A 57671-nucleotide genomic window follows, 5' to 3' on the forward strand; every position below is an offset into this window, starting at 1 on the left:
CTCAAGCAAGTAGATACAGCCCTTGAGGCACTGGAAGTAGGTAAACGACAAGTTACAGACATGGCTGGATTAGAACGTGGAAGTGTTTTAATAGCTACTACGACCTTAAATCGAGTATCTGAATTACTAGCACCTTTTCTAGACTTATATCCACATATTAACTTCCGCATAACGCAGGCATCCACAGAAGAATTGAAAGTTCAACTCCTTGAAAACGGCGAAATCGACTTTTGTCTTACTCCTTCACCTATTGATCGACTAGGAATCTATAGTCTTCCATTAATGACCGAAGAGATTGTACTAGCTGTGCCGAGTACACATCGTCTCAAAAATCGCCACCGTATCAAGCTAAGTGAAGTAGCAGATGATCCGTTCATCTCCCTAAAGCCAGGATACAGCTTCCGTGAAATTACAGACAAGTTCTGCAGGCGGGCTGGGTTTACGCCCAATGTCGTATGTGAAGGGGATGAACCTGCAGCCATCAGCGGCTTAGTACGCACCGGTCTTGGTGTTGCCTTTTTACCAATTGCAGCAAAAAAGGAATTACCCCCACTGACGCTTCTCCATATTGAAGAGCCCGTTTGCCATTGGACGCCTCATTTAGTGTGGAATGAAAAACACTACTTATCACTTGCTGCACAAACGTTTCGCGAGTTTGTTGTACAACATTATGCTCAAGTAAAACCGTAAATTGTAACAAAAAAGAAGAGTCTGTATAACTACAATGTTATACAGACTCTTCTTTCATTTCATTTTAATGATTATATAGCTTCCGAATCCCACTCGTGCTCTTGCTGAACAAATACAACACCTAATTCATGATGTCCCCCGGCGTATAATGCCGTTTGAGCAAGACGAAGCTCACCATTTGTATCTACTACTTCTAATTTACAAAACGCTCCTGTCGTCTTCGTTTGAAGCGCGTCATAAAACTCTTCGGTACTTCTTGGAATGATTCCATTTACTTTCGTAATAACTTCTCCAGGCTTTAAATTCATCTCTGCCCCAATTGTATTCGGAATTGTATCTAACACAACAAGTCCATCATTACGTGCGGCAAAGTATGCTGGTCTTTTCTCGTCTGCAATTTTCTCTTGCATCGAGATTGTAAAGCGTCCAAGCATTGCGACTCCCATCGCGATAATTGCGAGTACGTGCCACCAGTAACTTGCGATACCTAAAACGAGTACGAGCCCCGCTAAACCATAGACGCGTCTTCCTGTAAATAATAAAGCTTCCGTCGGCTCATAACTTCTAACCTTTCTCATAAATCCAATTAAAAATGGAACGAGGAATAAAGAGTATGTAGTCGAACCTATTGAAACGACAGGCCACCAAGAAATAAATCCTGTCACCGCGTCTCCTGGTATAAGAATAAATACTGGTACAAGCCATAAACGATTGGATTCATGTAGTCCAATTCGTAGCCCACGCTTACCTTTGTTAATTTTCGGCGTAGAATAACGAACTGCATTTTTAGAGATTAATAAACCCTCTACAACGAGCATAACGCCTAGTAAAATAGCAAGGGATACAATCGTACCCTCTTCACCTTCTCCAAGCTGTAAGAAGGAAACTGGCATCTTAGACGATAACAACACGAGTGCAATCGCGATTCCGAAAGTATAAGCYACAGATAAATATCGATACATAGCAGTTAATCCGAATAATAACGTCCAAAGTAAAATTGCCCATAAACTCGCTTTTGAAACAACAAGCCCAAGCCCAATCGTAATAATAGATACGATTAATCCGTACCCAATACCTGCAAATAGAGTTGTTCGTAGTTCAAACCAAATATCATATACTTTAAAAGAAAAATCTTTTCGTTCTCGTAATATACGTAAGTATCCAACGAAGATACTACTAATTAAAAATACATAGACAGCAGGGTGTAAGAAAAAACGTCCAACTGCTCGTAGTATTTCAAAAAGCCATGCCTCCACGAATTCATTCACCACCATTTATATCATTCTTTCTTTTTATCTTATCATATTTAACACATAAAAAAATACAGGCATCAAAGTGCCTGTATTCTTTCTTATTTCGCTATTAATTTCAATGCCGTCTGTAATTGTAAATCATTTTCTCCAGAACGGATTTTTTCAATGATTTTAGTTTGAATCGCTTCAGCTGTCTTTTTATCAAGTTGTCCTGTTGCTTCCATCTCATTCGCATTTTGGAATGCTTTTAGTGCTGATTCTGTCTCTTTGCTAAAGTATCCATCTTCACGTCCTGGTACATATCCTAAGCTCTTAAGCATTTCTTGTGCGTGTTTTACTTGTACATCATTTGAATTGTATGAAAGTGTCTTTTCAATTTGAATTGGTGTCGCATGATAATAATCTGGTTGCTTCACTTCTACAGTTGGCGCGATTCCTTTTTTATGAATCCAATTGCCATCTGGTGTTAACCATTTAAACATTGTTAATTTAATATTGCTGCCATCTTTAAATGGAACAGCCTGTTGAACAGTACCTTTACCAAACGTTTTTTCACCAATTAAATCGTATCCTTCTCCTTCTTTTAGCGCACCAGCTAAAATCTCTGAAGCAGAAGCACTTCCGTTATCAATTAATACTGAAATTGGATATGACTTTCTCTCTTTCAGTTCCGTAGAAAATTTCTTCTTCTCACCATTTCGCTGTTCTACTTGTAGCATTGGCTTTTTATCTGTCATGATGTCTCCTAGTATATCTTCTACACTATTTAAATAACCGCCAGGATTACCACGCACGTCAATAACTAAGCCTTTTATGTTTTTCTTCTCTAGCTCTTTTAACTGATCCTTAAATTCTTTCGCAGTATTTTCAGCGAAAGAAGTAATTTGCATATAACCGATATCTTTTCCGCTATCTTGCTTTACGGAACTAAATACAGTGAAAATCGGAATCTTTTCACGCTTAATTTTAAATTCTATCGGATCAGCCACTCCTGCGCGCTTAATTTCAATTGCAACAGTCGTTCCTTTTTTACCACGAATTTTTAATACTGCTTCTTCACGTGATAAATCTTTCACACTATTTCCATCTACAGATAAAATTTGGTCATTCGGTTTAATTCCTATCTTTTCTGCTGGTGAACCTTTAATTGGCGATACGATAATAAGCTTACCGTCCGTCTTGTTCACTTCAGCTCCAATCCCTTCAAGTTCAGGATCCAGTGACTGACTAAACTGTTTTGCCGTTTCTTTATCCATATACGTGGAATAAGGGTCCTTCAGCGTAGACAACATTCCCTGTATCGCACCTTCGACTAATTTGTCGTCTTTCACGTCTTCCACATAACGTGAATCAATTAGTGCATACGCCTCATTAATCTTTACCAAATTTCCTTGCGCTGTGCCAGCATTACCATTCGATACTGTTTGTGTTACATACGCTGGGTTTATCCCAAACCAGTACATACCACCAAACATCCCGCCAGCACCAATTAAAAATGCAACAACCATTCCAATAATTGCAACTCTACGTTTCAATGCGGAATTCCCCTTTCCAGAACACACAGGTGGTGTAGCAAAAGGCATCACACGATGTGTGATGCCTTTACCTATTTCTACTATATGATAAGCTTGTACGAATTATGTTTGCAACTTTTTATACTTTTAAGAAGCGACGAATTGACATTACACTTCCCCACATACCGATTAATGCACCGATTAACATTAATAAACCAGCTAATTGGAATACGAATGGGTTGTATGGTAGAAGCTCGAAAATTGTTCCGCCAAGTTTTTCATTAAACACACCTTGCAACGAATTATACATAACTAAAATTAGGCCAATTGGAATAATTGATCCTAATACTCCTAGGAATAATCCCTCTAACAAGAACGGCCAACGAATAAACCAGTTTGTTGCACCAACAAGTTTCATAATTTCAATCTCAGTACTACGAGCATAAATTGTAATTTTAATTGTGTTAGAGATTAAGAACATCGCTGTGAATAGAAGACCCGCAATTAACGCAATCCCGATGTTACGACCAGTTTTTACAGTATCAAATAATTTTTCAACTTGACCTTTACCGTATTGAACATTACTTACAAACTGCATTTTCTCAATCTTTTTCGCAATTGTTGCCGTATCTGTTGGTTCTTTCGCCTTTACAACAAATACGTTTTTCAGTGGGTTATCTTGCTCAAATAACTCGAACGTTTTTCCACTATCGCCTAAGCTTTTAATTAAACGTTTCAACTCTTCTTCTTTAGAAGAATATTTAATAGAATCTACTTTCGCAATTTTACTCATATCTTCTTCTAATTTCTTTTGATCAGCTTCTTTTGCTGCTGGATCAACATGCACACGAATTTCTACATCTTGCTCTACTTTCGTCGCAAAATGGTTCATATTCATAATCGCTGTCAAAAAGACACCTACAAGTAATAATGTAACTGTTACTGCACTTACAGAAGCAAATGTCATCCATCCGTTACGGGATAGATTTTTCACACCTTCTCGCAAATGTCGACTAAGGGTTTTAGCCTTCATATCCGTATCCTCCCTCAATCTCGTCTCGAACAATTTTTCCGCCTTCAATTGCAATTACACGATGACGAATTGTATTTACGATATCTGCGTTATGTGTCGCCATAACAATCGTTGTACCACGCTCATTAATACGTTTAAAAATCTTCATAATATCAAGAGCTGTTTCAATATCTAAGTTACCTGTTGGCTCATCGGCAATTACAACCTTTGGCTTATTTACAATCGCTCTTGCAATCGCCACACGTTGTTGCTCTCCACCCGAAAGCTCATTTGGAAGTGCATCGGCACGCTCTTCAAGACCAACAAGACCTAACACTTCTGTAACGCGCTCACGAATCGCTTCCTTCTCTTCTTCAATTACTTCTAAAGCAAACGCAACATTCTCATATACCGTTAATTTAGGTAGCAATTTAAAATCTTGGAAAATCACGCCTAATTGACGACGGAAATATGGAACATCTCTTTCTGCTAATGTTTCAATTACAAGTCCATTTACATTAATTGATCCTGTAGATGGCTTCTCTTCACGATACATCATTTTAATAAATGTAGATTTTCCGGCTCCACTCGGTCCAACTACGTATACGAATTCACCTTGTTTAATGTTAACTGTGAGACCAGCAATGGCTTTCATACCATTTGGGTACTCCTTATAAACATTCGTCATTTTTATCATTATTTATCACCCAATACTTAATGATTTTTTTAGAAATACTTTTCTGTACATTTGAAAATAAAAGAAAAACCTTTATTTTCATTCGACCATTCTTGTTGAAGGTAGCTTCCATACATGCTTTTTATTAGCAACGCTACTCTATGTAATATATTTCATCAAAATTCTACAAACCCCATTGTAACATCAATCGGTTTCCAATTCGGATACAATTTTGTTACATTTATGTTACATCCTAATAAAAGGTAAACGAGCTCATGTAATTACTTAACTCGAAGCACTTTTCGGTCAAGTTATACAATCAGCTCGTTTATTAATTACGTTTCTTATTTATGCTCCGCTAACCATTCAGCTACTTTTTTCGCATCTTCACCTTGAATAATTCCTGGTGACATTGAACCGCGGCCTTTTTCAATAATCTTTTCAATCTCTGCTGCGTCATATTTCTGTCCTACTTTTCGTAAATCTGGTCCAGTTGCTCCTGATAAATCTTTAGCGTGACAACCTATACAACTTTTTTGGTAAATTTGCTCTGCGCTATCTGTGCTTGCAGATTGTTTTGATGGTTTACTCTCTTCTTTATTTCCACATGCTCCTAAAGCAAAAACGACCGATGTCCCCAGCGTAATAGCCAACAATTTCTTTTTCACTTCTATCGCTCCCCATTGTTGATATTCTTTTCATTCATAATTAGGCAATAGTTTTCATAACACATTCAATATTCATTATAAGCATTATCTTTATATAGAAAAACTAAGGTGTATTTCATATTTTTCACAAATATAGTGAGAAGCCTAATAAAATAAGCTTTCATAAATTGTTTCAATTCTGTGAACACCTTAGAAAGTTCTATAAAGAGCCTTTTTCTCCAATTAAAACTGAGAAATTCTATATAAAGTCCTACTCTATTACCACTTTGTTTTACTATTCTCTACCTTTTACAAAACAATATACGGCATTGTATTCTACATATAATCTCATCAAAAAGAGAAGTTGTCGTTTCCAACTTCTCTTCCTCTTTATTTCATCAATATAAATAAGATAAGCCTCTTTATATCCTCTTGGACCTCAGCATGTGCCAACAATTCTGTTGGCTTTTTCTCTTACTAAATACGAGAACGTAAATACGCATCAATAAACGGATTAATTTCCCCATCCATAACTGCTTGTACGTTACCAACTTCTGTATTTGTACGATGGTCTTTCACAAGAGAATACGGGTGGAATACGTAAGAACGGATTTGGCTGCCCCATCCAATTTCTTTTTGCTCTCCGCGAATCTCATCTAATTGTGCTTGTTGTTCTTCTAATTTCTTTTGATATAATTTCGCTTTTAGCATTTTCATCGCATGCTCACGGTTTTTAATTTGAGAACGCTCTGACTGACATGTTACAACCGTGTTTGTTGGTAGATGAGTTATACGAACTGCTGAATCTGTCGTATTAACGTGCTGTCCACCTGCACCACTTGCACGATACGTATCTATTTTCAAATCTTCTGTACGCACTTCAATTTCAACTTCATCATTGAACTCAGGTACAACTTCACAAGATACGAACGATGTATGACGACGACCTGAAGAATCGAACGGTGAAATACGTACAAGACGATGTACACCTTTCTCCGCTTTCAAGTAACCGTAAGCGTTATGACCTTTAATTAATAATGTAACACTCTTAATACCAGCTTCATCGCCTGGTAAGTAGTCAACCGTTTCTACTTTAAACCTACGTTTTTCAGCCCAGCGCGTGTACATACGTAATAACATAGAACCCCAGTCTTGTGACTCTGTTCCACCTGCACCTGGGTGTAATTCTAAAATAGCGTTATTTTTATCATAAGGATCGCTTAATAGTAACTGCAGCTCGTACTCATTCATTTCTTGAATTAAAGTTTTCACTTCTGATTCTAGTTCCTCATGTAAATCTTCATCATACTCTTCTTTAAGTAAGTCATGCGTCATTTCTAAGTTTTCGAACGTCTCATCTAACTGACGGAACCTTCCAACCATATCTTTCAGCGCATTCGCTTCATTAATTACAGCTTGTGCGCCTTGTTGGTCATCCCAAAATCCTGCGCCCATCATCGTTTCTTCTAATTCTGCAATTTGTTTTTCCTTAGTAGGAAGGTCAAAGAGACCCCCTAAAAGCCGCTAATCTCTTAGCCATTTTTTCTAGTTCTTGCCTAATTTCTACTAATTCCATTTCCTTCACCTCTATGTAATTGCTGTTACTTTCATATGAAAACAAGGGAAACTCTCTCCACTTATTACGGAGAGAGTTTAAACCTTTTCATTATACATTTTTGATGTAAAAGTTTGCAAAGCAGCCTGAACTACAGTTCCCTATTACTGCCCAATGCCACAACAGTTTTTATATTTCTTGCCACTACCGCATTTACATAAATCGTTGCGTCCCATTTGGTCACCTTTTACAACCGGTTTTTTCTTCGCGTCTTCGCCATCGCTTGATGGATGAACAGCTTCACCTTGAACAACTTCTTGACGCTCTAAGTTTTGCTCAATTTCAGCTTTCATAATGTAACGAGAGATTTCCTCTTCAATAGAAGCGATCATCGACTCGAACATTGCGAACCCTTCCATTTGGTATTCACGAAGTGGATCGATTTGTCCGTAAGCACGTAAATGAATACCTTCACGAAGGTGATCCATTGCATCGATATGATCTGTCCATTTCGTATCTACAACACGGAATACAACAACCTTTTCGAATTCACGCGTCTGCTCTTCAGGTAGAAGCTTCTCTCTTTCATTATAACGCTCTAACAATTTCGCGATGATTGATTCGCTCATTTCTTCTGGAGCAAGGCGACGTAACTCTTCTTCTTTTACATCTCCTTCTTCAAGAAGGTTTGTATTTAAGTAATCGACAAGACCTTTAATGCTCCAATCTTCTTCGATTTCTTCTTGCGTATGAAGTGCAACAGCACGTTCTATCGTAGATTTCATCATACCTTCAATAATACTGCGTAAGTTCTCTGAATCCATTACTTCTTGACGCTGTTTATAAATTACTTCACGTTGTTGACGAAGTACATCGTCGTATTGCAATAGCTGCTTACGTGCATCATAGTTATTTCCTTCCACACGTTTTTGCGCAGATTCTACAGCACGAGAAACCATTTTACTTTCGATTGGCTGTGAATCATCCATACCAAGGCGATCCATCATCGCTTTCATATTGTCAGAACCGAAGCGGCGCATTAGTTCGTCTTCCATTGATAAGTAGAACTGTGTTACACCAGGGTCCCCTTGACGACCAGAACGACCACGTAACTGATTATCAATACGACGACTTTCGTGACGCTCTGTACCGATAACTGCTAGGCCAACGTTTCTAATATCGTCGCCTAACTTAATATCCGTACCACGACCAGCCATATTCGTCGCAATTGTTACAGCGCCTTTCATACCAGCTTCTGCAATGATATCTGCTTCACGCGCATGGTTTTTTGCATTTAAGATATTATGACGTACACCTTTACGTGTTAACATTTTTGAAATAAGCTCTGACGTTTCAATTGCAACTGTACCAACAAGAATAGGTTGCCCTTGCTTATGACGATTTACAATATCCTCAACAACTGCATTGAATTTACCTTCCATTGATTTGAAGATTAAATCAGCACGATCATCACGAATAATATCTTTATTCGTTGGAATTACGATAACATTCATATTGTAAATACTACGGAATTCTTCTTCTTCCGTTTTCGCTGTACCAGTCATACCAGATAATTTTTCGTACATACGGAAGTAGTTTTGGAACGTAATTGTTGCAAGCGTCATACTTTCATTTTGAATTTCTACGCCTTCTTTTGCTTCAATAGCTTGATGTAAACCTTCGCTATAACGACGACCTTTCATAAGACGACCAGTGAATTGGTCTACGATTACGATTTCGCCTTCTTGTACAACATAATCTGTATCAAGGTGCATAACAACGTGTGCACGAAGCGCCTGATTAATATGGTGAAGAAGTGCTACATGTTTTAAATCGAATAAGTTATCGATATGGAAAGCTTTCTCAGCTTTCGTAATACCATCTTCTGTTAACATTACATTTTTCGTTTTCACATCAAATGAATATTCTTTTTCATTTTCTAATGTACGAACGAATGCATTTGCAAACATGTATAGCTCTGCTGATTTTTGAGCTTGTCCCGAAATAATAAGCGGCGTACGTGCTTCATCGACTAAAATAGAATCGACTTCATCGATGATAGCAAAATTAAGTGGACGCTGAACGCACTGCTCTCTATATAACACCATGTTGTCACGTAAGTAATCGAACCCAAGCTCGTTATTTGTGCTATACGTAATATCAGCAGCATAAGCAGCTTGTTTCTCTTCACGTGACATACTATTTAAGTTAATCCCTACAGTTAGGCCAAGGAACTCATGAAGTTGTCCCATTTCGCTCGCATCACGTTGCGCTAAGTATTCATTGACTGTAACAACGTGAACACCTTTTCCTGTTAATGCGTTTAAATATACAGGTAAAGTAGATGTTAACGTTTTACCTTCACCTGTTTTCATCTCAGAGATATTTCCTTCATGTAAGGCGATACCACCCATTAGCTGTACGCCATATGGACGCATTCCAAGAACACGATTCGCTGCTTCACGAACAACCGCAAAAGCTTCAGGAAGTAGATCATCTACTGTCTCACCTTTTGTTAGACGTTCTTTAAATTCAATCGTCTTTCCTTTTAATTGTTCATCAGTTAGCGGCTTAATAGATGATTCTAATGCATCAATTTGCTCCACTGTCTTCTGCATACGTTTAATTTGGCGTTGGTTGACATCAAATACCTTTTTTAAAATACCGATCATAGGAAATACGCTCCTCTTTTATTAAAATAAAACTTCCGATTGCTTTCTTTTTCTCTTTACAATCAGTCGTTATAAAAATCAAATTTATGTTATGCCAATTTTTCTCCTAATTAAAAAACTAAAATGTATAAACCTAATGATAATTGTAACACTTGTCTTATAACTATGACAACAATCGTCCAAATGTCGAGCCATAGATTCAGAAAAAGTTTTTATTTTATTTTATTTTTTCCAACAAACTACTATCTCTTCGTTACAAATTTTGTATTAAATCTAAGTAGTATTCTTTCAAGTTCTCTTTTAAAGAAGATGGCTCAATTATTTTTATAGTTTTACCAAAACTAGCTAGATATGAAATGATAAAGTTGATTTCAGCAGGCTCATAAGTTCCTATTAAATATGTATCTTCACATTCTTCCCATAATTTCATCGAAGGATATTGTTGTTGCTTGAATATCTCTATCCCMCTCGCAGTAATTGAGCATTTAAATTGAATAGCTTGTTCAGTTGCCTTCCAAAGACTATGTGCGTTATGTATATTTATATTTTCCAAATCCAGACTATCCTGAGCATCTACCATTTCTAACGACCTAATACGATCACAGCGAAACACTCGATAAGTCGCTTTATCTAAATCGTAAGCCTGACAATACCAATAACCTTTCATTGCATAAATCGAAATCGGCTGAATACGGCGCATTGTCGTTTGTTTCGGCGTTACATAGTTTATAGTTAAAGCCCTATTTTGAACAGCAGCTAACAAAATCTCTTCTAGATAACCACATTCATGTGCTTGTTCCAAATGAAAAAAGGATACTCTTTTTTGCAAGTTTTCAATTTGCTCACGCTGTTTTGACGAAACACTATCTAAAAATTTCTTATTAATGGAACGAAACGAGATTTGAAAAGGAATACTTACAAAACTACTTAGTGCCTGCATTGCAAAATAAAGTGCAAAAACTTCATGATTTGTAAATGAAATCGGTGGTAATGTCATCGTTTTTATTAAACGATACCCTCCATACCGACCATACTCTGCAAAAAGAGGTACACCCATTTCCTCTAATGATGCAATATCACGTAAAGCTGTCCTTTTTGAAATTTGAAATTCATCCATTAAATCTTTCAATGTGAATATTTGTTTTTGATTAATAAAACGTAGCATCTGATTTAAACGCTCAACTTTTTTCATAAACTCTCCCTATAGGTGCCACATATTGGCACCTTATATTTGTATAGTAATAAGTGTAAACATATATGAAGGAGGCAATACAATGAACTTTGAAGTAATCCCTTTTTTATCATTAAATGGGCAAGGTGCTAAAGCAATTGCATTTTACGAACAGTATTTAGACGCAAAAGTTTTATTTAAAAAGAATTATAAAGAAATGAAAGAAATAGATCCGAATTTCACGTATAAAGAAAGCCAAGAACATTATATTACCCATTCCGTTTTACAAATTGGCACTAATAAAATTATGATTGCAGAACAGGCAGTGGATTCCACACGCCCTTGGCAATTAAGTAATAGCTCATCATTATGCATTCAATCTAAAGATTTCCAAACCATTGAAGCACTCTATCACAATCTAATTCAACATGATGAGGTTTATATTTTAACACCCTTTGAAAAAAACTCCTTCAGCCCTGGTTACGCCATTGTGCGAGATCCTTTTGGAATAGTAATACAATTGACCGTTACAAAACATGACTTCTAAATTTCATTACGAATAAGCCATTTAAATTCATATCAATATTACAAGATAGGAAGGCAAAAACATATAAAAAAAGCGCAGCCATTTCGGCTGCGCTTTTGAATGATTATTTAGTTTCGATTAAACCATATTTCCCATCTTTACGGCCATATACAACATTAGTTTCATTTGTATCAGCATTTGTGAAGACGAAGAAACTATGTCCTAGCATATCCATTTGCAAGATCGCTTCTTCAACGTCCATCGGTTTTAAATCGAATCGTTTTGTACGTACAAGTTCTAATTCATCCTCTTCTACCGCATCCAGAACAGCTACTGCTTCTGGAAGGATAAAGTTAGTTTTCACAGAACCTTTCTCACGTAATTTACGGTTTACTTTTGTTTTATGTTTACGAATTTGTCGCTCAATTTTATCAACTACTAAATCAATCGCAGCGTACATATCACTATTTGTTTCTTCTGCACGAAGTAATAAATCTGTAAATGGAATTGTTACCTCGATGCGTTGCTTGTCAGAGTATACTTTTAAATTAACCTTAATCTCTGGGAATGTATCAAAATAACGCTCTAATTTACTTAGTTTTTTCTCTACATATTCCTTTAATGCTGGAGTTACTTCAATATTTTCACCACGAATGTTGAATTTCATAGATGAATTCCTCCTTTCAAGCCTATGTACTATAATTTCGACATTGGCTTAAAAACTCCTTCTAATTTTTTTGAAAAATTAGTGGAATTGCGATTTTTTTATCGTTTTTTGTTGAAATGAAAAGATGCATCGTTTCTATCTTTATTTTATCCTATTAACATCATGAATAACGAATGTAACTGTGGACAATTAGTTACAGAAAAGAAACAACTTTTTGACAACTTACCCACAACAAAAAAGCCCTTGTTACGAGCAAGAGCTTTCGCCATCTATATAATGCTGTTAAAAATACAGCTCTATCTTTTCCAAAAACTTAATTTTTACAGTTTCACAACATTAGCCGCTTGTGGCCCACGTGCTCCATCAACAATATCAAACTCCACTTGTTGACCTTCTTCTAACGACTTATACCCATCTTGTTGAATAGCAGAAAAATGAACAAACACATCGTCACCATCCTCACGCTCAATAAACCCAAATCCCTTTTCTGCATTGAACCATTTTACTCGTCCTTGCATGTTCATTCCATTCCCTTCACTCTTAAAATCAGGGCATTCGCCCCATATTCTGACTATAGCGAATGACAAGACTGTAAGTCAAAGAAGACCTGTCGTCTTTTTATTACCCCTTTCGACATTCACATATTAACCTCTACAAAGCGTCAAACAAGAAACCTCTCTCGCTCCTCGATCATACAAAAGGCTTCCAATTTGCCTAACAGTAATTCCTGTCGTATACACATCATCCACGATTAAAACATGTTGCTCATGAAACATCTCTTCTCCCTGAAAATAAAAAGGATTAACTCCTGATATCCTTTCTTTACGCTTCTTCTTACTTTGTTTTTCTGTTTCAATTCTTCTTAATGATGTACAAAACATTTTGATAGGCAAACAAGAAGCTAGTAACTCCGCTTGATTAAAACCACGCTCGTATTCTCGCTCTTCACTAAGAGGAACAGGAATGGCAACTGAAACATTCGCAAAATATTTTTGAAAAAGACTTCGAAAAGGCTGATGAAAAATATGCACTAATTCAGCATCTCCTCGAAATTTAAACTGTGCTAATATTTCTTTCATCGCTTCATCATACACATACAACGAACGATTTATGAGAGGCGGAAACCCCTGCTCGTTCGTCCACCTTATGCAGTCCATACAAATATCCCCGTTTTTATATTCAGCTGGTACAAGTTCTAAAGGCCGACCACACTCCTTGCAAATATCTCCTATAATATAGGAAAGTTTTTGTTCACATCTATCACATATATACTTTTTATGAAGCTTAACAAAAAAAGTGTACCAACTAATCGCATATGAAATATACTCATCACAAAGTAGACAATGCATCAATCTATCAATCCTTGTTCTTTAGCATTCTTATTCATACTTTGAATATGTTTTTTCGCACGCACCATCGCCTCTGTCTTTCCATAATGAAAATAGATAACATCTCCATGCGGTTCATCAGAGCTTCTGCCAGCACGCCCTGCAATTTGAACGAGAGCACTTTCTGAAAATATTTCTTCCTCAGCTCCTAAAACTGCAACTTGTAAATTTTTCACAGTTACTCCTCGTTCCAAAATCGTCGTTGTAACTAATAAAGGGATTTCTCCTTTTCTGAAAGCTGCTACCTTCTCTTTTCTCGCCGGATCTTCTGCATGCACACCGTCAATTTGATTGTTTAATGATTTTAATAACTAGCTAATTTCTTCTACATATCGCACATGAGGAATAAATAGAAAAATGGGGTATCGTTTCGATAAGTACAGATTTAACCATTGTAATAAAGCACGAGGAATTTTTTTACGTATAAGACCCTTTTTCCAATTTCCGCACCACTGAAATATCGGAACTGGCAATGGATGACGATGGTATCGCCCTGAAATAATAACCCCTTTTTGCTTACCACTTCGCAACTTACGCTTCCACTTTTCATCTGGAGTTGCAGTTAAATAAATACGTGCTGCCTTCTCTTTCATCGCTTCATTTACTGCATACTGCAACATCTTATCTGCATGATACGGAAAAGCATCTATCTCATCTACAATCATGACATGGAACGCCCTATAATAACGTAACAATTGATGTGTAGTTGCAACGATTAACGCCGCATCTTTTTCTCGGTCTAAACTCCCTCCGTATAAAGCAGCTACATTTATATTTGGAAACACTTCTTGTAATCTTGGTGCTAATTCAAGTACAACGTCCGTTCTCGGCGTTGCAATACAAACTCTTTCTCCCTTTTGTAGTGCCTCTGCAATTCCGCGAAACAACATTTCTGTTTTTCCAGCCCCGCACACCGCCCAAATAAAAAATGATTCTTTCTGCTTAACAGCGTCAACGACACTTTGCGCAGCTAACTCCTGACCGTCAGACAAAACGCCTTCCCACTGTAACGGATTCAAATAACTTTCTCCGCTTATTTCAGCAATCCCGCGAACAAGTACAGTACATTCACTTACCCTGCCCATCGTTATACATTTCCGGCAATACGTACATACTTCATTGCACCTTTTACATAGCAATGATACAAATAGTCGCTGCTCTATATTTCCGCAGCGCTGACACATATATTTTGAAGACTTCTTAATTACCCCTTGTACACAAACGACGTCTCGATTCCTTTTCAGATGATCCAATTTATCCTGCAAATCTGAAGAGAGTTCTTCTAACAGTAACTGTCTACCAGCTAACATCATCAATAGCCACCTCCAGCACTACTATAAATCCTTCTCTTTATCTCGTAAAAACTCAAAAAAGCCGATAACCTACTTATAAAATAGTAAGCTATCGACTTTATACACGTTTTTTATTCAATTATAAATCCTATAATCTACCGTAACCTAAGAAATGTTTTTGGTTGTAAGAGCTATTTACACTACCGTAAGTAACACCTGTTGACTCATCAGCAGCATGAATTATTTGACCGCCACCAATGTAAATTCCAACGTGAGATACGCCTTCTCTGTAAGTACCTTGTAAGAAGATAAGATCTCCTGGCTTCGCTTCAGATGCACTAATTTTTTGTACAGAGCTCCATAAGCTTCTTGTATCTTGACGACCTAAACCGTAAACATAAGAGATTAGTCCACTGCAGTCAAAACCACCATTTGAAATTGACGCACTACCCCATACATATTTTAGGCCCACTAAACCTCTAGCTTTTTCAACAACATCCTGTCTGCCACCTTGAGTATCCGGAACTGGAACTGGAGTTGGAGTTGGCTTTTTCGCTTCTTCTTTTTTAGGCTCTTCTTTTTGAGCTTGTCCAGCATTGTTTGCTGGAGCAGCTTGTTCTGCAGGCGCAGGCGCTTGCGCTGGTGCAGCTTGTTGAGCTTGTGCTTCTTTAGCAGCTTGCTCTGCTTGTTTTTGAGCAGCAGCTTCTTGTGCCGCTTTTTCTTGCGCTTCTTTTTCAGCGATTTGTTGTAATTTTAATGCCTGTTGTTCAAGCTCTTTCAATTGACCTTCCGTACTTGTCATTGTAGTTACAACTGTATCCATTTTACCACTTAAATCGTTTACTGCTGTTGCTTTTTTCTCTTTTTCAACGTCAAGTTCTTTCTTAGCAGTTTCAATTTGAGCTTGTGCTTCTTTTAATTCTTTTTGTTTTTCTTTTACTGTCTCAACATCTTTTTTCACGTTCGTTTGATCTTCTTGTTGTGTTTTCATGATATCTTCGTCAGATTCCATAATTTTAGACACAGAAGCTAAACGATCAACTAAATCTGCAACGTTTTTAGAGTTTACAAGAACTTCTGTTACAATGTTCGTATTTGGCTGTTCTTGTAGTGCAACTAAACGTTTTCTTAATAACTCTTCACGTTTTGCAATCTTTGTTTGTAGTTCTGCAATATTTTTATTTTTATTTTCGATTAATTGCTCAGTATCAGAAACTTTTTTTGTTGTTTCATCAAGTTTTGAAGCGTTCTCTTGAACAGACTTATCCAAACCTTGGATTGTTTTGTTTAAGTCATTCATTTGTTTTTGTAATTCATCACGTTCTTGTTGTTGTTTATGTAAAGTATCATTTTGTGTGTTAATTTGTGATTTCACGTCAGAAATTTTATCTTCTGCAAATACATTTGGTGTTAGCCCTGAAAACATTAACCCTGCAACTAATGCGCAAGATGCCATTTTTAGCTTTTTCATTTTATTTTTTACACCGCTTTCTTTTTTCATTTTCCGTATATAACCTATTAAAATTTATACCATAATTCGGGAGTTTTTTTGCTAATGTTACGGTTTTGTAAAATAAATGTAATATTACATTTATCTCTATAGCAAAGTATATCTAAATTTGTATATATTTGTAGAATTTTAAGAGCCTTACACCGTTTTTTATAGGATTGAAAAAAAACGTAAGGGAACCCCTTACGTTTTGAAAATACTCCAATATGAATGAAATAGAAACGTTACTTCATCCATTTCTCAGCCCAATTTTGGACCTCATCCATAACACTTTCCAACGCTTTCCCTTTATCAGTTACACCGTACTCGATTCTAACTGGTACTTCTGGATAAACATTACGAACTACAATACCTTGGCCTTCTAATTCCTTTAAACGTTCTGACAACATACGATCGCTCATATTCGGTATAATATCTGCGATTTCTCTGAAACGTTTCGGCTCTTCGAGCAAAGATTTAATAATTAAGCCAGTCCATTTCTTACTAAGCATTGTAAAAGCTGACTCAAACTTTGGACATAAACAAGAATTATGCTCCATATGTTTCACCTCTCTTCTATTATAAAATAGTTTCTTGTAAAAAGTAAGTAATAAAACTTTCCTCATTATTTAATTTTACGTACATTTTATCATTTCCAAATATTAACTTGTCAAATCTCCGTAAAATACCCGTAAAAAAACCCTCTTCAAGTAAGAGAGCTTTTATATCTTTATCACTTCGTATACCAACCTAAACCAAGCGCACCTTCACCTAAATGCGTCCCAATTACAGCCCCGAAATAACTCGTACGAATTGTAACATGAGGGTATATCTCTTCTAATTCTTGTTTCCATTCATTAGCTTCCTCTTCACGATTCGCATGAATAATAACAGCTTCCATAGGCACACCTTTATTTGCCTGCTCATCAAAGATTTCAACGATACGCTTTAACGCTTTTTTACGCGTACGAATTTTTTCGAATGGAATAATTACTTTATCTCTAAAGTATAATACTGGTTTTACTTGTAACAAACTACCAATGAAAGCTTGTGCACTATTTAATCTTCCACCACGTTGTAAATGATGTAAATCATCCACTACAAAATAAGCATCCATCGTTTGCTTCATTTCATCAAAGCGAGCGATAATCTCTTCTGGGGCTTTCCCTTCACTTACTAATTCCGCCCCTTCACGCACGTAAAACCCTTGTACTTCACAACTAATTTCAGAGTCGTACGTATATACATCAATACCATCTACCATCTGTCCAGCTGCCGTTGCTGTTTGATATGTACCACTAATTCCACTGGAAAGGTGAATGCTAATAACTGCATCATATTCTTTAGATAACTCTTCATATAACTCTAAAAACTTTCCAATTGCTGGTTGCGAAGTTTTCGGAAGTTCTTCTTGTTCACGTACTTTTATATAAAAATCATTTGCTGAAACTTCAGCCTCTTCTTGATAAGATTCCGTTCCAAACACAACGTTTAATGGAATCATATATATATTGAGTTCGTCACGAATATGCTTCGGTATATATGCTGTACTATCGGTAACAATAGCTGTTTTCATTTTCGTACCTGCCTTATAAAAAATTTTTATCCCCTAATTTTACACGAAAACTAGAAAAGGTGCATCCATACATAAAAATGCCGGCTAGAAACTACAATCACTCGCTCGACAAATTACAACAAAAAGATAAAATACTCACCAAAAATTTCAACATATTTGTAAAAAATGTTTGAATATAAAAACGCTCGCTTTTAAAATGTAAAGTACTAGTTATTTTGAAAGATAGGGGCGTATACCATTGTTATTACAATATTTAACAATCAAAGGCTATGGAGAGCACGAAATTGTGATTCAAAAATCAAGATTCATTTGCTATGTGAATCGCGCCACAACGGAAGAGGAAGCTCAAGCATTTATACAAAAAATAAAAAAACAGCATTGGAATGCAACACATAATTGTTCCGCATATTTAATCGGTGAACAAGATCAAATTCAAAAGGCAAACGATGACGGCGAACCGAGCGGCACAGCTGGTGTACCTATGTTAGAAGTATTAAAAAAGCGAGGTCTAAAGGATACTGTCGTTGTCGCCACGCGCTATTTTGGTGGCATTAAACTTGGTGCTGGTGGATTAATTCGCGCATATGGAAAATGTACAAGTGAAGGACTTAATCACGTAGGCGTTGTTGAGCGAAAACTAATGCGCGTTATGGAAACAGAAATTGATTACACATTGCTTGGCAAAGTTGAAAATGAATTACGTAATTCAGAATATAACATTAAAGATATACATTATCTAGAAAACGTCACATTCGATACGTATGTAGAAGAAAATCGAAAACAAACATTTACAGATTGGATGATTGAATTAACAAACGGGAAGTGTACAATTAAAGAAGGAGATATGTTGTACTTAGAACAAGGTGTTATCTAAGAATAGCTAACGTCTCACCTTTAAAGATTAATGTAGTGAATTAATTCCCTACAAATGAACTAAGGAGATTATATATGGAAGAACGTTATTATCATCTCCAAAATAGCCGAATAAAAAAGAAACGTAGAAGAAAGTTTTTCTTCTTTCTTATTTTCGTATTTTTATTTGGTAGCGTAGGACTTTATATGTTAAATTCCTACACTTCTCTCATGGGGATGTACAGTGGATTTAGCCGTGAAAAATCTAAATTACGAGCAGAAGATGTGGAAATCACAAAAAAACCTTTCACAATACTAATTATGGGTATTGAGGATTACGCAACAGATGGTCAAAACGGCAGAACAGATTCACTCATGTTCGCGACAGTTAATCCAAACTCAAAAAAGGTTTCACTTATGAGTATCCCACGCGATTCTCGTGTTAAGATTGTTGGCAAAAATAAAGAAGACAAAATTAACGCTGCCCATGCTTACGGTGGAGAAAAAATGGCAATCGACACCGTCGAAGAGTTTTTAAAAGTTCCTGTTGATCATTATATTAAAATTGATTTCCAAGGATTTAAAGGTATCGTTGATGCTGTTGACGGTATTACCGTTGATGTCCCCTTCGATTTCTGGGAACGCTCTGACGTGGATTACTATAAAAAAATCCAATTTAAACAAGGTCAACAGAACTTAAATGGTGAAGAAGCACTCGCATACGTCCGTATGCGAAAGCAAGATCCTAACGGTGATTATGGTCGAGCTGCTAGACAAAGACAAGTACTGGCTGCTGTTGCCCAAAAGCTAAACTCTGCTTCTACCGTATTTAAAATTAAAGATTTAACAAAGGTAGTTGGAAAATATATGAAAACCGATATTCCTATTTCAGACGGACTTGCTCTTTACAATAAAATCTCTGGATTCGACCCTTCTACAATACAAACGTTAAAACTTGAAGGAGAAGACAGAAAAATTGGCGGTATTTATTACTTCCTTCCAGATCCAATCAGTGTAGAGACTGTACGTAACGAAATTGAAAAGGAAATAGGAGAAAAAGCAAAAGTTCCAACAGAGACTACGAAAAATGAGAATACAAATTCCGATTCAAATTCTAACTCCAGCGCAAAAGCAAAGAAGGAGCCGAGTGAGAACAAAACACCACCGCCTCCTCCCCCTTCTACAAATGCTCATGCAGAGTGGATTATGAGGAATCATGAATAAAAAAAGAGCCAAATCGTATACGATTTGGCTCTTTTTATTTCACGCAATTGTTGTTACTTCTTAAAGTGTTGTAAAATCGCTTCTACAATACGCTCAGACGCACGGCCATCACCGTAAGGGTTAGATGCTTTCGTCATCTTATCATGAGCTTCTTTATCAGATAACAACTCATCAGCAAGACCAAAGATTGTCTCTTCATCTGTTCCTGCTAATTTCAACGTACCTGCTTCGATACCTTCTGGGCGTTCCGTCGTATCACGAAGGACAAGGACTGGCACACCTAGTGATGGTGCTTCCTCTTGTACACCACCAGAATCAGTTAACATTAAGTATGAACGAGCTGCAACGTTATGGAAATCAATTACATCTAACGGCTCAATTAAATGAATACGACTATGCTCGCCTAAAATATCATTCGCTATTTCGCGAACAACAGGATTCATATGAACAGGGTATACAACTTGTACATCTTCGTGCTTATCAACAAGACGCTTAATTGCACGGAACATATTGCGCATTGGTTCTCCTAAATTTTCACGACGGTGTGCTGTCATAAGTACAAGACGATCATTTCCAAGTTTCTCTAACACCGAATGGCTATAAGTTTCTTTTACAGTTGTCTTCAGTGCATCGATCGCTGTATTTCCTGTTACGAAAATGCGTGACTCATCTTTATTTTCTTTTTGTAAGTTCGTTGCTGATTTTGTTGTAGGTGAGAAATGAAGATCCGCCATTACACCTGTTAGTTGGCGATTCATCTCTTCTGGATATGGAGAATACTTATCCCATGTACGAAGTCCTGCTTCAACATGTCCTACTGGAATTTGATTATAGAAAGCAGCTAAGCTTGCAATAAATGTCGTCGTTGTATCACCATGCACAAGTACGATATCAGGCTTCGCTTCTTTCATTACTTTATCTAAACCTTCTAAACCACGTGTTGTAATATCGATTAACGTTTGACGATCTTTCATGATATTCAAATCGAAATCTGGCGTAATTCCAAAGATATTTAATACTTGATCTAACATTTGACGGTGTTGTGCTGTTACAGTCACAATTGATTCAATCTTTTCTGGGTGCTTTTGCAACTCTAATACAAGAGGTGCCATTTTAATAGCTTCTGGTCGTGTCCCGAAAATTGTCATTACTTTTAAACGTTCAGTCATTTCATTGCCTCTTTTCTTTCACTAGTTAAAACTTCTATTATCGCATATAAAAATATGCATGTGAAAATACATTTTTTAACGCGCCTGAGAAACATTACTATTACAGACGTCTTTTCGCCCAACTGAGTAATAATCTAATCCATGCTTCTCGGCATCCTCATTAGTATAACAATTTCTCCCATCAAATAGAATAGATTCCCTCATAAGCTGTGCATACTTTTCGAGCGGATAATTTCGAATTGATTCCCATTCTGTTACGATAAAAACTGCATGCGCCTCTCTAATCGATTCATCTATACACTCAGCGTACCGTATCGTATTTCCAAATAAACTTCTTACATTTTGAATAGCTTGCGGGTCATATAAAACCACATCCGCACCCATATTAATTAATTCTTCTATTATAATAAGAGATGGCGCTTCCCTAATATCGTCAGTATTCGGTTTGAATGCTGCACCAAGAACCGCAATTCGCTTCTTCTTCATATCTATAATTTTCTTCGCTTTTTCAACTAACAACAACTGTTGTTTATTATTCACTTCAATGACCGCTTTCAACAAGCGAAAATCATGAGAAACATTCCCTGCAATTTGCACAAGTGCTTTCGTATCTTTTGGAAAACAAGATCCTCCATATCCGATGCCTGCATTTAAAAAAGATGCACCAATTCTCTTATCCATCCCCATCCCTGTAGCTACATCTACTATATCTGCACCCACTTGCTCACATATATTAGAAATTTCATTAATAAAACTAATCTTCGTAGCTAAAAAAGCATTAGATGCATATTTAATCATCTCAGCACTTCGAATATCTGTAATATACGTTTGTAAGCTTAATTTACTGTACAAATTCTCTACTTTCCTTGCTTTTTCTTCACTACATGCTCCAATTACGATACGATCACCCTGAAAAAAATCATAAATACCAGAACCTTCTCTTAAAAACTCTGGATTCGATACAATATATAATTCATGTCTACCTTGTAGTTTATCCTCAATCCATTCTCTCATTACATCATTTGTCCCTACAGGAACCGTACTTTTCGTAACAACAATAATATCGTTATTCACATATGTTCCAATATCATCACAAGCGCTACGAATATACGTTAAATCTGCTGTTCCATCTAATAAAGATGGCGTTCCAACTGCAATAAATATAAACTCTACATCATTAAATGCCGCTGATTTACTTGCTGTAAAAGTTAAATGATTATTCTCGTATGCTTCATTTATTAATTCATTTAATCCACATTCATAAATAGGTAACTCGCCTTGTTTAATCCGTTCAATTTTCCCACTATTTATATCGAAACATGTGACTGAATGTCCCAATCTCGCCAATCCTACTCCTGTAATCAATCCAACATATCCGGTACCTATTATCGTAATTTTCATTTTTTCGCACAGGAATATACATAAGAAAATATACGAATACATAGAACTCCCCCTGTGCTTCCCCCTCTCACACTAAGAATGAGAAAACTCTTTCACTTCTTTATTATATGAATCGTTTTTTTATTATTTTTTAAGATTTTGTAAAGTTAAATGATGCAATATATACAAAATGTAAATTCCCACAATTTAACACGGAACTTACTCATTTTACGTGCAACACTTATAATACTGAAACAAAAGTCATCGCTATATGAGAGGGGAGTACAATGTCATATTACAAGCCACAATATGAGATCAATCTTCTCAAAGGACACAACATTCCATATCCAATTGTCATATATTCTATTCACTCCCCTTTACAGCCAAAAGAAAAAAAGATTGAATTCTAATCTTTTTGTGATACCATATGTTATGAGCCTGTAAATAAACATCATAATTTTCAGATAAATACGATTGAAAAAATTACGTTAAACTATAAAGGGTGGGGTATTAATGGACTCACAAGTGATTTATGCCATTTTGGCATCTTTCATCACTGTACTCGTCGTTACTCCTTTAGTTATTAAATTAGCTTTCAAAATAGGAGCAACAGACAAGCCAAATGCGCGTAAAGTACACCAAAAAATTATGCCTCGTCTTGGCGGGTTAGCAATTTTCATCGGTGTAGCCGTAGGATTTGTTGTCGGTGGATTGTACGAACAAAGAATGTTATCGATAACTTTAGGTGCTATCATCATTGTTATCATTGGGATTTTAGATGATATGTACGAACTATCTGCGAGGGTAAAATTCGGTGGACAACTATTAGTTGCCATCATGATTGTAAAAAGTGGATTATTAGTGCAAGTATTATATATTCCAATTCTTGGAGATACTGAACTCGGATGGCTTGCTTATCCAATTACTGTATTTTGGATTGTAGGTATTACAAATGCCATCAACTTAATTGATGGATTAGATGGATTATCCGCAGGGATTTCATCTATCGTACTTGCAACGCTAGCATATATGGCCTTCACTAGCCCATGGGGTACTGGAGCAGCTATTATATTACCTCTAGCACTGATTACATTAGCAAGTACAATTGGATTTTTATTCTACAACTTCCATCCAGCAAAAATTTTCATGGGAGATACAGGAGCACTATTTTTAGGATACTGTATTTCTGTTATATCGTTACTTGGATTATACAAAAGCGTAACGTTATTCAGCTTTATCGTTCCAATTATTATTTTAGGTGTACCTATATTTGATACGACGTTTGCAATTATCCGCCGTATCGTAAATAAAAAGCCTATTTCAGCACCTGATAAGTCGCATTTACATCACCGTTTACTTGCAATGGGATTCTCTCATCGTAAAACGGTACTAATTATTTACGCATTGGGTATTTTCTTTAGTGTAAATGCAATTATTTTCAGTAGTGCAACATTATGGTTATCCATTATTCTTCTTTTCATTTTAATCTTCTTTACAGAAATCATTGCTGAAGTAATCGGTCTTGTACACGAACGTTACAAACCAATTATTTCCTTCTATAAAAAAGTGAAAAAACGCGAAGACTAATTGTAGTATAGCCTTTACTCTTATGAAATATTCAAATAGCATCCTCTTTTCATAAGAGGATGCTATTTTTTATTTTTTAATCCTTATTCCCCATTTCCAAAATATAGATTGTTTGAGAGTCCCTCTATTGGAGAAAGATATACGTATAACGAAAAAAGTATCAAATTTTCATTTTTACATCTTGATTGTCAAACTGAGGGTGAATGTTATGATCAAGCGATTACTTCAATGTATAATTTTATTTTTAACTATTACTATGTACGCATCATCGAATACAAAAGCTACTACAGACATTCAAGTAAAAGATTACCAAAGTACTCAAACTACCTCTCCTACAACAAAAATTGCGTACTTAACATTTGATGACGGACCAAATAAATACACACCACAAATTTTAAATATTTTAAAAGAGAAGAACGGAAAAGCAACTTTCTTCGTTATTGGCGGAAAGGTGCCACATTATAAAAAAACGATGGAGCGATTGATTAAAGATGGGCATTATATCGGTCTCCATAGTATGTCGCATGATGTAAAACGTCTTTATACTGGCGATCCATCTGTTTTAATTGCAGAAATGGAGCAAACCCAAAGCATTGTCCAGCAAGTTACACATTTAAATACACATCTCGTTCGGGTCCCATACGGTAGCATGCCTTACTTAAAAAAGAATTACCGTGACGCACTCGTATCGGCCCAGTATAAAATGTGGGATTGGACAATTGATACATATGACTGGAAAAGCTATGATAATCCTTCCGCAATACTAGAAAGAGTACGAAATCAAAGCGATGAACAAGTAGAGGTTATTTTAATGCATGATTCTAGTGTCACAGTGCAAATACTCCCAAAAGTAATTGATTATTTACACTCACAAGGATATAAACTACTTCCCTACAATCCATCTTCCCATCTCGAAGTGAATTTTTGGAAAGACACAAGATTGTAACGGCTTTAGTGCCTATGTACTAAAGCTGTTTTACCCCGCGTTAACGGGCAATTGGTGAAGGCTAATAATCAGTGGGAATGAACAAAAACCCCACTGATTAAAGTTTCACTTTATTTTTCTCTTCCCACACTTCTCATTTTTGTGTAAAATTTTAAATAGTGATGAAGTTTCGAGGTGAATAGAAATGAAACGAATAGATCTCATTTTTAACGCAATACAAAAAGGGAATTATACAGAAGGTATAACAGCATCAGAAATCGCTACACTTCTACAGTTAGACCGTGCAAATGTTAGTAGCGATTTAAACAAGCTTGTGAAAGATAATCGTTTATTAAAAACGAGTACACGCCCTGTCCGTTTTTATATAGAAACGAACTCTTCATTGGAAACGCATTCAACAAAGGGCACTTCATTAGATACATTTGCTATTGAAAATACAAGCCTAAAAATTGCAATTGAAAAAGCAAAAGCTTCTATTCTCTATCCTCCAAACGGTATGCATACTTTACTACTTGGAGAAACGGGTGTCGGAAAATCGATGTTCGCTTCTTTAATGCACGAATACGCAATTGAAGTGGAACAACTTCCAAAAGATGCACCTTTTATCGTCTTTAACTGTGCTGATTATGCAAACAATCCACAACTACTACTTGGACAGTTATTTGGGATAAAAAAAGGAGCTTACACAGGTGCCAGTGATCAAAAAGGGTTAATTGAAAAAGCACATGAAGGAATCCTCTTCTTAGATGAAGTACATCGCCTTCCTCCAGAAGGACAAGAGATGCTCTTCACATTTATTGATCGCGGAGTATACCGCCGCCTTGGAGAAACGGAAAATGAACGTAAGGCACGAGTATTGATTATTACTGCAACAACCGAAGAACCGAATTCATTTTTATTAAAAACATTTACAAGACGTATTCCGATGACCGTTACGCTTCCACCACTTCGTGAGCGAACACATAAAGAACGGTTTGCTTTACTACAGCTATTTTTCACAAATGAAGCAATTCGTCTAAGGAAAGAGATTCATGTTAGTCCAAATACAATGCGTGCTTTCGTCTTTTACAATTGTCCAAATAACATCGGCCAATTGAAAACGGACGTACAAATTGCCTGTGCAAAAGCTTATTCTGATTTCGTAACAAAAAAACGTGATTCTGTCTGTGTTTCAAGTACAGATTTACCTTGGTATATGAAAGAAGGATTATTTATTGAAAGAAAGAGCCGTCATCTATATCAAATACCAAATGAAACATTTGTATTTACAGGTGATGAAGGTTGGAGTAAACATACAATAAAACCCGAAGGAAGTCGCTCTTCTATTTACGATTATATTGATTATAAATATGAAGAACTTCAAGCACGCGGCATTGAAGAGGAAGAATTAGAATTACTAATAGAAAATGATATTCAAAGCTTTTTCGTCCAATACTTTAACCAAATATCTAAAAAAACAAGTCATGAAAATGTTTTTAAAATTGTGGATCGTAATATCGTTTCCGTATGTGAAAAAATTGCGGAACTAGCTGAAAAATATTTATCTAAAACTTTCGATGAAAAAGTATTTCTCGCTTTAAGTTTACATGTACAGACAACTCTACAACGTTTACAGGGCGGGAAACAAATTCACCACCCACAATTAAATCAAATTCGTACGAAATATAAAGAAGCTTTTTCCGTAGCTATGCAATGTATTCAGCTATTAGAAGAAGAATTACAAATAACAATACCTATTGATGAAGCTGGCTTTTTAACAATGTTCTTCGTTGTTGATCCAATTCCTGCCTCACAAACAGAAGTAAAAGTATTAATATTAGCACACGGTAATGGCATCGCAACAGAAATGGCAAACGTTGCAAACGAACTTCTCGGTATTGATGAAGTAACTGGTATCGATATGCCCTTGCATGAATCACCAAAAGACTTCTTAGAGCGTGTTAAAGTGTATATGAAAACACTTCAAAATGTAAACGGGCTTCTCTTACTTGTTGATATGGGATCTCTCGCTTATATTGGTGATATATTAGAAACTGAATTCAAAATCCCTGTACGTGTTCTTTCCATGACGAGTACACCACACGCACTAGAAGCAGCTCGAAAAGCTCAGCTTGGCTATTCATTAGATGCACTATACGAAACAGTGAAGAACTTAACGCCGTTCTATTTAAACGTACAGGAAGAAAAGAAAAAGCCACTATCGCCAATGAAATCCGTGATTTTAACAGCTTGTTTAACCGGCGAAGGAAGTGCTTTAGCAATTCAAAAAATGTTAGAGAACTATTTACGCTTTGATAAAGACTTAATTGAAATTATTCCGATTAGCATCGTTCATGAAAAAGATTTAACGAAAATGATTGAGAACATAAAAAAAGAGCGTAATATCATTTGTATCGTCACGAATTTCGATATGCAAATACCTTGCTTAACATATCATTTCCAAGACATTGTGAACTACACAGCTATTCAACCAATTCAAGAATTGATTACGTATGAAGAAACCTATGCAAAAATGGCTGATATTCTTGAACAACAAATGCAGCGTAACGATGGAGCATTACTTATTAAAACGATTCGTTATGCATTAAATACAATTCAAGAATTGATTTCTTTACAGCTAACTCCCGACAGTTTAATGGGTGTGATTTTGCATATGAGCTGCATGGTTGACCGTCTTCAAAAAGGCGAAAGTCTCCTCCCTCATCCTGATAAAGAGAAACGAAGACAAGATGAGTACTGGATGTATATGAAAGTGAAAAAAGCATTGCAACCTATTGAAAATACATTTGAAATACAAATCCCAGATGACGAAGTATTTTATATAATGGACTTCTTCATTAAAAATCAGCCTGTAAAAAATTAAACTAGGCAGTTTTTTAAATATATCGACCGTAACGCGAATTATATCAGCGATTTTTCAAATATATCGGCGTAACCCGGATTATATCAGCGATTTTTCAAATATATCGACGTAACCCGGATTATATCAGCGATTTTCAAAATATATCGATTTACTGACAATAATCGCTAAAATTTGCACCTTATAGCAGAAAAGGCTGTTCCAAAATGTTTTTTGGACAGCCTTTTCGCTTACTTCTTTACTTCCCTTATTCTCCCCCTTATTTCTCCCTTTTTATTAGATTTCGTATTAACATTTACATATACATTTGCTTGCATTATCTCTTGAAACAAGCTGTCAAATGCTCTCCCCTGTAGAGGCCCTTCAAAATCCTCTACTCTAGCTACACCAGTAACGACTCCTTCATTCACACTAATTCCTTGCTCTAACGGACCAAACAAACTTAAAATAACTGGACCAATTTGATTCGCTTTTCCTAAATGAATTTGGCATGACGTGATTTTTCTTATATTTTTTAATATGACCCGATATTGCAACTTCTTTAAATCTTCACTAAAAATGAGCTCTGTTACACCGTAAGCTTCTGTATTTACAGGAGGTACTTCCCTCTTCCCTGTTAACCTAGCAAAGAAATGTGTTGTCATACGGGCATTCTCCTCATATAAGTTTCCCAGCACTACTTCTACTACTTTATGGTTTAGACATAATCATTTATGACTTTTTCAGATTTTAATTACAACTAAAAGATTCACAAAATCTTTACATAGAAATCATTTCATTCACTTTACTGCCTCTTGTATAATGCACTTAGAAAAACATTCTAGGAGGAAATTTTGAAAAATAATAACTACTCTTTCCAATCATTAATAGAGATTTTTCTCGTATCATTTAAATTAGGACTTACTTCATTTGGTGGTCCCGTCGCCCATCTTGGTTATTTCCACCATGAATACGTGCAAAAAAGAAAATGGATGGATGAACGAAGTTACGGAGACTTAGTAGCACTATGTCAATTCCTTCCTGGCCCTGCTAGCAGCCAAGTCGGTATGGGAGTTGGCTTATTGCGCGGCGGATTATTAGGAGCCATTATTTCATGGATCGGATTCACTCTCCCATCTGTGCTCGTTTTAGTTTTCTTCGCTTCATTTCTTAACCAATTCGAGCTTGGAAGTACTGGCTGGATTCACGGACTGAAACTTGTAGCGGTCGCAATTGTCGCTCATGCAATATGGGGAATGGCTCAAAAGTTAACACCAGACCGAAACCGTGCAACAATCGCAATTGCAGCTGCCGCAATCGCCCTATTATGGCCAAGTAGCTGGACACAAGTAATTCTCATTATAGTATCTGGTTTCATCGGTTGGTTTTTATATCGTGACCGGCCAGTTAGCCAAGCTCATAAAATAAACGTACCTATTTCAAAAATGGTAGCCATATCTTGTCTCGTCTTATTCTTCGGACTATTAATACTGTTACCGATGTTACGACCATACTCTTATTTCATCTCTTTATTTGACAGCTTCTATCGCTCTGGTGCACTTGTATTTGGCGGAGGGCACGTCGTACTTCCTCTCCTTGAAAGTGAGTTTGTACAAAACGGGATGATGACAAAAGAACAATTTCTTGCTGGATACGGATTAACACAAGCAGTGCCAGGGCCACTATTTACATTCGCTTCTTATATAGGAGCAGTGCTAAATGGAACCGCTGGAGCAGTTGTTGCAACGATCGCTATCTTTCTTCCTGCCTTCCTGCTCGTTGTTGGCGTTTTACCATTTTGGGACAGTGTAAGGAGAGTATCTTACATACAAGGTGCACTACTTGGAGTAAACGCAGCCGTTGTCGGCATTTTACTTGCAGCTTTTTATGATCCAATTTGGACGAGTACAATTATGAATTCTGTAGATTTCGTTTTTGCTTCTCTCCTATTTTGCTTACTCGCTTTTTGGAAAACACCACCTTGGGTTATCGTTATAATCGGGGCCTTCGGTGGATATGTTTTATCCATTTTGTAAGCACAAAAAGCGACGGCCCCATTTAGCCGTCGTTTTTTCTATTAAAACTTCACAAGCTCCATTCCCTCAGGCAACTCGCTCTCCGTTAAAATACGCAACTCTTTCACGCGATCCATTACGTAAGAAGAACGCTTCACAAGCTCTGGGTCAATATAAGCTGGATGCACCATAATTTCTACCGTTTGCTCATCCTGTACTCTTTCTTTTAACTGCACAAAGTAATCTTCCGTCACACCGTCAGCGTAAAAGTCACTGTAAAACACATCTGAAAATGGGCGCACCGCTCGCTCTTCTTCACAACGACGAATTGGAACATTATATTTACTTGCTAATCTCTCAAGAACGTCGTGTAAAAGCGGTAATCCATGCACGTGATGATGACTATCTAAATGAGTTGGTGTTAATCCGTAAGATAAAAACTTCTCAATTTGAGCAGTCCATTCTTTTTCTACCTCTTCTGGATTTATATTTCCTTCCCATACAACACTTTGTTTATGAAACAATCCATCGCTACTTACAAGTGATGGAACATCTTTAAGAAGCGGTTCTCCTGCCGTTAATACGAGATGAACTCCTACTCCTAACGTTTTATACTCTTTCGCTAAGCGTACGGCATGCTCTGTCCCTGGCATATTCATCATCATCGTCGTTGAATTTACAATCCCGTTTTTATGTCCATCAATAATTCCGTAATTTGTACCTTCCGTAAGACCGAAATCATCTGCATTTACAATTAGTTTAATCATCGCAATACCTCCTACTAGAATTAAAAAAAGCGGGCTAAACAGCGCCGCTTTTTATTTCTCTATCTTCTTAAAGAATTGTGGAAGATGTTCTTTATGTGCTTCCAACATTTCATCTAAAATTTGTTTTGCAACTTTATCAGATGGTACAAGTGGATTAATTGTCATAGCAAGCAGCGCCTTATGATAATCCCCTGTAACAGCAGCTTCAATTGTTGTGCGCTCAAATGATTTAATTTGCTGTACTAAACCGCGAACTGGTACTGGAAGATCTCCAACCGCAATTGGTTTTGGACCTTCTTTCGTAATAATACAGTTCACTTCAACAGCCGAATCATGTGGCAAGCTTGCAATTGTTCCGTTGTTTCGTGTATTAACAGGCTGGATATCACCTTTATTATTGTAAATAGACGTAATTAAGCTACATGCTGCATCACTATAATAAGCTCCGCCGCGCTTTTCTAATTGTGGTGGCTTAATATCTAAATTCGGGTCTTTATATAACTCGAATAAATCATCTTCTAATTGTTTTACTACTTCTGCACGTGTACCTTTTTCAATCGAAGCTTCTTTCTCTTCTTCCAACATTTCACGTGTTTTATAGTAGTAACGATGATATGGACACGGAATTGCACGAAGACCGCGAATAAAGTCTGGCTCCCAGTTAAGCGCAGCAATGTTTTCCATCGTAATTTGCTTTTCTGGATCTGTTACAAGTTCTAGTACGCGATCCATCACGCTTACTCCATCTAAGTATACATCTAATCCGTATACCATATGATTTAAACCAGCGAAATCAACGTGTACCCGGCTTGCATCTACTTCAAGTAATCTTGCAAGACCCATACGAATTCCGATTGGAACGTTACATAGACCAACTACTCGTTGAATGTTCGTGTAGCGAAGTACAGCTTCTGTTACCATACCTGCTGGGTTTGCGAAGTTAATAAGCCATGCATTTGGACATAATTCCTCCATGTCCTTACAAATATCTAAAATAACAGGAATCGTTCTCAGCGCTTTGAACAAACCACCAGGACCATTCGTTTCCTGACCAATTACATCATATTTTAATGGAATTGCTTCATCTTTTGCACGTGCTTCTAACAAACCAACGCGAAGCTGCGTTGTTACGAAGTCAGCATCTTTTAATGCCTCACGGCGATCAAGTGTTAAATGAATATCAATTGGTAAACCTGATTTTTTCACCATACGTTTCGCTAAGTCACCAACGATTTCTAACTTCTCTTTTCCTGCCTCAATATCTACTAACCAAATTTCACGAACAGGAAGCTCGTCATAACGTTTAATAAACCCTTCAATTAATTCTGGTGTATAACTAGATCCACCGCCGATTGTAGCAATTTTAATTCCAGTCATGCTTTATTCCCCTTTCGCTTCTAGCTTTTTATAAAGGTCAATAAATTCTGCTGCTAATTCTTTTACTGTAATAGAATTCATTAAATGATCTTGTGCATGAATTAAAAGAACACTAATCTCTGTTTTTTCCCCTCTTGCTTCTGATTGTATGAGCTCTGTTTGGAAATGATGCGCTTCATTAATCGCTTCTTTCGCCTTTACCATCGCTTCATCAGCTTCTGCCATTTTCCCCTGTTTGGCAAATTGAAGTGCCTCCATTGCAAAGCTTCGTGCATTACCACTATTTAAAATCAATTGGAATGGAATTTGTTCTGCTGTAGTCATCATAATTACCGCCCTCTCTATTATGGTTCAACCGATTTAAATACCCCTTCAGTTTGAACATTGCTATTAAATTATTATTTTATGAATGATAGTTTGGTGTTCTTGTAGATGGGTCTCATCTTTTTGAACATGATATAAAAGTTAGTTGTTCTGACGAGCTATAGAAACTCGTCAGAACAATACTTTTTAAAGTGATACTGAATTGTCGCTTCCTTTTGCAGCATCTTTTGACGCTTGTACATACGTACGGTCACACATTAATACGAATGGATAGTAGATTACTACCGCGATTGCAAAGTTTACTAGTTGCAATGCAGCACCAGCGATGCTTCCGCCCGCTACAAGATAACCACTAAAGATTGGTGGCATTGTCCACGGAACTAAAGCAACTGTTTTTGGTACCCATCCTAAGGAAATTGCTGTATAAGAAGTAATAACTAATACAACTGGTGTAAGTACGAATGGAATGATTAACGCTGGGTTTAATACAATTGGTGTACCGAAAATAACTGGCTCGTTAATATTGAAGAAACCAGGACCGATAGATACACGGCCTACACCACGAAGCTGTGCACTTTTCGCAACAAGCATTACTGCTACTAGGAATGCTAATGTCGCACCTGATCCACCGATGTATACATATACATCAAAGAATGGTTTTGTGAAAATATGCGGTACGTCATATGCAGACATACCATCGTTAAATAACTTAATATTCTTTTCTAATGCTGGTAAATAAATTGGGTCAATAATACCACCAACGATATTAGGACCGTGTAATCCGAAGAACCATAATACATGAATAAGTAATGCTACAATAATTGCACTTGGTAATGTACCTGCTAAACCTTGTAATGGTACTTGAATTGTTTCAAATACGATTTTATGAATACTTGTACCTGCTAATTTCACTGCTAATTGAATACTTGCTGTTACGATTAAAATAACGAATGCTGGAACTAATGCTGCGAATGATTTCATTACTGCTGGTGGAACACCATCTGGCATTTTAATTGTAATATCTCTTTGAACAAAGAACCTAAATGCCTCTGTGACAAGAAGAGCTACAATTATAGAAACGAATAAACCTTGTGATCCTGTCCAAGCTAAATCAATACCGCCTTCTTTTGGCGTTGTCGGAGAAATAATAATTAATGCACCGAATGTAATGATTGCTGCTGACAACGCGTCAACGCCGTAAGATTTCGCTAAATTATAACTTATCCCTACCGCGACTATGAGGGCGAGTATAGCGAAGGAACCTGCCCACATACCACCGCCGATATCTTTCCAAACATCTCCGAATGCACCTTTCATAAATTTTTGGAATGCATCCACTGGTAAGTTATTAATAAGTATTGCAAATGATCCAACTAAAATAAGAGGCATAACTGCGATAAATCCATCACGGATTGCAACTAAATGGCGCTGCGATCCGATTCTTCCTGCGACTGGAACTAAATATTTCTCCATAAATGCAATAAACTTTTGCATTTCGCTTCCCCCCTAATTATTTTTTAAGTGTTAATGCGTGATCTAAAACTGCTTCTCCATTCATCATGCCGTAGTGCATTGAGTTAATAACATCGACTCCAACGTTTTTCTCATCGGCAAGCGTTTTCATTGTAGAAAGCATGTAACGAACTTGTGGTCCTAGTAATAATACATCCGCTTGGTCGATATTGTTTTTTACTGCATCCCCAGATACAGCCCAAATCTTACCTTCTAGACCACGAGCTTTTGCAGCCGCTTCCATTTTTGTAACTAGTAAACTTGTAGACATCCCTGCTGAACAACATAATAAAATATTCATTTATAAATCCCCCTTGTGTGGTATAAAAAATTTATGTTTTTTATTTTTCTTTACGCTATTTATTAAAGCAATTACCGTGCCAACTTTTCAAAACGCCTAAAATCAGCGTTTTTTCGAGTGATTTCTTTGTGTGTTACCGCTTTCAATCAGTGTGTCCCCAAAAAAACACACAGTGTGTTATAAAACACCTCACTTTTAACACATAACTGTATGAAAATAGATTAGTGTTTAGTTGTCTAGTTGTGTTTAAACAAAAAAAACACTAAATTATTTTTTAACACATAAAAAAACCTTGCATATGCAAGGTTCACTTATCATCTTCTAATTTCCTATATAATTCTACAAACTCACTCGCCAATTCCTTCACCGTAATTGCGTTCATTAAATGATCTTGTGCATGCACCATCAGAAGGGTAACTTCGGTTTTTTCCCCGGCAGCCTCTTTCTGTATGAGCTCTGTTTGTAAGCGATGCGCCTCTTGCAATTCATTTAAAGCTTCTTGTAGTTTCGCTTCTGCTTCCTGAAATTCACCGCGCTTTGCGCAATCAATTGCTTCCATTGAGCAGCTTCTCGCATTACCACCATGCAAAATTAAGTGAAAAGCTTTCGTCTCTATCGTATCCATGTTATTTCTTTACTCCCCCTTTTCTTCCGCTACTTTTTGTTTATCCCATATTTTTAAGAATGGAAAATAAATAAGAAATGCAAGTGCAAAGTTAATGAGCTGTAAAATAACCCCTGAAATTTTCCCGCCTGATCCTAAATATCCACTAAAAAGAATAGGTGTAGTCCAAGGTACAGCAGCTCCGCTCGGACGTGCAACCCATCCCCATTCCATTGCAAAATAAGAAACAATCGTTAAAACAACTGGTACAAGTATAAATGGAATAAGTAAAAGCGGATTCATTACTATCGGCATACCGAAAGTCACCATTTCATTAATATTAAAAATACCTGGTGCAATCGATAATCGCCCTAAACTTTTCAATTGCTGACTTCGCGCAAATAATAACATTCCTACAACTAAAGCAAGTGTTGCACCAGAACCGCCCATATAAATCCATAAATCAAAGAACTGTGCAGTAATCGTATTAGGTACATCTTGCCCTGCCTGAAATGCAATTCGATTTTGATCCATTAATGACAACCAAATCGGACTCATTACACCACCAACAATTGCAGCTCCATGAATTCCGCACGCCCAAAGTACATGGACAATGATAACTGCGATTATCGCACCCCAAATGCTAGCCCCAAGTACACTAAGAGGCTCCTGTAAAAGCTTTCCTATAACATTATGGATGCTACCGAAAGTCGTATGTTCAAAAATTAATCTAATGATCCAAACAACCGTCACAACAATAAAGCCTGGAATAAGCGCAGCAAATGAACGCGTTACTGCTGGCGGAACTGTCTCTGGCATCTTTATAATCATCTTTTTCTGTACAACAAATCGATAAATTTCAGTAGATATAATTGCAATAATCATCGCTACAAACAACCCTTGGCTTCCCATTAACGCAGCTGGTATAACTCCATCTACAAGTATACTTTCTTTCGTATTTGGTATCATATACATAACTTGGAATGGTGTTGCAAGCAAAAATGCTACAAGTGACAACGCACCTGCCGCTAAAGCATCTACTTTATATTGTTCTCCTAATCTGTAAGCGATTCCAAAAACAGCTATTAAAGACATTATATTAAAAGTAGCCCCCACTGGATACCCTAATGCTACATTCCAATTCTTTCCGAAGATTCCTGCCATAAAATCATTATATCCAGGTATCGGAAGAGCACTAATGATTAGAAAAAAAGATCCAATAATCAAGAAAGGCATCGTTAAAACAATTCCATCACGAATAGCCTGCAAATGCCTCTGCTCTGCAATCTTTCCTGCCACTGGCATCACATATTTCTCTAAAAACCCTATCATCTATCCCACTCTCCTCATGGTTTCATTGACAAAGCTGCTTGCAAGATAGCCTCTCCATTACAAAGCCCGTAATGGACAGATTGAATTACGTCAACGGGTATTCCTTTCTCCTTACATAACTCTTTCATTTTCGGTAATAAATAACGTACTTGCGGTCCAAGTAAAAGTACATCTGCATCATCGATATGATTTCGCACTTCTGAACCTGATACAGCCCAAATCTTTACCTCTATCCCCCTTGCCTGTGCCGCTTTCTCCATTTTTGTAACTATCAAACTGGAAGACATTCCCGCTGCACAGCAAAGCAAAATATTCATCCTGTTTCCCCTCCCTCTTTTTCTAAACCTAAGTTATGGTGCAGCCCTTGCCACCACTAGGTTACAAATATATATGTCTAGATTTCTAACTGTATGCCGAGCTTAAAAACAAAAATTTCTCGGTTTTCACGCTATTCCATCTATCCGTATTTTCCTAGTAAAGAAGTCTCTAACTCGCTATAATGATTCAGTATGATTTTTTATAATCGATAGGAGGGTATATTTATGAAGGCATATCGCTTTCCGCTTATTTTATTATCTTCTATCCTAATTGGTGGTTTCATTGGTTATTTCATGGGTGCCGATGCAGTTGCTTTAAAGCCGCTTGGTGACATTTTCTTAAACTTAATGTTTACGATTGTTGTACCGTTAGTGTTCTTTAGCATCGCGTCATCTATTGCTAATATGGATGGATTAAAACGTTTCGGTAAAATTATGTCTAGTATGGCTGGAACTTTCTTATTTACAAGTATTTTAGCTGCTATTTTTATGATTATTATCGTGAAAGTATTCCCGCCAGCACAAGGTGTTGTATTAGAACTAACGCAGCCTGATAAAGCTGAAAAAGCAGTTAGCGTTGCTGATCAAATTGTTGGTATCATAACAGTATCAGACTTTTCAAAGTTACTATCTCGCGAGAACATGTTAGCTCTTATTTTCTTCTCTATCTTAATGGGGGTTGCAACTTCAGCAGTTGGTGAAAAAGGGAAACCATTCGCTACATTCCTACAAGCTGGTGCAGAAATTTCAATGAAAGTTGTATCTTTCATTATGTACTACGCTCCAATCGGACTAGCTGCCTACTTCGCAGCATTAGTTGGTGAATTTGGACCACAACTTCTTGGAACTTACTTCCGAGCTGCAATGGTATACTATCCAGCTTCTCTTATTTACTTCTTTGTATTCTTTACATTCTATGCGTACCTTGCAGGTCGCAAACAAGGTGTACAAATATTTTGGAAGAACATGGTCTCTCCTACAGTTACATCACTTGCAACTTGTAGTAGTGCCGCAAGTATTCCATCGAACTTAGAAGCAACGAAAAAAATGGGTATTTCTTCTGACGTTCGTGAAACAGTTGTCCTTCTTGGGTCTACACTTCATAAAGACGGATCTGTTTTAGGCGGCGTATTAAAAATTGCTTTCTTATTCGGTATTTTCAACATGGAATTCGAAGGACCGAAAACATTAGCAATCGCACTTGTCGTTTCTCTATTAGTAGGAACAGTAATGGGTGCTATTCCGGGCGGGGGTATGATTGGTGAAATGTTAATCGTTTCTCTATACGGATTCCCACCAGAAGCATTGCCAATTATCGCAGCAATTAGTACAATCATCGATCCTCCTGCAACAGTGTTAAACGTAACAGGAGATAACGCTTGTGCCGTAATGACAGCTCGCCTTGTAGAAGGTAAAAACTGGATCAAAAATAAATTTGCTTAATATATAGAAAGAGGATGCTCGGTGGAGCATCCTCTTTTTTGTTGTTATTTGTCGAAATGTCGATATAATCCCATCCCGCCACAAATTTGTTATAATCTTCACAAATATTCCACATCCATTATCCATTCTCCGTACTATAATCATGTATGGAAAAGGAGATGGACGTAATGACTCAAAGTGCACCAGAATTCAAAGTTTTGCAAAGCATTGCATTTCTTGCTGTCGTTTTGCAAAGTTCCTTATTATATACAATGAATCAAGGAAATGTCTTACTCGAGCAATCCCTCATTATGGGCATGCTATTTAATCTTGCAAAATTTTCAGCGCCTGCATTCATATTTATCGTCGGCTTCCATTTAATTCGGCTATATACGAAGCAACTCGTTTACAGAGAATATATTTATGAAAAAGCCGCACATTTACTCATTCCTTATTTCTTCTGGTCTATTCTTTACCTATTAACAACAAACGATGTCATTACACTACAAGGCGGAATAAAAAGTTTATTACTCGGAACAGCTGCACCTCATCTTTGGTACGTTATTATGATGTTCCAAATTCACTTATTGTTCCCTTTACTATGCACACTATTTTATTGGTTTCAAAAACGAACAGAAAATAAAAAAGACATATATAAATATATGACCATTTTCGCTTGTCTATATTTCTTCTTAATGTGGTACTCTTCTCACTACATTTTTAATGGAGAGAAACTGACTAGTTCAACCATTTTACATTATACAGATCGTTCCTTCTTCTTCTACTCATTCTATTTCGTCATGGGAGGAATAGCTGCTGTATCATTAAAAACTTGGCGTATATTTGTCATGAAACATATTCCGCTTATCACAATACTATTTTTCATCTTATTTTTATTCATCAATTATGAGTTATTTAGTTTTTACGGCGCCAATTCTATTCATTTAACGGTTTCTACTTATTTAAAACCGTCCATGTTTTTATATATTGTTTGTGAAATTATGATACTGTACGTGTTATCTATTACAATTGTACAGCGACGTGGTTTCTTATATAAAGCTTTACGTTTTATCGGGAATTACACGTATGGCGCTTATTTAGCTCATTTTTTCTTCTTGCAACTATGTACAAAATTTCTTTCCTTATTCGCACTGCAAGAAAACACAATATTATATAGCCTATTACTATTTATATTAACGACCACAATCTCTATTTCAGCAATGGTCATTGGCAGCATACTACCATTTCATACGTGGATTACAGGGCCTTCCCCTACGACAAATATGAAATGGGCGAAGATTGCCATTCGGAAAAATCATGAAAAAGTATTTAAACCATATATTTGATATAATAGTATTTCATATAAGAAAAGAAAGTAGGACACACCTATGATTAATCAAATTGGGCAAATTATGTTATATGTAAATAATCAAGATGAAGCAGTACAATTTTGGACAGAAACAGTAGGATTCCAAATCGTTGCGGAAGAAAATAACGGACAAGGATTTCGCTGGATTGAAATTGCGCCGGCAAAAGAAGCCGGAACAAGCATCGTCCTTCACGATAAAGCGTTAATCGCGAAGTTGCAACCTGAATTAAACTTAAATACCCCTTCACTTATGTTCTTCTCTAATAACGTAGATCAACTGTATAAAGATCTTTCTGAGAAAAACGTCACAGTTGGACAAGTTGTAGATTTACCTACAGGTAGAGCATTCAACTTTGCTGATAATGAAAATAATTACTTTGCGGTAATGGAAAAGAAATAAGAAAAAGCTATCCGGAAAAATCGGATAGCTTTTTTCATTTTAAGAAACTTGTTCTGCATTCGTTTCCCTATGCTGTATATGGCTCGTGATCCAAGCAATTCCGCCAGCAACAACGAGATAGCATAACAATATTAAAATTTGCATTTGTAATTGCGACCAATCGCCTAAAGAAATCACATCTTGTAACCCTCTAAGAGAATGAGACATTGGGAGAAATTGTCCAATTTTGCTAAGGACAGCTATATTTAATTCTCCTGGGAAAGTACCCCCGCTCGTCGCTAATTGCAGGACGAGAAGTGTTACCGCTGCGAACTTCCCAACAAGACCAAATACCGTTACTAACATAAGAATAAATGTCATGAACGTAAAGGAAATAATAATACTTGATAAAACAAAGAGTGGCACACTTGCAACTTCTAATTTCATAAATCCTAGCACAACCACATCTACAAGTAGCGCTTGAATAAGTCCAATTAAATATACCAATCCTAGTTTATTAATAAAATGTACTGTTCCGCTTACCTTCATATTTTGTCTGCGGCCTAGAGGTAAAATATTCGATGCCATAATTCCGCCAACATAAAATGCCAGTGATAAAAAGTATGGTGCAATACCTGAACCGTAGTTCGGCACCTCAGAAACTGTCGACTTCACTAATTGAACCGGCTCTGAGAACATCGTATTGCGTGCATCATCATTGCGAACATCCGCTATCTTCTCTGCGCCCTCTCCCAATTTCGTAGAAAGTTCTTTCGCACCATCGTCAAGTTTAACAAGTCCGTTCGTTAACTTATCAGCACCATGATTCAGCTCTGTTCCGCCACTCGCAAGGTGATTTACACCTTCTTGTAATGATGTAAATCCATTTCCCCACTTCGTAAATCCATTGGCTAAATTCGAAGTACCATCTGCTATCTTTTTCGTTCCAGCAGTAGCTTCGTTTAACTTAACCCCGAATGTATTCATGCCTTCCTCAATCTTATGCTGACCATCAGCAAGCTTCTGCGCACCTTGTGTCAATTGTTTCTGGCTATTATTTAAAGTGTTTGTTGCTTTAGCTAATCCGTTAGAAGTAGCAATGATCTTTTGAAAAGCAGGATCTTGCTGCACTTCTGGATGACTTTTCACGTACTCTTCTAATTGTTGTTTTACACTATTTGCTGCATTGTCCGCTTTCACTTGCCCTTCAGCAAGTTTCTCACTTCCGTTCACCCATTCATTTGTACCAGCACTTAATTCACTAACTCCTGATTGTAAAGACTTCTCACCCTGTGCTAGCAGCTCCATACCATTATGAAGTGATGTCGCTCCTTGACTCAGCTCATTTGCACCGCCACTTAAGGCAGATTGGCTAGAAACAAGTTTTTCACTTCCCTCTTTCACTTTTGATGTCCCGTCACTTAAACGATGAATACCATCTGCAAGCTCATTTGCACCATTTCTTGCATCTATCGTTCCTTCATGTAACTTCTCAGCACCATTACTTGCATCACTCAATCCTTGTGCCAAATCTTGAAACTTTGAAAAGACACCTTCTGTATAAGATTTCGTAATACTATTTGAGATTTTTGTTTTCATATTTTCAACAGCTGTCGTTCCAATTTGAGCTGCTACAAAGTTTTTCCCTGGATTTACTTTGTACTGCAATTGTGCCTGCTCTGGTTTCTCATCCATAAGTGTACTTACCTTTTTAGAGAAATCCTCTGGGATCGTAACAACCATATAATACTTATCTTCTTTTAGCCCTTCATCAGCATTTTTTTCTGATACGAAATGAAAAGCCAGTTCCTTATTCTCTTTTAAATTTTTAACAAAATCGTCTCCTGCATGAATTGTTTTTTCATCCATCGCAGCACCTTTATCTAAATTCACAACTGCAACAGGTAATTTATCTAATTTTCCGTACGGATCCCAATATCCAGCTAAGAAGAATCCTGAATAAATTAAAGGAACGATTAATAAAAAAATTAAAGCGATACGTCCATGTTTATGGTTCCACATCGCCTTCCAATCTTTAAATATAAGTTGAATTCCCTTCATGAAACATACTCCTTCTCCTAATTTAACACCCTTCGAATGGTTTAACAGATTTACTATACACGTCACTTTCCATACTGTATAATACATCTTTAATTATCAATTCATTCCTTTTGGTCTATAGAAAGGAGATTCGAAGTGGAACTTCTTCAATTAAAATACTTTCAGACAGTCGCACGACTAGAACATATGACAAAAGCAGCTGAAGAATTGCATATCGCGCAGCCTTCACTCAGTAAAACAATCGCTAGACTAGAAAAGGACTTAGGCGTCCCCTTATTTGATCGCCAAGGTCGACAGATTACATTAAACTCTTTCGGCAAAGTATTTTTAAAACGAGTAGAACGCATTTTTCATGAATTAAGTGAAGGGGAACGCGAAATTAAAGATTTAGCTGAATTACAACAAGGCTCTATTACACTTGCAGTTTCTATTCCAAGAATATTACCCGAGTTACTCGGTTCCTTTTTACTAGAACACCCTAACGTTCGATTCCAACAATTTCTCGCATCTACTCCTTCTATGAAACGGCAACTAGATAATATGGAAATTGATTTTTGTATCTCCTCTGTACCAATTGAAGGCGAAGAAATGGTTTGGGAACCACTTATCACAGAAGAAATTTTCTTAGCTGTTCCTTCAGGACATCGGTTATCAAACCGCGAAAGTATCTATTTGCATGAAGTAAAAGACGAATCGTTTATTAGTATGAACACCGGTTACGGATTTCGGCACTTAACAGATGAATTTTGTAAAAAAGCTGGTTTCACTCCACATATCGCTTTTGAAGTAGATGAACCAACCGTGATTAGCGATCTCATTAAGCAAGGTCTTGGCATCGCCTTTGTCCCAAGTTTAACTTTATTAAAAAACTCTACTTTAGCATCAAATAAGTTACGTATTATTGAACCTAATTGCGAACGAACTATCGGCTTAAGTTGGTCGAAGAAGCGCTATTTATCAAACACCGCCCAGCAATTTCTTGAATTCGTGATTGATTACTTCTCCAATATTAGGGCGTAAAATTATATCGCTTTACAAACAAATAACGACACAAATAGAAGGTACCATCCCCATAGGGTGGCACCTTCTATTTTTTACTCTTATCCAATTCTATTTCCGCTAAAAGCGGCAATACGTTATCGAAAATATGTGTATTATTATTCTCACCTGTTACATATCCACCATAATATCTACTAAATACATTATCATTTCGGAATGTATTCATCCGCTCATACAATTCCTTCGCAAACTTTATATCACCTGTTTGTAGTACGTACAAAATTGTTAATCCGTAAGATGCTGGTGATTCATAGTTCACAGCTTGTTTTCCCGTTTCTAAGTTATAACGACCATATAACTTTTCGTCTTCGCGAAATTTCTTCTTTATAAATTCCAAATAAGCATCTGATGAAAGACCGCCTAAACTACGATGATAAGCAACGTATGATTGATCAATAAGATTCACTTCTTTATCGTACGTAAATGTCCCATCATCTTTATACTCTTTCGGGAATGCCCAGCCCTGCCTTGGATAATCCGCTAAAAACTGAACAACTTCCTGATACTGCTGTGCAGAAATTTTTCCATACTTTTTCATATAAGAGAATGCATGCGGATTTATGTAAGATGTTGTTGCAAAGTTATTTTGTTTCCCTGTATCTGCATCGTAATAATCAACGTAATAATTACCTTTTTTATTATAACGAAGTACAGAATCACTCAATTGATCTGCAAGGTTTTTATAGCGATCTTCCTTGTACATTTCATAAGCACGATATAATTGTTCTATAATACGAAGATCATCGATAAGTGCATTAGTAGCTGACTGCATTTCTCCCTTTTCAGAGATTTTCCATATAACGATGCGATCCTTGTGTACAAAGTTATTTTGAATAACCTTCACTTGTTCATCAAATAAAGCTTGATCATCTTTATCAAGTGTATATTGTAGCCATAACCCTGCAGATTCTGATAAAGCTTCACGGCCCTTCGCTTCACCCTTACCTGCCTTTGTATCCTCTAAGCGATACGTTGCAAGTGTTCCATTTTCATTCACCATATGTCGTAAAATAAAATGCTCGGTACGATTTCCTTGTAAAGCTGACCAAAATACAACTCCACCTAAAGCGATTAAGAGAATAACCCCAATCCCTATATATAAACGTTTTCGCAAGCTTTTCACCTCCTTTTAAGGCTAACCTTAATTTTACCAGAACATACGCAAATATAAAAAAGACAATCCTTTAGATTGTCTCTCCCACCTTATCCTTCGCAAGCCTCTTTAGAAGGTCTATATAGCGATTCCACAAGTCGATCATATTCACGACGCGTAATTTCTTTATTATACAACTTTAATAATAAATCTCTATGCTCTCTTGAAAATGCCATCTTTTTAATGACTTCAGGATACATAAAACACCCTCTCCATTTCACATAAACTTCTTCATCCCGGAAACAGAACTTACGTTCGCATAAAAGGATTATAAAAGATTCAGCCCTAAAAAACAAATAAAATATTACCAAATATCAATTTCTTTTTCTTTAGAATATTTAAACATTAAATTATCGTACTCATTTTTTAAATACATATATATTTTTGGTAGTTTTTTGAATAAATTTTCCAATTAAATCAGAAAATAATGGCAAAAAGAAGAGGAGTATACATATGGATACCGTAACATTAGCAAGGGCATTTTTTGGTTCTTCATTAGCATTCCACATTATCTTTGCAACGCTTGGAGTCGGGCTTTCTTTAATGATTTTTATAAGTGAAATACTCTATCACTGGAAGAAAGATTCCGACTATGCCATTATGGCAAAAAGATGGACGAAGGCTTTTGCTATCCTTCTCGGTGTAGCAATTCCAACTGGAACAATTGTTGGTGTACAAATTTCACTTCTTTGGCCTGGTTTCGCCAAAATTGTTGGGCAAGTTATTTCCGTTCCGTTTCAAATTGAGATTTTCGCCTTCTTTTTAGAGGCTTTATTCATGTCTATTTACGTATATGCGGCTGATAAACTCCCTCCAGTTATGAGATTAATCTCGCTATTTTTCGTTATGATTGGCGCCACTGCATCCGCCGTGCTTATTACATCGGCAAACACATGGATGAATACACCTGCGGGCTTTTCAATGAATCCAGATGGCTCAGTTTTTAACGTTGATCCGTGGAAAGCTTTCTTTAATCCTAGCTTTGGCACAAGTGCATTCCACGTCGTTATTACGGCCTATACAACTGGAGCAGCTGTTATCGCTTCTATCGCTGGATTTAAATTATTAAAGAAAAATTTAAGCGCTCGTGAAATTGCTTACCATAAAAAAGGATTACTGTTAGGGCTTGTCGTTACATTTATCACAGGTGCTACGATGTGGCTTTCAGGACACGAATCTGCTATTGCCTTACATAAACATTCACCTGAAAAACTAGCATCTGCTGAAGCTTTGTTTGAAACGACATCACACGCGCCTTTATCGATTGGCGGGGTTGTGGACCCTAACACACTCGAACTAAACTATGCCCTTGAAATTCCGAACATGCTTAGCTTATTAGTGGGACTAGACCCTAACACCGTTGTAAAAGGTCTAAAGGAATTCCCGCAAGAAACATGGCCACCATTTTACACACATACACTGTTCAATTTAATGGTTGGCACCGCTGCCTTTACCTTTGCAGTTGCAGCTATTGCCCTCTTATATTGGTACTTTGTTTACCGAAAAAAAGGAGTAGAGTTACCGAAGTGGCTTCTTTGGGGAGCTGCCGCCTGTGGACCCGTTATGTTGCTCGGTATTGAATTCGGATGGATCTTTAGTTGTAGTGGTCGTCAGCCATGGACAATTTATGGCATGCAACGCACGGTAGATGCTTCTACGCGCGCTGATTTCGTCGGTCCTTTATTTGTTTTATTCATCATTTTATATATTGGACTCGGTATTTTAACAGTCTTTGTACTACGGACATTCTTTAAGAAACATCCGTTAAAGAATGATTTACATCACGAAGGAGGCGATTCTCGTGCATGAGGAAAGCATTGCAATCATCATCTTATGGGCTCTTATTTTCGTATATAGCATACTAGGGTCTATTGATTTTGGAGCTGGTTTTTGGGGCATGGTATACGCTAAACACCCGACACTTGCTGCCAAGCTTGCTAATCGGTACTTATCACCAACTTGGGAAGTAACAAATACGTTTCTTGTCTTTGTCGTCGTTGCTTTTCTCGGTTTCTTCCCAAAAGCGGCCTTTACCCTTGCAACCGTTATGTTTGTACCAGTTATGTTAATTTTAGTACTCGTTGCGATTCGTAGTACATTTATGGTATTTGCTTACTCCCTGCCAAAATACCAACACCTTCTTCGGATTATTTCAGGTATTACTGGGCTCTTAATCCCAGCTCTATTAATTACCGTTCTGCCAGTTACAGAAGGTGCCTATATTACGATGTCTGAAGGAAAGGAAGTGCTCCTTTACGGAAAACTTCTTTCTAGTCCCGTTATTTATTGTTATATGCTCTTCGGACTAACTTCAGAACTATTTCTATCATCTCTCTTTCTTGCTGATTTTGCTAGGGAACAAGGTTCTGAAGATACGTACCGAATTTATAGAAGAAATGCCATCATACTTGGTCCTGCAACGCTCGTGACTGCTATTATCGCTCTCGTTGTAATGGACCCTGAAACACACTGGCTTATGCAAGGACTAATAAAGCAATTCCCATGGTTTACAGTCTCTATCATTTTATTTGTTATCGGATACTCTTCCCTTTGGTGGACAAATAAGAAATATGGCACACTAGGCTTTCCTCGCATTGCAGTTTTAGCTGTCGTCGCTCAATATGCATTTGCAAGCTACGCTTACGGCGTCGCCCATTTACCTTATATCATTTACCCGGACGTAACTGTATTTACAAGCTTTACGACGGTCGAAACATTCTATGCACTTCTTATTCTTTACGCAATCGGGATTGCAATTTTACTACCAGGATTTATTTTCTTCTGGAATTTATTCTTAAAAGATCGAACATTTTTAAAGGAAAAATAGTAAATTAGGGGCATTCACACATAGAATGCCCCTAATTTATTAGACTCCTCTCCTAATAGTTATTACACTACTACTTATACTTGCCTTATTGCTCAAAATACACATATTCACTAGATTAAGGTAGATGCCTAGTTCTTCTTATTTTCTTTTGAATATAATGCTATATAAACTTGAGACAAGCTACATTTGTTCAAGAGAAAATAGAAAGGTAGGTTAAATATGAGCATTGAAATATGGATTACTATTATTGTATTCTTCTTAACGATGATWGTTRTCTYTTGGCGACCTCGTGGTTTAAATGAGGCGTGGCCAGCAGCAATTGGCGCTGGCATTATCCTCATTACTGGACTTGTATCAAAACCAGACGTCATGGACATTATAAGTAAAATCGGCGGTGCCTCTATAACGATATTAGCGACCATCGTTATGGCGGTTATATTAGAAAGCTTCGGCTTCTTCCACTGGTCCGCAGCGAAACTCGCAAATTTAGCGAAAGGTTCCGGACGACGCCTATACTGGTACATTCAATTACTATGTTTTCTTATGACTCTTTTATTTAATAATGACGGTAGTATTTTAATTACAACACCGATTTTAATTTTACTTCTGAAAAACCTTCAATTAAAACCTCATCAACAAATCCCTTATTTATTAAGCGGTGCTTTAATCGCCACTGCATCTAGTGCACCAATTGGTGTAAGTAATATTGTAAACTTAATTGCCTTAAATATCGTCCACATGACTCTTTATATGCATACTGCTATGATGTTTGTACCTGCAACACTAGGACTACTGTTTATGTCATGGCTCATGTATACAGTTTTAAAGAAAAAACTTCCAGAAAGATTACCTGTTTCTTCATATGATATTGAAGAAATTTTCTTCACGAAAAACTTCCATCCGTTAAAAGGACAAAATTCTGTTAATACGAAACAAAAACGTACGAAATTCATGTTAAAAGTATTAGGCTTCGTCTTCCTTATGCGCTGTCTTCTATTCGTTGCATCCTTCTTATCGATTCCAATCGAAATTGTTGCCGTACTCGGTTCACTCGTTCTTCTCATCTGGAGATGGTACTACTTACGAACAAACCCAGTCGATATTTTGAAAAAGACACCGTGGCACATTTTAATTTTCGCCTTCTCTATGTACGTAATTATTTACGGGCTTCACAACGCAGGATTAACAGCGGCGCTTGTCCATTGGCTCGAACCAGTTGTAAGTCAGCATCTACTCTATGCCAGCTTTGCAATGGGCGGACTCGTTTCCCTCCTCTCTAACGTCTTCAATAACCACCCTGCACTTATGATTGGTACAATCACATTAACAGAAATGGGACTAGATCCAGTCACATTAAAAACGATCTACCTCGCAAATATCATCGGTAGTGACATCGGTTCACTATTATTACCAATCGGTACACTAGCTTCCCTCATTTGGATGTATATCTTAAGACAAAACAAAATTAAAGTGAAATGGAAAGATTATTTAAGTGTATCTCTCATCGTAATCCCACTCACAACAGTCGTCACATTATTCCTCTTATACTACTGGGTACAATTATTCTTCGCCTTATAGACGACAGAAGCCCCCTTTGCTACCGTCTTAGCAAAGGGGGCTTCTTCTATATTTAAGTTAGGTACAGTGTGATCAATCAAGTAAAGAGGTGTGACGTGTTATTGATATAAGTGACTACCAGTTTCTTTGAATTCTACCGCTTTCTCTTTCATTCCTTTTTCAATTGCTTCTGTCGTTTCTAAGTCATTTTCTTTCGCATATTCACGAATATCATGTGAAATTCTCATACTACAAAACTTTGGGCCACACATTGAACAGAAATGCGCCGTTTTCGCCCCTTCTGCTGGCAACGTTTCATCATGGTACTCCATCGCGCGTTCAGGATCTAAAGATAAATTAAATTGGTCGCGCCAACGGAATTCAAATCGTGCTTTTGAAAGTGCATCATCACGCTGATGAGCCGTTTTATGCCCTTTCGCAAGATCGGCTGCATGCGCAGCGATTTTGTACGTAATAACCCCTTCGCGAACATCATCTTTGTTCGGTAAACCTAAATGTTCTTTCGGTGTTACATAACAAAGCATCGCCGTTCCAAACCAGCCGATCATCGCAGCTCCAATCGCTGAAGTAATATGATCATAACCTGGTGCAATATCTGTCGTTAACGGCCCAAGTGTATAGAACGGCGCACCCTGACAAATATCAAGTTCTTTCTCCATATTTTCTTTAATTAAATGCATCGGTACATGCCCAGGTCCTTCAATCATAACTTGCACATCATGTTTCCAAGCGATTTTTGTTAATTCACCAAGTGTTTCAAGCTCAGAAAACTGCGCTTCGTCATTTGCATCTGCAATAGAACCTGGACGTAATCCATCTCCAAGAGAGAACGAAACATCGTACTGCTTCATAATTTCACAAATTTCTTCAAAGTGAGTATATAGGAAGTTTTCTTTATGATGGAATAAACACCACTGCGCCATAATCGAACCACCGCGCGAAACAATACCGGTCATACGCTTTGCAGTAATGGGAATGTAACGAAGTAATACACCAGCGTGAATCGTGAAGTAATCAACGCCTTGCTCCGCCTGCTCAATTAACGTATCACGATACACTTCCCACGTTAAATCCTCTGCAATTCCGTTTACCTTTTCAAGCGCTTGATAAATTGGCACAGTTCCAACTGGTACCGGAGCATTACGAATAATCCACTCACGTGTTGTATGAATGTTTTTTCCTGTAGATAAATCCATAATCGTATCTGCACCCCAGCGAGTCGCCCACGTCATCTTCTCTACTTCTTCTGCAATAGAAGACGATACAGCAGAGTTTCCGATATTTGCATTTACCTTTACGTGAAAATTACGTCCAATTATCATCGGTTCCGCTTCAGGGTGGTTAATGTTCGCCGGCAAAATCGCACGACCTTCTGCAATCTCCTTACGAACAAATTCAGGCTCTACCCCTTCACGAATCGCAACATATTCCATCTCAGACGTAATAATGCCATTACGCGCATAATGCATCTGCGAAACATTTGCACCTTGCTTCGCTCTAAGCGGCTTACGATCCATTTGCGGGAAAACAGGTGTATGTTTTGAAGCCACTTTCACACCGTCATCCTCAGGTTTAATTTCGCGTCCTTCATAAGCTTCCACATCACCACGCCCCAAGGTCCAAGAGTGGCGCGGCGTTGGAATCCCTTTTTCCAGCTCCACTTTATACTCTGGATCTGTATAAGGTCCACTCGTATCATACACACGGATTGGCGGATTTTGAACACCGTTCGTATCGCTTTGTTCAATCTCGCGCATTGGTACTTTCATACCTTCACGTGTTCCATCCACATACACTTTCTTACTTCCTGGTAAACTCGATTTCAATTCAATTTGCTCAGCTGAAACAGACTGTTTCATAACCTTTGTTGCCCCCCTGTTCGTGACAAGGACGAGATATGGCCAGCGCATGCCAAAATAAAAAGAGCCAGGTCCATAAAAGAATAAGGACCTGGCTCATAAAGACATAATTATGTAAAGCCGTTAACTTCCCTACGCTGGTACGAGCCAGATCAGGTCCAAAGGGTTAAGAAGTTCACACGCTTCTCTCTCAGCCTACGCATACGTTAGGCACCCCTAGTTTATCACTGATTTAATTTTCAATACTTTCCCATCATACACTATAATCTGAAAAATGCAAAGTTTATTTCTTTTGTTGTTTACGGAATCATCCAAGTTAAATAATAAGCCTGTACATACGTCATAATCCCAACAATAGTAACGAAGAATAAACTATGCTTCAATGAAAAGCGGAACAAATCTGACTCTTTCCCAGCAAGTCCAACTGCCGCACAAGCAATCGCAATTGATTGCGGAGAAATCATTTTACCTGTTACACCGCCCGTTGTATTTGCTGCAACGAGAAGTACTTCAGATACACCGACTTGCTGCGCTGTAATTGCTTGTAAATTCGAGAACAGTGCGTTCGCTGACGTATCTGATCCTGTTAAGAATACGCCAATCCATCCTAAGAATGGTGAGAAGAACGGGAATAGTCCGCCAGTTCCTGCAAGTGCTAACGCTAATGTAGAAGATAGACCAGAATAGTTTGCGATAAATGCGAATCCTAATACGAATCCAATAGATAGAATTGGCATTTTTAGTTCGTTTAACGTTTCTTTAAATGTTGCTACTGCATCTTTTGCACTCATTTTTAAAATAAAGATAGAAATGATACAAGCAATTAAAATTGCTGTTCCAGTCGCTGATAAAATATCTAATTTCAAGATTGCTTCATAAGGTGTTGGTTTATTTACAATAGGCTCTGCTTTCATTACTAAATTGTGCAAGCTTGGAACTTCAAATTTAAATACGAGACTTTCTAAAGCGCCGCCCGGAGCGAATAATGCTTTAAAGAAACTTTGGCTCCAAATGACTACCATCACAGTTAAAATAATGAACGGAGACCACGCTTTTACTACTTTTCCTACCGTTAGTTTCGGCATAGATGTCGTTGTCGTTGTCGTTGTCGTCGCCGCGGCTACTTCACTATTCGCTTGCTTAGTTTGATAAATTTCTTTCGGCTGCCAAACTTTTAAGAATAGCGATAAACTTACTAAACTTACAAGCGCTGACGTAATATCAGGAAGTTCTGGCCCTAAAAACGTCGCTGTAATGAACTGTGTAATTGCAAATGAACTACCCGCTACAAATAAAGCAGGCCACGTTTGTTTTACTCCTTTAAAGCCATCCATTAAAAATACGATAAAGAACGGAACAAATAAAGATAAGAACGGTAATTGATGCCCAGCCATCTGTCCAATTTTATGCGGATCAATGCCTGTTACTTGTCCAGCAACTGTAATCGGAATCCCCATTGCTCCGAACGCTACTGGTGCAGTATTTGCGATTAAACAAAGACCTGCTGCATATAAAGGATTTAGCCCAAGGCCTGCCAGAAGCGCTGCCGTAATCGCTACTGGTGCACCAAATCCTGCTGCCCCTTCCAAAAATGCTCCAAATGAAAATCCGATTAAAATAACGAGTAAACGATGGTCATTCGTAATGGATAATACAGATGTACGAATGACATCAAATTGACCTGTTTTCACAGAAATTTTATATAAAAATACTGACATAATGATAATCCACGCAATTGGCCATAATCCGTATAAGAAACCGTATCCGGTCGCTGCCATTGCCATTGTGAATGGCATTTTATACGCAAATAACGCCACCAAAATCGTTAATACAACTGTAATAAATCCTGCCACATACCCCTTCATGCGGAAAACTGCTAAAGCTAAGAAAAAAAAGATGATTGGAATAAGTGCGACTGCTGCCGAAATCCAAATGTTACCGAACGGATCGTAAACTTGTGTCCATGTGTTCATTGTTCTCTCCCCCTAAAGAATCCCCTTTTAAATAAGATATAACCTTATCAATAGACTACCAGGTCATCATACCTTTAAGTCTAAAAAATATAAAACGTTTAAGAAAACGTTTTCAATAATTTTATCACAACAATTTTCATTTAAAAAGATTTTTTTGAAAATTTTATCATTTAAAAAGGAAATCTTACAAAAGCGTCACGTTCTTGTAATGTTAATCGATAGGAAGCTCGCCAAATCTACTGCATACTAAAGGTATAACAACGAACATTACTTATGAGGTGATATATATGAACGGAAACAAAATATTAGCAGCTTTATCATACTTTAGTGTATTATTTGCGCCTATCTTATTCCCTATTATCGTGTGGATTGTGGGCGATTCTGAAACGAAACCACATGCAAAGCGTGCTCTATGGACACACATTATTCCAAGTATCGCAACATTTATTGGATTAGTTATTTTAGGAATTATGGGCATCGGATCTGATCAACCAGACGTAACACTTGGAATTGGAGCAATCATCGTCTTATGCATTTGCGGAATCATTAGCTTATACTACTTCATTTGGAATATCGTGAAAGGTATTAAGATACTGAAAGCTTAGTTTTAAACAAACGTTTGATTAAAAAGAAACTGTCCAAAAATTAATGTCGCATGATCGTAAATGAAATTTTATCGGCGATTCGACAAGGAATATCGACTTAACTACAAAATACGACAAGAATAACCTACCTATTAATAAGAAAAAACCGTCCCAAAATACCTTTTGGGACGGTTTTTTTATCTTCTGCGTTTCTTCTTTTTTCTCATCATTTTCTTTCGGCGCGTATTCGCTTTATCCGCTATAATGTGGAGCGTACTCGCCACAACAATCCCCATTACAAACGTTACAATTTCAACCTCGTGTTCCTTCGCAATTTCTATTAAATTTCCACCGAATGCGATTATATTTAATAGGAATAAAAACGGAGAAAACACGATTAACATGTATGCAATACGAATAATATCACCAATTATAATCGTATGTGTGAAGAAGGAACGATGGGGCATTACGCTCCTATATGGATACCAAAAAATGCGGAGGAATCCCCATTTATTATACGCATTACTGTACGTATCTAAATCCGGTGTTAAAAATGAAGTACCTACTAAAAAGCCAATTGCAAAAGTTAATAAAAAATCAAAACTTGTTAATCCATACGAAAAGAGCATAAACAAAACAACCGGAAGGGATATTAAGTTTATTTTCGTATGCGTTCTTCCTGATGGCATAATGCACTTCCTCGCTTACGTTCGCCCTGTCATCCTATGACAGTTCTCACCTATTGATCTAATTTTTGATCGATAAATGATGTGTCTATATCCGAACCAAACCATTCTGCCAACTTCACTCGCGACTTATCTTTCACATCTTCATTTACGTATATCGATGCTTGTAATAGTGCGGCCATTAACGCACCTAAATCATCCGTATAACCGACTCCAGCAATGAAATCTGGAATGGCATCAATCGGTGCAATGAAATAAGCAAGTGCTCCGATTACAATAATTTTCACTCGTTTTGGAACATCCGGCCTTTGCAAAACGTAAAACAACAATAAACTCGCATAGATTACCGACTGCCCTGCCTGCTTCGCAACATGTTTTATTTTCTTCCAAAACGCTTCAACTGAAAATTTTTGTTTCATTCAAAAGCCTCCCTATTTTCAAAAGAAATAAGCTACAATATGTTATGTTATCAGTAAAAGTTCATCAAAATTACACATAATCTATCAATGAAATTTCATTGTAACAAACAAAACCAAAAAGAACAAGTGTTCGTTAATTTTTTCATATTTTCCTTCATATAATAGTTTTCTAGACAACCACTTAAAGATTTCTATTCCATATTTCTCAACCAAAAAACTTTCAATTCCGCTTAACATTCTTTTCTATTTTTGTTATATTTTCTAGTTGACGGGCATATAAACGAATGTTAAAGTTTTCTCTGGTAGTGACAAATCACATACAAAAAATGTAAAATGTTATAGTGTTTCTCAGAAATGAATTTTGTTGTATAATACAGAAATGACGTTATGCTTATGAGCAGCACAAGAAACCAAAAAGGGTATGCATAGTTAAAGTCGTATATGGGTGAATATAGAAACTCTAATTATGGCCAAGAAAACTATGTATTTTTTATTTTAGCATTTTTCGCTCCAAAATCGACCAAGCCTGATAGAGAAAGGGTGGAAATGAATGAAAGAAACCATGAAATCACAATTTCAAAATGTGCGTTTCACTTTATTCGTAGCTTTGGCCGTATGGCTAAAATCCTACATCATTACACGCACTAGCTTCGATTTAAAACTTGAATCTTTCATGCAAGAATTCATTTTATTCATTAGTCCATTAGCAGCATCATTACTGTTTGTGGGTCTTGCATTATTTGCAAAAGGGAAAAAACGTAACTATATAGCACTAGGAATTAACTTTATCTTAACGTTCATTCTTGTTGGTAACGTAATGTTCTACGGATTCTACAATGACTTCGTTACTTTACCAGTACTAGGACAAACGTCTAATTTCGGAAGTTTAGGTTCTAGTGTGAAAGAATTATTTAACTTCAAAATCATCCTTGCATTTGCGGATATTATCGTATTCTTCGTTCTATTGAAGAAGAAGAAAGATTTTGCACCGACAGAGCGTGTAGCACGTCCGATGCGTTCCCTATACTTCGTGTCAACAGTTGCTATTTTCTGCGTAAACCTAGGATTTGCAGAAGCTGAGCGTCCAGAACTATTAACACGTTCATTCGACCGCGTTATGCTTGTTAAAAACTTAGGATTATATGTACACCAAGCATACGATCTTGGCCTACAAGCAAAATCAAGTTCACAAAAAGCGTTTGCTGATAGTAGTAAATTACAAGAAGCAGAAAACTATGTGAAAACAACACAAAGTAAACCAGATCCAAATATGTATGGTACTGCAAAAGGGAAAAACGTAATTGTTGTCTCTCTTGAATCATTACAAACATTCTTAATTGGTGCGCAAGTTAATGGACAAGAAGTTACACCATTCCTAAACCAATTTGCGAAAGAAAGTTATTACTTCGATAACTTCTTCCATCAAACTGGGCAAGGTAAAACATCTGATGCTGAATTCTTAGTAGATACTTCGTTATATCCACTAGACCGTGGTGCTGTATTCTTCACACACGGTAACAACGAATATACAGCAACTCCAGAAATTTTGCGTGAGCAAGGGTATCACACATCAGTATTCCATGCAAACAACGCAACATTCTGGAACCGTAATATTATGTATCCGGCACTTGGTTATGATCGTTACTACAACGAACTTGACTACAAGATTACGCCAGAAACAAAATTAAACTGGGGACTAAAGGATATCGAATACTTCGATCAGTCTATCGATATGTTAAAACAAGTGAAGCAGCCGTTCTATACTCGCTTCCTTACTTTAACAAACCATTACCCATTCACTTATGATGACAGTACGAAATTAATCGACGAGTACAATTCTGGTGATGGAGTATTTGACCGCTATATGGTAACAGCTCGCTACTTAGACGAAGCAATGAAGCACTTTATTGAGCGTCTAAAAGCTGAAGGTATTTACGACAACTCTGTTATCGTATTCTACGGTGACCATTATGGTATTTCTGAGAATCATAACCGTGCAATGGCACAGTTCTTAGGAAAAGAAGAAATCACTACATTTGACCATATGAACTTACAAAAAACACCGATGTTTATTCACGTTCCAGGTCAAAAAGAGGGTAAAACAATTTCAAAACCAACTGGTGAAATTGACATTAAACCAACAATTCTAAACCTACTTGGTGTAGATTCTTCGAATCAAATCCAATTCGGTCATGATGTATTCTCACCAGACAATAAAGGATTCGTTGTTCTTCGTGACGGTAGCTTCATTACAGATAAGTACATGTACACAAACAGTACATTCTACGATCGTAACACAGGTGAAGTTGTACAATTACCGAAAGAAGAAGCTCAACCACTTATTGATCGTGCACAAAATGAATTGCACATGTCTGACAAAATCATTGAAGGCGACTTACTTCGCTTCTCTGAAAGCAATAAGATCAAAACTGGTGAAGTAAAAACGGTTATTAAAGAAGAAAAGAAGAGCGCTGAGTAACCTCAGCCTCTTTTTTATTTTCCTCTCTACACATTCTTCTATACATTAACTTTAAAATTACATAACCTTCACCTAATATTTACACCACATTAACGAAACATCTTTATAATAAAATATGTAAACAAGGTTCTACATATTTCTTATCTCTCATCTTCAATAAGATCCCTTAAAGAAATATGTTCATCATTTGTTTTCAACTTTCTTATAATTGTCTTACTAAAACTTTTAATAAGACGATGTCCCTACGAAAGATAGCTACCCTCCTTGTGCAGCATTCAATACGAATGTTGCTTTTTTTATTTCAAAAAGCAGGATTCTTATTTCTCATTTTCGAATTTGTATATACAAAATGCTATAAATCACCACTACTTCTCTATAATTTTCAAATACATATACGTCATATGAAGAGAATTGCTCACATAAAAATAACTAGAGTGCTTTTTATTCATGTACTAACGAAAGGATGGGACGAAAATTGGCATACGAAAAATTTGTACTATGGAATGATGCAGTTATTGATACAACGAAACATAGCGCGTACATAGAACTTGAAGAAAGAGGCTTGCAGTTTGGAGATGGTGTCTATGAGGTTATTCGCCTATATAAAGGGAACTTTCACTTATTAGATCCGCATATCACAAGGTTATATCGCTCCATGGAAGAAATAGAATTATCACTTCCTTTCTCAAAAGCAGAGCTTATTATCCTACTTTACAAACTAATTGAAAGTAATAATTTCCACGAAGATGGTACTATTTATTTGCAAGTATCTCGTGGTGTACAAGCTCGTACCCATGCATTCTCATATGACGTCCCTCTGACAATCTATGCCTATATTACAAAGAAGGAAAGACCAGCTTTATGGATTGAATATGGTGTACGTGCTATATCAGAACCAGATACGCGCTGGCTACGCTGTGATATCAAATCTTTAAATTTATTACCCAATGTATTAGCTGCTACGAAAGCTGAACGCAAAGGTTGTAAAGAAGCTCTTTTCGTACGAAACGGTACTGTAACTGAGGGGAGCTGTTCTAATTTCTTTCTCATAAAAAATGGAACTCTTTACACACATCCAGCCAATCACCTTATTTTAAATGGCATTATTCGTCAATATGTCCTTTCCTTAGCGAAAACCCTTCGTATTCC

Annotated in this window: 49 protein-coding genes, 2 pseudogenes and 1 riboswitch (2 of these 52 cut by a window edge); of the genes and pseudogenes, 18 read left to right on the plus strand and 33 right to left on the minus strand. The window is 37.0% G+C overall.

Annotated features, from left to right (window positions below):
• A protein-coding gene (locus AC1DKZ_RS21365) for a LysR substrate-binding domain-containing protein (protein ID WP_107887212.1) crosses the window boundary here: on the plus strand, positions 1-690 show its 3' portion. Its footprint begins 192 nt before the window's first position; 690 of the gene's 882 nt are visible here — the last part of the coding sequence; the start codon falls outside the window, past its left edge; the stop codon is at positions 688-690.
• Positions 691-761: 71 nt separating this feature from the next.
• Here AC1DKZ_RS21365 and AC1DKZ_RS21370 read toward each other — a convergent pair whose 3' ends face one another.
• The 8 genes from AC1DKZ_RS21370 to AC1DKZ_RS21405 form a co-directional block, all read right to left on the minus strand.
• Positions 762-1946, minus strand: a complete 1185-nt coding sequence (locus AC1DKZ_RS21370) for a PDZ domain-containing protein (protein ID WP_172798714.1) — start codon at positions 1944-1946, stop codon at positions 762-764.
• A 95-nt stretch (positions 1947-2041) separates the two neighbouring features.
• On the minus strand, positions 2042-3478 hold the full coding sequence (locus tag AC1DKZ_RS21375; RefSeq protein ID WP_012261984.1) for a S41 family peptidase: 1437 nt from the start codon (positions 3476-3478) through the stop codon (positions 2042-2044).
• Positions 3479-3596: 118 nt separating this feature from the next.
• Positions 3597-4490, minus strand: coding sequence for a permease-like cell division protein FtsX (gene ftsX / locus AC1DKZ_RS21380; RefSeq protein ID WP_002089596.1), 894 nt, complete (start codon positions 4488-4490; stop codon positions 3597-3599).
• Positions 4480-5166, minus strand: a complete 687-nt coding sequence (ftsE, locus tag AC1DKZ_RS21385) for a cell division ATP-binding protein FtsE (RefSeq protein ID WP_003192357.1) — start codon at positions 5164-5166, stop codon at positions 4480-4482. The genes ftsX and ftsE overlap by 11 nt, the downstream gene beginning before the upstream one ends.
• A 323-nt stretch (positions 5167-5489) precedes the next feature.
• On the minus strand, positions 5490-5813 hold the full coding sequence (gene cccB, locus AC1DKZ_RS21390; protein ID WP_002016129.1) for a cytochrome c551: 324 nt from the start codon (positions 5811-5813) through the stop codon (positions 5490-5492).
• A gap of 456 nt (positions 5814-6269) precedes the next feature.
• Positions 6270-7368 (minus strand): peptide chain release factor 2 gene (prfB, locus tag AC1DKZ_RS21395; RefSeq protein ID WP_100248371.1). Its coding sequence is split into 2 segments (ribosomal slippage): positions 6270-7295 and positions 7297-7368, totalling 1098 coding nucleotides; the frame shifts between segments, so codons are not numbered across the junction.
• 143 nt (positions 7369-7511) lie between these two features.
• Positions 7512-10019, minus strand: a complete 2508-nt coding sequence (gene secA, locus AC1DKZ_RS21400) for a preprotein translocase subunit SecA (RefSeq protein WP_002034761.1) — start codon at positions 10017-10019, stop codon at positions 7512-7514.
• A gap of 253 nt (positions 10020-10272) precedes the next feature.
• Positions 10273-11211: a helix-turn-helix transcriptional regulator gene (locus tag AC1DKZ_RS21405; protein ID WP_476997003.1), complete on the minus strand. Its 939-nt coding sequence runs from the start codon at positions 11209-11211 to the stop codon at positions 10273-10275.
• An 82-nt stretch (positions 11212-11293) separates the two neighbouring features.
• Between AC1DKZ_RS21405 and AC1DKZ_RS21410 the strand changes: the two genes are divergently transcribed.
• Entirely contained in the window at positions 11294-11737 is a 444-nt protein-coding gene (locus AC1DKZ_RS21410; RefSeq protein ID WP_002139133.1) for a VOC family protein, read from the plus strand.
• Between the two features lie 103 nt (positions 11738-11840).
• Here the strand turns inward: AC1DKZ_RS21410 and hpf are convergent, their stop codons facing one another.
• The 7 genes and pseudogenes from hpf to AC1DKZ_RS21445 all read right to left on the minus strand — a co-directional run bounded on the left by hpf (position 11841) and on the right by AC1DKZ_RS21445 (position 18128).
• The gene (gene hpf / locus AC1DKZ_RS21415) at positions 11841-12383 is read right to left on the minus strand and encodes a ribosome hibernation-promoting factor, HPF/YfiA family (protein ID WP_002034758.1); all 543 of its coding nucleotides are present in this window, start codon (positions 12381-12383) and stop codon (positions 11841-11843) included.
• Positions 12384-12703: 320 nt separating this feature from the next.
• Positions 12704-12901: a cold shock protein CspC gene (gene cspC, locus AC1DKZ_RS21420; RefSeq protein ID WP_001990088.1), complete on the minus strand. Its 198-nt coding sequence runs from the start codon at positions 12899-12901 to the stop codon at positions 12704-12706.
• A 126-nt stretch (positions 12902-13027) separates the two neighbouring features.
• Positions 13028-13732 carry a ComF family protein gene (locus AC1DKZ_RS21425; RefSeq protein ID WP_107887211.1) on the minus strand — a complete coding sequence of 235 codons (705 nt, stop codon included), beginning with the start codon at positions 13730-13732 and terminating at the stop codon, positions 13028-13030.
• Positions 13732-15081, minus strand: a pseudogene (gene comFA / locus AC1DKZ_RS21430) (ATP-dependent helicase ComFA). Before comFA ends, AC1DKZ_RS21425 begins: the two are co-directional and overlap by 1 nt.
• 130 nt (positions 15082-15211) lie before the next feature.
• Positions 15212-16676 (minus strand): annotated as a pseudogene (locus AC1DKZ_RS21435) (C40 family peptidase).
• A gap of 121 nt (positions 16677-16797) precedes the next feature.
• Positions 16798-17112, minus strand: a complete 315-nt coding sequence (locus AC1DKZ_RS21440; protein ID WP_476997004.1) for a winged helix-turn-helix transcriptional regulator — start codon at positions 17110-17112, stop codon at positions 16798-16800.
• A 173-nt stretch (positions 17113-17285) separates the two neighbouring features.
• Entirely contained in the window at positions 17286-18128 is an 843-nt protein-coding gene (locus AC1DKZ_RS21445; RefSeq protein ID WP_107887209.1) for a DegV family protein, read from the minus strand.
• A gap of 238 nt (positions 18129-18366) precedes the next feature.
• On the opposite strand from AC1DKZ_RS21445, the gene AC1DKZ_RS21450 reads away from it, so the two are divergent.
• A complete protein-coding gene (locus AC1DKZ_RS21450) occupies positions 18367-19002 on the plus strand; it encodes a YigZ family protein (protein WP_107887208.1) in 636 nt (211 codons plus the stop codon).
• Between the two features lie 74 nt (positions 19003-19076).
• Positions 19077-20204, plus strand: coding sequence for an LCP family protein (locus AC1DKZ_RS21455; protein ID WP_476997005.1), 1128 nt, complete (start codon positions 19077-19079; stop codon positions 20202-20204).
• 53 nt (positions 20205-20257) lie between these two features.
• Here the strand turns inward: AC1DKZ_RS21455 and wecB are convergent, their stop codons facing one another.
• Together wecB and AC1DKZ_RS21465 are read right to left on the minus strand one after the other, a co-directional pair.
• Positions 20258-21373 carry a non-hydrolyzing UDP-N-acetylglucosamine 2-epimerase gene (gene wecB / locus AC1DKZ_RS21460; protein WP_002034751.1) on the minus strand — a complete coding sequence of 372 codons (1116 nt, stop codon included), beginning with the start codon at positions 21371-21373 and terminating at the stop codon, positions 20258-20260.
• Positions 21374-21448: 75 nt separating this feature from the next.
• Complete coding sequence (locus AC1DKZ_RS21465; RefSeq protein WP_476997006.1) at positions 21449-22816, minus strand: UDP-glucose dehydrogenase family protein; 1368 nt, start codon at positions 22814-22816, stop codon at positions 21449-21451.
• Between the two features lie 450 nt (positions 22817-23266).
• On the opposite strand from AC1DKZ_RS21465, the gene AC1DKZ_RS21470 reads away from it, so the two are divergent.
• The 3 genes from AC1DKZ_RS21470 (at position 23267) to AC1DKZ_RS21480 (ending at position 28149) form a co-directional block, all read left to right on the plus strand.
• Positions 23267-24340 (plus strand): glycosyltransferase family 4 protein, encoded by a 1074-nt coding sequence (locus AC1DKZ_RS21470; protein WP_002068377.1) that lies wholly within the window; start codon positions 23267-23269, stop codon positions 24338-24340.
• A 208-nt stretch (positions 24341-24548) separates the two neighbouring features.
• Positions 24549-25286, plus strand: coding sequence for a polysaccharide deacetylase family protein (locus AC1DKZ_RS21475; RefSeq protein WP_107887206.1), 738 nt, complete (start codon positions 24549-24551; stop codon positions 25284-25286).
• A 184-nt stretch (positions 25287-25470) separates the two neighbouring features.
• Positions 25471-28149, plus strand: coding sequence for a sigma-54-dependent transcriptional regulator (locus AC1DKZ_RS21480; protein ID WP_107887205.1), 2679 nt, complete (start codon positions 25471-25473; stop codon positions 28147-28149).
• A gap of 227 nt (positions 28150-28376) precedes the next feature.
• Here AC1DKZ_RS21480 and exsM read toward each other — a convergent pair whose 3' ends face one another.
• A complete protein-coding gene (gene exsM, locus AC1DKZ_RS21485) occupies positions 28377-28790 on the minus strand; it encodes an exosporium regulatory protein ExsM (protein WP_107887204.1) in 414 nt (137 codons plus the stop codon).
• Positions 28791-28979: 189 nt separating this feature from the next.
• On the opposite strand from exsM, the gene AC1DKZ_RS21490 reads away from it, so the two are divergent.
• The gene (locus AC1DKZ_RS21490; protein WP_341114401.1) at positions 28980-30161 is read left to right on the plus strand and encodes a chromate transporter; all 1182 of its coding nucleotides are present in this window, start codon (positions 28980-28982) and stop codon (positions 30159-30161) included.
• A 41-nt stretch (positions 30162-30202) separates the two neighbouring features.
• Here AC1DKZ_RS21490 and chbG read toward each other — a convergent pair whose 3' ends face one another.
• The 8 genes from chbG to AC1DKZ_RS21530 all read right to left on the minus strand — a co-directional run bounded on the left by chbG (position 30203) and on the right by AC1DKZ_RS21530 (position 36674).
• Complete coding sequence (gene chbG / locus AC1DKZ_RS21495; protein WP_016127670.1) at positions 30203-30907, minus strand: chitin disaccharide deacetylase; 705 nt, start codon at positions 30905-30907, stop codon at positions 30203-30205.
• Between the two features lie 51 nt (positions 30908-30958).
• Positions 30959-32284: a 6-phospho-beta-glucosidase gene (gene celF, locus AC1DKZ_RS21500; RefSeq protein WP_107887202.1), complete on the minus strand. Its 1326-nt coding sequence runs from the start codon at positions 32282-32284 to the stop codon at positions 30959-30961.
• 3 nt (positions 32285-32287) lie between these two features.
• Positions 32288-32611, minus strand: a complete 324-nt coding sequence (locus AC1DKZ_RS21505) for a PTS lactose/cellobiose transporter subunit IIA (RefSeq protein WP_000989054.1) — start codon at positions 32609-32611, stop codon at positions 32288-32290.
• A gap of 183 nt (positions 32612-32794) precedes the next feature.
• Entirely contained in the window at positions 32795-34102 is a 1308-nt protein-coding gene (celB, locus tag AC1DKZ_RS21510; RefSeq protein ID WP_107887201.1) for a PTS cellobiose transporter subunit IIC, read from the minus strand.
• A gap of 16 nt (positions 34103-34118) precedes the next feature.
• Complete coding sequence (locus AC1DKZ_RS21515; RefSeq protein WP_002089627.1) at positions 34119-34421, minus strand: PTS sugar transporter subunit IIB; 303 nt, start codon at positions 34419-34421, stop codon at positions 34119-34121.
• A gap of 307 nt (positions 34422-34728) precedes the next feature.
• Positions 34729-35046, minus strand: a complete 318-nt coding sequence (locus AC1DKZ_RS21520; protein ID WP_107887200.1) for a PTS sugar transporter subunit IIA — start codon at positions 35044-35046, stop codon at positions 34729-34731.
• A gap of 9 nt (positions 35047-35055) precedes the next feature.
• Positions 35056-36357 (minus strand): PTS cellobiose transporter subunit IIC, encoded by a 1302-nt coding sequence (celB, locus tag AC1DKZ_RS21525; protein WP_107887199.1) that lies wholly within the window; start codon positions 36355-36357, stop codon positions 35056-35058.
• Positions 36358-36371: 14 nt separating this feature from the next.
• The gene (locus tag AC1DKZ_RS21530; protein ID WP_002198836.1) at positions 36372-36674 is read right to left on the minus strand and encodes a PTS sugar transporter subunit IIB; all 303 of its coding nucleotides are present in this window, start codon (positions 36672-36674) and stop codon (positions 36372-36374) included.
• 225 nt (positions 36675-36899) lie between these two features.
• Here AC1DKZ_RS21530 and AC1DKZ_RS21535 point away from each other — a divergent pair, with 225 nt between their 5' ends.
• The 3 genes from AC1DKZ_RS21535 (at position 36900) to AC1DKZ_RS21545 (ending at position 39865) form a co-directional block, all read left to right on the plus strand.
• Entirely contained in the window at positions 36900-38117 is a 1218-nt protein-coding gene (locus AC1DKZ_RS21535; protein WP_002089631.1) for a dicarboxylate/amino acid:cation symporter, read from the plus strand.
• A gap of 167 nt (positions 38118-38284) precedes the next feature.
• Positions 38285-39442: an acyltransferase gene (locus AC1DKZ_RS21540; protein ID WP_061688714.1), complete on the plus strand. Its 1158-nt coding sequence runs from the start codon at positions 38285-38287 to the stop codon at positions 39440-39442.
• 42 nt (positions 39443-39484) lie between these two features.
• Entirely contained in the window at positions 39485-39865 is a 381-nt protein-coding gene (locus AC1DKZ_RS21545; protein WP_476997007.1) for a VOC family protein, read from the plus strand.
• A 39-nt stretch (positions 39866-39904) separates the two neighbouring features.
• Here the strand turns inward: AC1DKZ_RS21545 and AC1DKZ_RS21550 are convergent, their stop codons facing one another.
• The gene (locus AC1DKZ_RS21550) at positions 39905-41905 is read right to left on the minus strand and encodes a YhgE/Pip family protein (RefSeq protein ID WP_476997008.1); all 2001 of its coding nucleotides are present in this window, start codon (positions 41903-41905) and stop codon (positions 39905-39907) included.
• Positions 41906-42040: 135 nt separating this feature from the next.
• On the opposite strand from AC1DKZ_RS21550, the gene AC1DKZ_RS21555 reads away from it, so the two are divergent.
• Complete coding sequence (locus tag AC1DKZ_RS21555) at positions 42041-42925, plus strand: LysR family transcriptional regulator (RefSeq protein ID WP_476997009.1); 885 nt, start codon at positions 42041-42043, stop codon at positions 42923-42925.
• A 67-nt stretch (positions 42926-42992) separates the two neighbouring features.
• On the opposite strand, the gene AC1DKZ_RS21560 is transcribed toward AC1DKZ_RS21555, so the two are convergent.
• Positions 42993-44078: a transcriptional regulator gene (locus AC1DKZ_RS21560; RefSeq protein WP_476997010.1), complete on the minus strand. Its 1086-nt coding sequence runs from the start codon at positions 44076-44078 to the stop codon at positions 42993-42995.
• Between the two features lie 89 nt (positions 44079-44167).
• Positions 44168-44317 carry a hypothetical protein gene (locus AC1DKZ_RS21565; RefSeq protein WP_002016173.1) on the minus strand — a complete coding sequence of 50 codons (150 nt, stop codon included), beginning with the start codon at positions 44315-44317 and terminating at the stop codon, positions 44168-44170.
• 253 nt (positions 44318-44570) lie between these two features.
• Between AC1DKZ_RS21565 and cydA the strand changes: the two genes are divergently transcribed.
• The 3 genes from cydA (at position 44571) to AC1DKZ_RS21580 (ending at position 48522) form a co-directional block, all read left to right on the plus strand.
• Positions 44571-45926: a cytochrome ubiquinol oxidase subunit I gene (gene cydA, locus AC1DKZ_RS21570; protein ID WP_002034780.1), complete on the plus strand. Its 1356-nt coding sequence runs from the start codon at positions 44571-44573 to the stop codon at positions 45924-45926.
• The gene (locus AC1DKZ_RS21575; RefSeq protein WP_002089640.1) at positions 45919-46944 is read left to right on the plus strand and encodes a cytochrome d ubiquinol oxidase subunit II; all 1026 of its coding nucleotides are present in this window, start codon (positions 45919-45921) and stop codon (positions 46942-46944) included. The genes cydA and AC1DKZ_RS21575 overlap by 8 nt, the downstream gene beginning before the upstream one ends.
• 219 nt (positions 46945-47163) lie before the next feature.
• Positions 47164-48522, plus strand: coding sequence for an arsenic transporter (locus tag AC1DKZ_RS21580; protein WP_476997011.1), 1359 nt, complete (start codon positions 47164-47166; stop codon positions 48520-48522).
• Between the two features lie 98 nt (positions 48523-48620).
• Here AC1DKZ_RS21580 and thiC read toward each other — a convergent pair whose 3' ends face one another.
• Together thiC and lldP are read right to left on the minus strand one after the other, a co-directional pair.
• A complete protein-coding gene (thiC, locus tag AC1DKZ_RS21585; protein ID WP_002016178.1) occupies positions 48621-50381 on the minus strand; it encodes a phosphomethylpyrimidine synthase ThiC in 1761 nt (586 codons plus the stop codon).
• A 112-nt stretch (positions 50382-50493) separates the two neighbouring features.
• A riboswitch (TPP riboswitch) is annotated at positions 50494-50609 on the minus strand.
• 71 nt (positions 50610-50680) lie between these two features.
• On the minus strand, positions 50681-52354 hold the full coding sequence (gene lldP, locus AC1DKZ_RS21590; protein ID WP_016127666.1) for an L-lactate permease: 1674 nt from the start codon (positions 52352-52354) through the stop codon (positions 50681-50683).
• A 287-nt stretch (positions 52355-52641) separates the two neighbouring features.
• Between lldP and AC1DKZ_RS21595 the strand changes: the two genes are divergently transcribed.
• Entirely contained in the window at positions 52642-52959 is a 318-nt protein-coding gene (locus AC1DKZ_RS21595) for a magnetosome magnetite crystal formation protein family (RefSeq protein WP_002089643.1), read from the plus strand.
• A gap of 176 nt (positions 52960-53135) precedes the next feature.
• On the opposite strand, the gene AC1DKZ_RS21600 is transcribed toward AC1DKZ_RS21595, so the two are convergent.
• Both AC1DKZ_RS21600 and AC1DKZ_RS21605 read right to left on the minus strand, forming a co-directional pair.
• Entirely contained in the window at positions 53136-53627 is a 492-nt protein-coding gene (locus AC1DKZ_RS21600; RefSeq protein WP_002089644.1) for a metal-binding protein, read from the minus strand.
• A gap of 50 nt (positions 53628-53677) precedes the next feature.
• Entirely contained in the window at positions 53678-54043 is a 366-nt protein-coding gene (locus tag AC1DKZ_RS21605; protein ID WP_002089647.1) for a YkvA family protein, read from the minus strand.
• A 550-nt stretch (positions 54044-54593) separates the two neighbouring features.
• Between AC1DKZ_RS21605 and AC1DKZ_RS21610 the strand changes: the two genes are divergently transcribed.
• Together AC1DKZ_RS21610 and AC1DKZ_RS21615 are read left to right on the plus strand one after the other, a co-directional pair.
• The gene (locus AC1DKZ_RS21610; RefSeq protein ID WP_002089649.1) at positions 54594-56522 is read left to right on the plus strand and encodes an LTA synthase family protein; all 1929 of its coding nucleotides are present in this window, start codon (positions 54594-54596) and stop codon (positions 56520-56522) included.
• Positions 56523-56985: 463 nt separating this feature from the next.
• Positions 56986-57671: the 5' portion of a D-amino-acid transaminase gene (locus AC1DKZ_RS21615; RefSeq protein WP_003192435.1), read on the plus strand. The gene runs 199 nt beyond the window's last position; the window shows 686 of its 885 coding nt (coding positions 1-686); its start codon is at positions 56986-56988; its stop codon lies beyond the right edge, outside the window.

Source organism: Bacillus sp. 05T21, assembly GCF_056396785.1.

Bases quoted from the DNA above. Each gene is read 5' to 3' on its own strand.
- ftsX (WP_002089596.1), bottom strand. From the start codon at position 4,490: ATGAAGGCTAAAACCCTTAGTCGACATTTGCGAGAAGGTGTGAAAAAT.
- ftsE (WP_003192357.1), bottom strand. From the start codon at position 5,166: ATGATAAAAATGACGAATGTTTATAAGGAGTACCCAAATGGTATGAAA.
- secA (WP_002034761.1), bottom strand. From the start codon at position 10,019: ATGATCGGTATTTTAAAAAAGGTATTTGATGTCAACCAACGCCAAATT.
- AC1DKZ_RS21410 (WP_002139133.1), top strand. From the start codon at position 11,294: ATGAACTTTGAAGTAATCCCTTTTTTATCATTAAATGGGCAAGGTGCT.
- hpf (WP_002034758.1), bottom strand. From the start codon at position 12,383: ATGAAATTCAACATTCGTGGTGAAAATATTGAAGTAACTCCAGCATTA.
- cspC (WP_001990088.1), bottom strand. From the start codon at position 12,901: ATGCAAGGACGAGTAAAATGGTTCAATGCAGAAAAGGGATTTGGGTTT.
- AC1DKZ_RS21425 (WP_107887211.1), bottom strand. From the start codon at position 13,732: ATGCATTGTCTACTTTGTGATGAGTATATTTCATATGCGATTAGTTGG.
- AC1DKZ_RS21440 (WP_476997004.1), bottom strand. From the start codon at position 17,112: ATGGAGCATAATTCTTGTTTATGTCCAAAGTTTGAGTCAGCTTTTACA.
- AC1DKZ_RS21445 (WP_107887209.1), bottom strand. From the start codon at position 18,128: ATGAAAACAGCTATTGTTACCGATAGTACAGCATATATACCGAAGCAT.
- AC1DKZ_RS21455 (WP_476997005.1), top strand. From the start codon at position 19,077: ATGGAAGAACGTTATTATCATCTCCAAAATAGCCGAATAAAAAAGAAA.
- wecB (WP_002034751.1), bottom strand. From the start codon at position 21,373: ATGACTGAACGTTTAAAAGTAATGACAATTTTCGGGACACGACCAGAA.
- AC1DKZ_RS21465 (WP_476997006.1), bottom strand. From the start codon at position 22,816: ATGTATTCGTATATTTTCTTATGTATATTCCTGTGCGAAAAAATGAAA.
- AC1DKZ_RS21470 (WP_002068377.1), top strand. From the start codon at position 23,267: ATGGACTCACAAGTGATTTATGCCATTTTGGCATCTTTCATCACTGTA.
- AC1DKZ_RS21475 (WP_107887206.1), top strand. From the start codon at position 24,549: ATGATCAAGCGATTACTTCAATGTATAATTTTATTTTTAACTATTACT.
- AC1DKZ_RS21480 (WP_107887205.1), top strand. From the start codon at position 25,471: ATGAAACGAATAGATCTCATTTTTAACGCAATACAAAAAGGGAATTAT.
- exsM (WP_107887204.1), bottom strand. From the start codon at position 28,790: ATGACAACACATTTCTTTGCTAGGTTAACAGGGAAGAGGGAAGTACCT.
- chbG (WP_016127670.1), bottom strand. From the start codon at position 30,907: ATGATTAAACTAATTGTAAATGCAGATGATTTCGGTCTTACGGAAGGT.
- celF (WP_107887202.1), bottom strand. From the start codon at position 32,284: ATGACTGGAATTAAAATTGCTACAATCGGCGGTGGATCTAGTTATACA.
- AC1DKZ_RS21505 (WP_000989054.1), bottom strand. From the start codon at position 32,611: ATGATGACTACAGCAGAACAAATTCCATTCCAATTGATTTTAAATAGT.
- celB (WP_107887201.1), bottom strand. From the start codon at position 34,102: ATGCAAAAGTTTATTGCATTTATGGAGAAATATTTAGTTCCAGTCGCA.
- AC1DKZ_RS21515 (WP_002089627.1), bottom strand. From the start codon at position 34,421: ATGAATATTTTATTATGTTGTTCAGCAGGGATGTCTACAAGTTTACTA.
- AC1DKZ_RS21520 (WP_107887200.1), bottom strand. From the start codon at position 35,046: ATGGATACGATAGAGACGAAAGCTTTTCACTTAATTTTGCATGGTGGT.
- celB (WP_107887199.1), bottom strand. From the start codon at position 36,357: ATGATAGGGTTTTTAGAGAAATATGTGATGCCAGTGGCAGGAAAGATT.
- AC1DKZ_RS21530 (WP_002198836.1), bottom strand. From the start codon at position 36,674: ATGAATATTTTGCTTTGCTGTGCAGCGGGAATGTCTTCCAGTTTGATA.
- AC1DKZ_RS21535 (WP_002089631.1), top strand. From the start codon at position 36,900: ATGAAGGCATATCGCTTTCCGCTTATTTTATTATCTTCTATCCTAATT.
- AC1DKZ_RS21540 (WP_061688714.1), top strand. From the start codon at position 38,285: ATGACTCAAAGTGCACCAGAATTCAAAGTTTTGCAAAGCATTGCATTT.
- AC1DKZ_RS21545 (WP_476997007.1), top strand. From the start codon at position 39,485: ATGATTAATCAAATTGGGCAAATTATGTTATATGTAAATAATCAAGAT.
- AC1DKZ_RS21550 (WP_476997008.1), bottom strand. From the start codon at position 41,905: ATGAAGGGAATTCAACTTATATTTAAAGATTGGAAGGCGATGTGGAAC.
- AC1DKZ_RS21565 (WP_002016173.1), bottom strand. From the start codon at position 44,317: ATGTATCCTGAAGTCATTAAAAAGATGGCATTTTCAAGAGAGCATAGA.
- cydA (WP_002034780.1), top strand. From the start codon at position 44,571: ATGGATACCGTAACATTAGCAAGGGCATTTTTTGGTTCTTCATTAGCA.
- thiC (WP_002016178.1), bottom strand. From the start codon at position 50,381: ATGAAACAGTCTGTTTCAGCTGAGCAAATTGAATTGAAATCGAGTTTA.
- lldP (WP_016127666.1), bottom strand. From the start codon at position 52,354: ATGAACACATGGACACAAGTTTACGATCCGTTCGGTAACATTTGGATT.
- AC1DKZ_RS21595 (WP_002089643.1), top strand. From the start codon at position 52,642: ATGAACGGAAACAAAATATTAGCAGCTTTATCATACTTTAGTGTATTA.
- AC1DKZ_RS21600 (WP_002089644.1), bottom strand. From the start codon at position 53,627: ATGCCATCAGGAAGAACGCATACGAAAATAAACTTAATATCCCTTCCG.
- AC1DKZ_RS21605 (WP_002089647.1), bottom strand. From the start codon at position 54,043: ATGAAACAAAAATTTTCAGTTGAAGCGTTTTGGAAGAAAATAAAACAT.
- AC1DKZ_RS21610 (WP_002089649.1), top strand. From the start codon at position 54,594: ATGAAAGAAACCATGAAATCACAATTTCAAAATGTGCGTTTCACTTTA.